Genomic DNA, 55,857 nt, shown 5'->3' with positions numbered 1-55,857 from the left:
CTCACTTGTCCGGTACGTTCCCTCCGTGCCGAAGATCCGAACTGTGACGACGGCGGCGACCACCGCCGTCCTGTCCGCGCTCCTGCTCGTGGTGGCGGGGTGCGCCGCCGCGCCCGAGCCCGCCCCGTCCGCGGAGCGCGGGTACACGGTCACCCACGCGATGGGGGAGACGCGGCTGACGGCGCAACCGTCGCGGGTCGTGGTCCTGGACTCCCCGCACCTGGACGCGCTGGTCGCGCTCGGGGTCGTCCCGGTCGGGGCGAGCGAGTCGGCGGCCGGGGCCGGGTTCCCGCCCTACCTCGCCGACCGCCTCACGGGCACCCGTCCGGTCGGCTCGATCAGCGAGCCCGATCTCGAGGCGGTCGCGGCGCTGCAGCCCGACCTGATCATCGGCTCGGCCGTGCGGCACACCCCGCTCCACACGCAGCTCGCGCGGATCGCCCCGACCGTGTTCTCGGTGGGCAGCGGCACGGACTGGACCGAGCAGGCCCGGATCACCGCGGCCGCGGTGCAGCGCACCGGGCAGATGGAGGACCTGCTCGACCGGTGGCGCCTGCGCGCCGAACAGGTGGGCGAGGAGGTCGGCGCGTCCGGGCGGACGGCGTCGATCGTGCGGTTCCGACCGGAGGCGTTCCGGCTCTACGGCCCGGACAGCTTCTCCGGGTCGGTGCTGACCACGATGGGCTTCGACCTGGGCGACCGCGCCTGGGACGAGTACTCGATGCGGGAGGTCGGACCGGAGCTGGCCTCGGAGATCGACGGCGACGTCGTGTTCTTCACCGACCGGGCCGGTGACCCGACCGCAGGTGCCCGGGGTGCGGTGACCCGGTTGTGGGGCGACGCACCCGCCGTTCGCACCGGCCGGGTGCACGAGGTCGAGGACGAGACCTGGATGGTGGGGATCGGGGTGCTCGGCGCCGACCGGATCGTCGACGACGTGCGGGCGCGGCTGACCGGCTGAGCCCGCCGCCCTAGCAGGCCCCGACCAGCAGTCCGGCCGTCTCCGCCGCGGACCGCGGCGACCCCAGGTGCCAGCCCTGGCCGATGTCGCAGCCCAGGTCGTGCAGCCGGCGCGCCTGCCACCCGGTCTCCACCGACTCCGCGACGACGGTCAGTCCCAGGGTGTGGGCCAGCTCGATCATCGCCGAGAGGATCACCGGGCTGTCGACGTCGTGCGGGACGCCGTCGTCGCCCGGGCAGGGGCCGCCCTGCCCGGTGACGAACGACCCGGCCAGCTTGAGCACGTCCACCGGCAGCCGGTGCAGGTAGACGAGGTTGGAGTAGCCGGTGCCGAAGTCGTCGATGGCGATCCGCACCCCGAGCTGCGAGAGCTCCTCCAGCGCCTGCACCGGGCGCCCGGCGGCGGACATGAGGTCGCTCTCGGTCAGCTCCAGCTGCAGCGACGACGCCGGCCACCCGGTCCGCTCCAGCACGTCGGCGATGCGGCTGACGGCGTCGGGCCTGCGCAGCTGCTGGCCCGCCACGTTCACGCTGAGCACGAGCCCCGCGTCGGCGCCCGCGTCCACCCAGGACCGGGCGTCGGTGCAGGCCCGCTCCAGCAGGTGCAGCCCCAGCGGCACGATCAGGCCGGTCTGCTCGGCCAGTGGGATGAACACGTCCGGGCCGAGCCGCTCGCCGTCGGCGGTGCGCCAGCGGGCGAGCGCCTCCACCCCGACGACGGTGCCGTCGCCGAGCGCCACCAGCGGCTGGTACTCCAGGTGGAACTCGCCGCGGTCCAGCGCGCCCGGCATCCGGCCGGCCAGCTCGAACAGGTGCACGTCGTTCGCGTGCCGGGCCGGGTCGAAGACCGCGATGCGGTCCCGGCCGTCGCGCTTGGCCCAGTACATGGTCGTGTCCGCGGCCTGCATCAGCTCGGCGGCGCCCGCCGGTCCGGTGACGTCCTCGCCGATGGGGGTGCCCGCGGGGTCGCGGAACGGGCGGGCGACGATCCCGATGCTGGCCGAGACGACGACCTCCCGGCCGCGCACGCGCACCGGCCGCCGGACGACCGCCAGCGCCTGCTCGGCGACCGCGGTCAGCTGCTCCACGCCGGTGCACCGCTCCACGAGCACCACGAACTCGTCGCCGCCCATCCGGGCGATGGTGTGCCCGGCCGGGCGGAGCTCGGCGTCGAGGCGGTGCGCGACGGTGCGCAGGAGCTGGTCGCCCGCGTCGTGTCCGAGGGTGTCGTTGACGGCCTTGAACCCGTCGAGGTCGAGATAGCAGACCCCCACCGGGGCGGGGGAGCCGTACGGGCCGGAGAGCGCGGTCTCGAGCCGGGTGAAGAACAGCGAGCGGTTCGGCAGCCCGGTGAGCGGGTCGTGCTCGGCCTGGTGGCGCAGCCGCGACTGCAGGCGGCGCCGCTCGGTGACGTCGGAGACCATCGCGACGAGGTAGCGGGGCTCGCCGTCGGGGGAGCGGACCAGCGAGACGGTCAGCTCGGTCCACACCTGGTCGCCGTCGGCCCGGAAGTAGGACTTCTCCATCCGGACGTGCCCGACCCGCCCGGCGAGCATGGCCTCGATCTGCGGCCACATCTCCGGGGTGTCCTCGGGGTGGATGAACTCGAACACCGAGCGGCCCACGAGATCGCCCGGCCGGTAGCCCAGCAGGGCGGTCAGCGTGCGGTTGGCCTCCAGGATGCGACCCTCGGTGTCGGCGACGCTGATGCCGAGCACGGAGCTCTCGAAGACCACCCCGTAGCGCGCCTCGGAGCGCCAGCGGGCGTCCTCGGCGGCGGCACGCGCCGCGAACGCGGCGGAGCTGATCCGCTCCTGCTCCAGCCGGGTGCGGTCGCGCAGCATCCGGGCGTACCCGGTCGACAGCGCCCCGACCGCCGCGCTCCAGCGGCGGAACCGTTCCGGGTCGAGGGTGCGCCCGGCGAAGTGCGCGGCCAGCACGTCGATCGAGCAGCGCAGGGCGGCGGGGTCGGTGAGGTGCGCGGCGACCAGCTCGGCGCCGACCTCCTCGGCGATCGCCTCCTCCGCCCGCCCCTCGACGACGGCGGTGAACCACCAGGCCGCCCCGGACAGCACCGCGTACAGGTCGGCTCGGGCGGCGGAGACGAAGCCGCGGGCCTCGATGGCGCCGACCCAGGCGTCGGCCAGCGCCGACGGCCCCGGCCCCTGCCCACCGGGCAGGACGGGGACGGGCTTCGCCACGACGGCTCTCCCTCCGATGATCAGATCCCGGGCCGCCCGGCGTGCCGGGCGACGGCGGCGAGCCCGGGGTAACGCTGCGCCTCGGGGCCCACCGGGGACTCCGGACGCCAGAGCGGGATCCGCACGACTCCGGGCTCCACCAGCTCCAGGTCGCCCAACAGCGCCGCGACCTCCTCGGTGTCGCGCATCCGCATCCGGTGCGGGGACCTGTCCCTGTTGTAGAGGTTCTGGGCCCGGCTCGCACCGGAGAGGCCACCCTCGTCACTCGCGTGGCTGACGACCACATGGCTGCCGGGGGCCGCGGCGCCGGCGTAGGCGGCGATGATCCCGGCCGGGTCCGCCTCGTCCGGGACGAAGTGCAGCACGGAGACCAGCAGCACCGCCACCGGCCGGGAGAGGTCGAGGTGGGTGCGGGTCAGCGGGTCGTCGAGGACCCGGCGCGGGTCGGTCAGGTCGGCGGCGAGGACGGCCGTCGACGGGTCGCCGTCGAGCAGCGCGCGGCTGTGCGCGACGGCGATCGGGTCGTTGTCGACGTAGAGCACCCGGGCGTCGTCGCGGGCGGTCGCCGCGACCTCGTGCACGTTGCCGACGGTCGGGATGCCCGACCCGAGGTCGAGGAACTGGCGGATCCCGTGCGCGCAGAGCTGGTGCACGGCCCGGCGCAGGAACGCCCGGTTGGCTTGCGCGACGGCCGCCATCTCGGGCAGCGCGTCGAGCACCCGGTCGGCGAAGGCCCGGTCGGCCTCGAAGTTGTGCGACCCGCCCAGGTAGTAGTCGTAGACCCGGGCCACGCTCGGGCTGGTCATGTCCACTTCGTCGGGCGCCCATGCCGGTCGGTCCACGCGTGCTCCCCGTAGCTCGTCTCGATCGGTGGCGACGGCGTCCTGCTGCCGTCGGTGATCGACCTTACTGGCGCGGAGCCCGGATCGGACCCGTCCGGGTGACCCTCTGCGGTCAGCCGGTTGCGATCGGTGCGACGAGGGCGCCGGTGAGCGCCACCAGGTCCGCCGGGGCGAGCTCGATCTCCAGGCCGCGCCTGCCCCCGGAGCAGAACACCGTCGGGTGCTCGTGGGCCGAGGCGTCCAGGACGGTCGGCAGCCGCTTGCGCTGGCCCAGCGGGGAGATGCCGCCCGCGACGTAGCCGGTGGTCCGCTCGGCGTCGGCGACGTCGGCCATGACGGCCTTCTTCCCGCCCGCGGCGGCGGCCAGCGCCTTGAGGTCCAGCTGGGCCGACACCGGCACGATCCCGACCGTCATGGCCCCGTCGACGAGCGCGACGAGGGTCTTGAACACCCGGCGCGGGTCCTGCCCCATGACGGCGGCGGCCTCCTCGCCGTAGCCGGCGCCGTCGTGGTGGGTGTAGGTGTGCAGCTCGTGCGCCACCCCCCGCCTGCTCAGCAGTGCCGTCGCCGGGGTGCCCCTGCCCGCCATCGTCCTCGTCCTCCCGTTCCCGCCCCGGGGCCGACCCGGGGGCGACGGGGAACCTACGGGAATGCCGTCCGGCGCCGCACCGTTGTTCCGGGCGTGACGACATCAGTGATGGAGAGGCCCGGGGCCGCGCCGCCGGACGGCCGTGAGCGGCCGGGGCGCGTACCCTCCGACGCGTCCGCCGTGCCGGTGACCCGCACCGGTGCGCGACTCGTGTCACTGGAGAGGGAACCTTTGTCAGTACAGCCGGATCAGCCGGACCAGCCGGAGACGGGCGCGGCAGGGACCGATCCCGCGGAGCTCGCCGCCCTGGTCGGTGTGGCCGACGCCGACGGCAACCGTGCGCCCGAGGACGAGAGCGTCTCCGACCGCACGGCCCGCTTCGAGCGCGACGCGATGCCGCTGCTCGACCAGCTCTACGGCGCGGCGCTGCGCATGACCCGGAACCCGGCCGACGCCGAGGACCTGGTGCAGGAGACCTTCCTGAAGGCGTACTCGGCGTTCGGGTCGTTCCGCCGCGGCACCAACCTCAAGGCGTGGCTGTACCGGATCCTGACCAACACCTACATCAACGGCTACCGCAAGCGGCAGCGTCAGCCCCTGCAGTCGCCGACCGACGAGATCACCGACTACCAGTTGGCACAGGCCGGTGAGCACAGCTCGACCGGTCTGCGCTCGGCCGAGGTGGAGGCCCTCGACGCGCTGCCCGACAGCGACGTCAAGGAGGCCCTGCAGGGCCTGCCGGAGGACTTCCGCATGGCGGTCTACCTCGCCGACGTCGAGGGGTTCGCCTACAAGGAGATCGCCGAGATCATGGGCACCCCGATCGGCACCGTGATGTCGCGGCTGCACCGCGGCCGGCGCCAGCTGCGCGACATGCTGACCGACGTCGCCCGCGAGCGCGGATTCGTCCGCGACGGGGCCGCCGGCGCGACCGGGGACCGGGAGGTGACGGCATCGTGAGCGCCGCCGAGGGCTCGGGCGCACCGCTCGAGCGCAACCCGATGATCCAGGACCCGCCCGCGAACACCGGCTGCACCGAGGTGCTGGCCGAGGTGTGGCTGTTCCTCGACCACGAGTGCGACCAGGAGCGGCGACGCCTGCTCCAGCAGCACCTGGACGAGTGCGCGCCCTGCCTGGCCGAGTACGGCATCGACGAGAAGCTGAAGGCGCTGCTGGCCCGCAAGTGCGGCGGCGAGGCGGCCCCGGCCGGGCTCAAGGACCGGCTGCGGTCGCAGATCCGCTCCGCGGTGCTCGAGCAGGCCCAGGTGACCGTGGAGAGCGGCCCGGACGGCACCAGCGTCTCGGTGTCGCACCAGCGCACCGAGTACCGCCGCTCCGGCGGCTGACCGGCACCGCCGCTCCGGCGACACATGCGAGAGGGCGGGCACCCCACCGGGGTGCCCGCCCTCTCGCATCGGTGTCGCCGAACTCAGCAGTTCGGCTTCTTGCCGTGGTTGGCGCCCTTCTTGGCGCGGTCACGGCGCTTGCGTGCACGCTTGGACATCTCGACCCTCCTTCCCGTCCGGGTCACGGTTCCGCGGCGTTGCCGCGGGAGCTTGGTACGCGCGATTCTCGCATGTGGTGGGATGGGCGATCGTGACCACGCTGAGCGAGCTGCTCGCCGAGCACACGACGATGGACGGCGAGACCGCCGATCACCTCCAGCGCGTGGTCGGTGAGTGGCAGTTGTTGGCCGACATGTCCTTCGCCGACTTCCTGCTGTGGGTGCCGCTGGACGACCTCCACGCGGGGACCGGCGGTGCCTCCCGGGCGGCGACCGCGCAGTTCCTGTGCGTCGCCCAGGCCCGGCCGACCACCGCACCGACCGCCCACCCGGACGACGTCGTCGGCCGCCGGGCGGTGCCGGTGGAGGTCGGCCAGCTGCGCCGGGCGGTGCTGGAGGGCCGGATCTGCCGCGACGACGACCCGCGCTGGCACCTGGAGGTGCCGGTGCGCCGGGAGACCATCCCGGTGCGCTTCAAGGGCCGCACGGTGGCGGTGCTGTCCCGGGACACCAACCTGTCCACCCCGCGCGTCCCGAGCCCGCTGGAGATCGCCTACCTCGGCAGCGCCTCGGACCTGTGCCAGATGATCGTCGACGGGACGTTCCCGCCGCAGTCCGGTCCGCCCGGCTCGGCCGAGGGCAGCCCGCGCGCCGGGGACGGCCTGGTCCGCCTCGACGTGCACGGCAACGTGGCCTACGCCAGCCCGAACGCGCTGTCGGCGTACCACCGCATGGGCCACGCCAGCGACGTCGCCGGGGCCGACCTCGCGACGGTCACCAAGGCGCTCGTGCTGGACCCGTTCGACGCGAAGGACGTCGCCGGCCGGATCAACGAGGCCCTCGACGGTGCCCCGTCCACCCGGATGGAGATCAAGGGCCGCCGGGCGACGATGCTCGTGCGCGCGCTGCCGCTGCGCCCCCGCGGCGACGCGGCGGGCGCGCTGGTCCTGGTCCGCGACGTGACCGACCTGCGTCGCCGGGACGCGGCGCTGATGAGCAAGGACGCCACCATCCGGGAGATCCACCACCGGGTGAAGAACAACCTGCAGACGGTCGCGGCGCTGCTGCGCATGCAGGCCCGGCGCAGCGAGAACCCGGAGGCGGGCCGGGCGCTGGAGGAGTCGGTCCGCCGGGTCACCTCGATCGCGCTGGTGCACGAGGCGCTGGCCTACTCCGTCGCCGAGGTCGTCGAGCTCGACGAGCTGCTGCCGAAGGTGCTGCCCGCCATCCGCGACGGTGCGACGACCGAGTCCCGTGCCCGGGTGCGGGTCGACTCCGGGTTCGGGGCGCTGCCCGCGGCGAAGGCCACCCCGCTGGTGCTGGTCCTGGCCGAGCTGACCCACAACGCGCTGGCGCACGCCTACGACCCCGGCACGGCGGGGGAGGTGGTCGTCAGCCCGGTGCGCTCGGCGAGCCGGCTGGAGGTGTCGGTGGCCGACGACGGCCACGGCATGCCGGTCGACTTCGACTTCGAGAGGTCCAAGGGGCTGGGTCTGCAGATCGTGCGGACCCTGCTGACCTCCGAGCTGGAGGCGACGATCGAGGTGCGGGCCCGGGAGGGCGGCGGCACGGTGGCGGTGGTCCGGGTACCGCTCGGCGGCTCCTGAACCCCGCGCTGGGAGGGGCGGCGGGGCAACGGGTCCGCCGCCTGTCGTCCCCAGGCGGTCGCTGCGGTGCGGCGGGTGACCGATCCCGGTCACTCCCGGTGACCCGGGGCGTGGACGGGGGCCCGGAGGGCACCGGATACGCTCGTCCCGTGACCGTTGATCCCGGTGCCGTGGTCGCGCCGGCACCGTGGTCGACCCTCACACCGGGGTGGCAGATCACCCCGAACGCACCTCGGGCCCGTGGCCGGTGGCGTCCGGCTACGGGCCCGAGGTCGGGGAGCTACTTGTTCTACTGTTCGGAGCTGCTGTCCGGGACAGCCGTTCCTGCCGCATTCCGGGCGAGTGCCCGGGCGGGGCTGCCTACGCGGTGCGGGCGCGCGGACGGGTGCTGCGCCGCTTCAGGGCGCGCCGCTCGTCCTCGCTCATGCCGCCCCAGACACCCGCGTCCTGGCCGGACTCGAGAGCCCACTGCAGGCACGACTCGGTGACCGGGCAACGCCGGCACACGCTCTTGGCCTCCGCGATCTGCATCAGGGCAGGGCCGCTGGTGCCGACCGGGAAGAACAGCTCCGGGTCCTCGTCGCGGCAGATCGCGTCGTGACGCCAGTCCATGATCACTTTCTCCTCTGGTGCGCGATCGGGGTCGCGCCGATCGTCTGTGCGCTTGGTGTTACGTGCGTGTTTCGCAGCTTGTGAATACTTTCACGAGCCACCGCGGTCCTCAATGGGAAACTGCTCGCGGGATGCGTGAGCGCCCTCATAGGGAACGCACGCAGACAGACCAGTGCCCGGGACTTCGAGCCGCCCTGGGCCGGTTCCACGATCCAGTGTCCCTGTCCCACCCGGAATCGGCCACCCGAAAACGATGTCGACCCGGACACCCTCTGAGTGAGGGGTCCGGCCCGGTGGGACGGAACCTCCACGAGCGGCGTTGCTCGTGGCCTCGCTTGCGTAGGGACCACCTTGGATCACGGGTTTGGCCTGGTGTAAGCCCCAACGGGACCGACGGTCCGCTCACATCGGTGAATGGCGCGGTTGCTCACTCCGGCGTGTGAGAGCGCCCGCACGATGCGCGACGAACCGTCCGTCTCACACGACGACGCGTAACGCTCCGGGCACGCTGAGGAATTCCACATCGGTGCGCATTCCGAGGTGGTCGCCGTCGAGCTGGAGAGCGAGAGGCTGTTCCGAAGTGATCCGCACCCGGCCGACGGCGTCGTGCCGGACGATGTGCCGCCCGTGCGGGTCGCCGTCGGCGGCCAGGATCTGGCGCAGGGTCGAGGCGATCGTCCGCGGGCTCAGCCCGGTGAGCGCGAACAGCCCCAGCCCGCTGCCGAACGACGAGCGGGGGTTGGTCCGCACCGCGCGGCCGGACAGGAAGGTCCACGGGTCGGTGTTGGAGACGAACGCCAGCCGCACCCCGGTCAGCGGCGCCGCGTCGGGGAGCTCCACCGTCATCGACGGCGGACGGCGCAGCTGCGCGAGGTACTGGGCGATCGCGGTCACCGCGTAGCGGCCGGGGCTGGCCTCGTGTCCCTGCGCGCGGGCGCGCTCGACCGCGGCCACCACCTCGGCGTCCCAGCCCATGCCGGCGTTGAAGGTGAACCAGCGGTCGTCGGCCCAGCCGAGGCCGACCAGCCGTCGTCGTCGCCGGGCCAGCGCGGTGAGCACGTGCCCGGTCGCCTCGACCGGGTCGCGCGGCATGTCCAGGGCGCGGGCGAACACGTTCGCCGAGCCGCCGGGGACCACCGCGAGGATCGCGGTGGCGTCCGGGTCCGGCCGCGGGGCGCCGCTGCCCGAGCCGGTCTGCGCGGCCAGCAGCCCGTTGACGACCTCGTTGACCGTCCCGTCGCCCCCGAGCGCGACGACGAGCTCGACGCCGTCCGCCACGGCCGCCGCGGTCGCCTCCGCCGCGTGGCCCCGGTAGCGGGTCTGCAGGACGTCGAGCTTCAGCTCGCTGGCCAGGGCCTTGGTCAGCACGTCCCGGCCGGCGGCGGTGGTGGACGTGGCCTGAGGGTTGACCACGAGCAGCGCGCGCACGGGGCGACTGTATCGACCGCGCACCGGCCGGTCCGTCGGCCGCCCGGCGGTGGCGGTCGTGGCGGGCGGCCTATCCTCGGTGGGTGGCCGATGACCGCGACGACCGCCCCGTGACGCGGGAGCGACCGCCGGAGAACGTGCGGGTGGCGGGGGTGCTCGTCGCGGCCGAGGGGCTCGTCGGCGCCGTCCTCGCGGTCGTGCTCGGCGTGCGTGCCCTGGAGGCCGGCGGCGCCCGCCTCTACTACGGACTCGCCGAGGCCGGGATGTTCGTGCTCCTGGCGGCCGCCGTGGCTGGTGTCGGCTACGGGCTGGTCCGCGGGCTGCACGGCTGCCGCACCCCGGCGATCGTCGTGCAGCTGCTGCTGTTCCCGGCCATCTACTACGCGCTGGGCCCCAGCCGCCAGCTGGTGTGGGGCATCGTCTGCGGGCTGTTCGTGCTGTTCACGTTCCTGATGCTGATCAGCGAGCAGTCCCGGCGCTGGTCGATGGGCGACGAGTACCCCGAGGACTAGCGGCCGGCCGCCCCGCCGGTCCGCCGCCCGGCCAGCGCGACGAGCGGGTCGCCGGTGAGCCGGTAGGTGGTCCACCCCTCGTTCGGCACCGCGCCGACGGAGCGGTAGAAGCCGATGGCCGGGGTGTTCCAGTCCAGCACGTTCCACTCCAGGCGCTTCCAGCCGCGCCGGGCCACCTCGGCGGCCAGCTCCGCGAGCAGGGCCGCACCGTGCCCGTCGCCGCGGGCGCCGGGGGTGACGTAGAGGTCCTCCAGGTGGATCCCGGCGACGCCCTCCCAGGTGGAGAAGGTCCGGAACCAGATGGCCGTGCCGACGACCGCGCCGTCGTCGCCGGTGGCCACGAAGGCCCCGGCCGACGGGTCCGGGCCGAACAGCGCGGCGTGCAGCTGGTCCTCGGTCAGCCCGCACTCGTGCGCGGCCTTCTCGTAGTCGGCCAGCTCGTGCACGAGCCGGACCATGACCGGCACGTCGTCGGGGGTGGCCGTAAGGACGCTCACTGGTCCTCCGCGGGGGTGGGGCGCTGGTTGACGTGGTCGAGGCGGGGGACCCCGCGCTCGAACCCCAGCACGCTGACCCCGGCCGGGTCCATGCGGAAGTGCACACCGCCACTCGCGGGCAACCCGATCCAGCGCGCCGTCAGGACCCGGGAGAAGTGGCCGTGCCCCACGAGCACGACGTCGCCGCCGCCGAGCAGGGCGCGTGCGTCGGCGAGCACGGCGTCGGCGCGCGCGGCGACGTCGCCGGGGGTCTCGCCGCCGGGCCACGGCCCGTCCCAGATCGTCCAGCCCGGCAGGGACTCGCGGATCTGCGGCGTGGTCCAGCCCTCGTTGTCGCCGTAGTCCCATTCGGCGAGCCGGTCGTCGACCGCGTCCACGCGCAGCCCGGCCAGCTCGGCGGTGTCCCTCGCGCGCGTGCGCGGGGAACACAGCACCCGGGCGGGCGGGGCGTCGTGGCGGACCAGGGCCAGCGCGTCGCGCACCCGGCGGGCGGCGGCCCGGCCCTCGTCGGTCAGCGGGACGTCGGTGCGGCCGGTGTGCTTGCCGGTGCGCGACCACTCGGTCTCGCCGTGGCGCAGCAGGAGGATCCGTCCGTCCGGATCGGCGTCGGTGCTCACGGGCGGCGACGCTAGTCGCGGACGCTGCGGGACGCTCGCGGTGATCAGGTCACCCGGTCGGGTCGGATCCGGACCCGACCGGGCAGTCCGCCGGGCGCGCCGTACCCGCAGGGTGGCCGGATCGGATGGGATCCGTGGCGGACCACGAGCCGAGGAGCGTCATGTCGTCGCAGTTCTCCCGCCGCCCCGCGCGGCGGCGCATCGCCGGGATCGCCGCCGCGGCCGGCCTCGCGGTCACCGCCGCGCTCACCGTGCCCGCCGCCGCGGGCACCGCCGTGGCCGCCCCGTCCGCCCCGGCGGTGCAGGCCGGGGCGATCGGCCCGGGCGTGCAGATCGCCACCCCGGTCACCGGCGGCGCCGAGCTGTGCACCGCCAACTTCCTCTACACCCCGGCCGCCGGGCAGGACGGGCACCGCGACGAGCCCGGCGGCCGTGGCGCCGAGCACCAGGCCGCCCCGGCCGGGGCGCTCTACCTGGGCGCGGCCGCGCACTGCATGGCGGGCGAGGACGCGATGTCCTCGGTGGACGGCTGCCGCGAGCCGGTCATGCCGGAGGGCATCGAGGTCGGCATCCGCGGCCGCGACGGGAAGAACTACACCGGACGGGTCGCCTACAACTCCTGGGCGGTCATGCAGGACCGCGGCGAGACCGACCCGCAGCTGTGCCTCTACAACGACCTCTCGCTGATCCAGCTGAGCCCGGCGGCCGTCGCCGTCGCCGACCCGACGGTCCCGGGCTTCGGCGGCCCGACCGGGCTCGACACGGACGGCACCGAGCAGGGGGAGAAGGTCTACAGCTTCCAGCCCAACCAGCTCGTGGCGACGCCGTACAAGCAGGGCCTGAGCCTCGGGCAGCCGGAGGGGCCGCGCACGCACGTCGTCTCCACCACACCGCCGGGGGTGCCGGGCGACTCGGGCTCGGGCTACCTCGACGCGCGCGGCCGGGCGTTCGGGCTGCTGTCGAGCCTGATGCTGCCGACCAACACCAACGGGGTCACCGACATCGCCCGGGCACTGGCCTACGCCGAGCGCTACGGCGAGGTCGGCGCCCTGGAGGTCGTCCCCGGCCGGGTCCCGTTCACGCCGGGTGTGCTGCCGCTGACCGAGTTGCCCAGCGGCCCGTCGCTGCCCGCGCTCCCGCTGCCCGACCTCACCCCGGCGCCGCTGCGCTGACCCGGGCACACGGCTCCCGGGACGGGCGTGCGGTGATCCGTACGCCCGTCCTGTGCGGGTGGCCACTCCGGACGCGCCGGGTGACCGGTTCCCGGCGTCCACCCGGTTAGACTCGCCGCCAGATCCGACAGCTCGTCCCGGCTCGGCGCCCCTATCCCGGCGCAGCGCGCGGGATGGCCGTCCGGCACCGCGAGCAGGTCGACGTCAACCCGCGACGCCCGGTGCAACGGCAGGCGCGTCCGTGCGCCGCTCTCGTACCGCACCACCCGTGGAGTCTTCCCATGACGCTCGCCCAGGACCCGACCACCCGTTCCGCCCCCGACCGGCACGAGGTGTTCGGCGCGCACGAGGGCGGCAAGCTCGCGACCGGCCTGACCGCGCCGCTGGCCGACGAGCGCGACCTGTCGATCGCCTACACCCCCGGCGTCGCGGACGTCTGCCGCGCCATCGCCGACGACGCCTCGCTCGCCGCCCGCTACACCTGGGCGCACCGGCTGGTCGCCGTCGTCAGCGACGGCACCGCGGTGCTCGGCCTCGGCGACATCGGGCCGCGCGCGTCGCTGCCGGTGATGGAGGGCAAGTCGGCGCTGTTCAAGTCCTTCGCCGGGCTCGACTCGATCCCGCTGGTCCTCGACACCACCGACGTCGACGAGATCGTGGAGACCCTGGTCCGGCTGCGCCCGACCTTCGGCGCGGTCAACCTCGAGGACGTCGCCGCGCCGCGCTGCTTCGAGCTGGAGCGCCGCCTGGTCGAGGCGCTCGACTGCCCGGTCATGCACGACGACCAGCACGGCACCGCCGTCGTGCTGCTCGCCGCCCTCGACGGTGCCTGCCGGGTGCAGGGCCGCTCGCTGTCGGACCTGCGCATCGTGATCTCCGGGGCCGGTGCGGCGGGCATCGCCTGCGCACGCATCCTGCTGACCGCGGGCGCCTCGGACGTCGTGCTGCTCGACTCGCGCGGGGTCGTCGACGCCGGCCGCGGCGGGGAGAAGGCCGCGCTGGCCGCCGTCACCAACCCGCGCTCTGTCACCGGCGGGATCGCCGAGGCCCTGGCCGGTGCGGACGTGTTCGTCGGGCTCTCCAGCGCCACGCTGCCCGAGGAGCTGTTGGCCACGATGGCCCCGGAGTGCATGGTCTTCGCACTGTCCAACCCCGACCCCGAGGTGCACCCGGACGTCGCGGCCCGGCACGCCGCGATCGTCGCGACCGGCCGCAGCGACTTCCCGAACCAGATCAACAACGTGCTGGCCTTCCCGGGGATCTTCCGCGGCGCGCTGGACGCGCACGCCCGCCGCATCACCGACGACATGAAGGTCGCGGCGGCCCGCGCCATCGCCGACGTCGTCGCCGACGAGCTGTCCCCGCAGAAGATCGTGCCCGGCCCGTTCGACCCGCGGGTGGCCCCGGCCGTCGCCGCGGCGGTGGCCCGCGCCGCGGGCGACGCCGGCGTGACCGCAGGCTGACGAACGACCATAACCCCGGTTACGAAACGTGTGCAACCGGGGTCTGCGCCGAACGGCACGGCTCGCTGTGAGCGGTCGAACACACACGGTCGGATCGGTTGCCACCGCTCGCCGAGCACGTCACACCCTTCACCCTCCGGCGACTACCTGTCACCACCCGTGAGTGACGGGCGGAGCAACGGTGTTGGGCCGAACGGTCTCATCACTCGCTGTATCGGGTGGCTCGATCGGTCTACCCGCCCGGATCGCCCGGCACGGTGGCTCGTTGTTCCCCACGGAGCTGCCGAACGGAACGGAGGCGGGCGTGTCGGAGCAGGAATCGCGGGCGGGACACCGTCCGGGTGCATCGGTCGGGGACCCGGCCGGTGGACGCGCGGAGCAGGCACCGGGTGCCCGCCGCGACAGGGACCGGGACCCCGGTCTCGCCGGTGACCTCGCCCGGGCCTTCGCCGGTCCCGGTGGCACCCCGGCGGGCCGCGCCCGGCCCGGACCCGACGACGAGCCGCTCCTCGACCGTGCGGAGGCCCTGAACCTCGCCGCCGCACCGGACGCCGAGATCTCCGGCGCGGGCTTCGGGGAGCCGCCGTTCGGCAGCGCCCGCCGCCTCCCCGGTGCGCCGCGCCCGGCCGGCCCGGCCCCGTCGGTCGCCGAGGCGTCCCCCGGCCCGGGGACCACCGGGTCCGGGGCCACGGGTGCCGACGGTGCCGACCACTCCGCGGTGCAGCTCCCGCCCTCGCCCGCGATGGTCTGCGACGCCGGGGGCGTCGTCGTCCACACCAACGCCGCGCTCCGCCGCCTCGCCGGCTCCGCCGACCCGACCGGCATGCGGCTCCCGCAGCTGCTCGTCGGCCCGGACTCCGACGCCCGCCTGGTCCGTGCCGACCGCCGCCTGGCCCGGGTCAAGGTCGTCCGCTGGAACCAGCCGGGTGACCGCACCGTCGTGCTGCTCACCCCGTTCCCCGACGCCGCGCCCGCGCCGTCGGACGAGGCCCCCGCGCTCGACCTCGAGCGCGCCACCCGCTCCGGCACCTGGACCTTCGACCTGCAGGCCGGGACGCTGACCCGCAGCGAGGGGCTCGTCGAGCTCTACCGCGCGCTCGGCGTGCGCCCCGACGGCCCCGACGGCCCCATCGAGGGCGAGCAGGTCGAGCGGGTCTGCCGGCTGCTGCGCCGCGGCCCGGACGCCGCGCCGGAGCCCACCACCGCGCACAGCTCGGAGATCCGCCCCGAGGGCGGCGCGGTGCTGTCGTGCCGCACCCGGATCGACCGCACACCCGGCGGTGCCCCGCTGCGCCTGATCGGGACCGTGCAGGACGTGTCCGACCGGCGCCGGGCCGAGTCCCGCGCGCAGCGCTCCGGGCAGCGGTTCGCCGACCTCGTCGCCACCATCACCACCGGCGTCGCGATGCTCGACGGCCGCGGCCGGATCGTCGACGCCAACCCGGCGCTGTGCCAGCTGCTCGACGCCGACCTGGAGACCCTGCGCGGCGTCCCGGCACGCAGCCTGTCCGCCGAGCCCCAGTCCGACGGCCGCGGCGGCCTGCCGGACTGGCTGCGCGACCCGTCGCACCCCGAGCCGACCTACCGGATCGAGTCGCTGCCGCTGCTGCGCGCCGACGGGACCCGGGTCGACTGCGAGGTCGTGGTCAACGCCGCCCCCTCCGACGACGGCCGCCCGTTCTGGCTGCTCGTCGTCACCGACGTGGGGGAGCGCCGCCGCGCCGCCGACGTGCTGCGCGAGGCCGACACCGTCGACCCGCTGACCCGGCTGCCCAACCGGGCCGGGCTGCTGGAGCTCGCCGACCGGCTGCTGGCCGGGCCGGACGCCGACCGGGTCGCCGTGGTCTGCGGCGACGTCGACGACTTCGCCCGCGTCAACACCGGTCTCGGCCACGACGCCGGCGACACCCTGCTCGTCGAGCTGGCCGGGCGGCTGCAGCGCGAGCTGCCGTACCACTGCACGGCCGGGCGGCTGTCGGCCGACGAGTTCGCGGTGGTCTGCGCCGACGTCGACGAGGTCGGCGGACCGCAGGCGCTCGCCGCCGTCGTCGCCGGGCTGCTGCGCGGCGACGTCACCGTGGCCGGCAGGCCGATCACGCTGACCGCCTCGGTCGGCGTCGCCGGGCGGGACGCCGCCGTGGCCGGCCCGCAGGCCGACGCCCGCGGCCCCCGCGGCGACGACCTGCTGCGCTCGGCCGAGGTCGCGGTGCGCGAGGCCAAGCAGCGCGGACGCGGCACGGTCGCCGTCGCCGACCGGGGCGCCGTCGCCCCGGCGCGCCGCCAGCTGGAGCTGGAGGCCGAGCTGCGCGCCGCGATCGAGGGCGACGCGCTGCGCCTGGAGTACCAGCCGGTCGTCGCGCCGGACGGCACCGTGCTGTCCGCCGAGGCGCTGCTGCGCTGGTCGCACCCGGTGCACGGCGAGGTCTCGCCCGGCGAGTTCCTGCCGGTCGCCCAGCGCGGCGGCCTGCAGCGCGACCTGGACCTGTGGGTGCTGCGCACCGCGGCCACCGAGGCCGCGACCTGGCCCCGTGCCGGGCAGGCCGTCGCCGTCGCGGTGAACCTGGCCGGGCTGCTGCCGGCCGACCCGTCGTTCCTTGCCGACGTCACCGCGATCGTCGAGGGCGCCGGGCTGCCGTGGAACCAGCTGGTGCTCGAGCTCGTCGAGACCAGCCTGGTCGCGCTGCCGCGCCCCGCGCTGGACGCGATGAGCGAGCTCGTGCACCGCGGCGTCCGCTTCGCCGTCGACGACTTCGGCACCGGCTACTCGTCGCTGGCCCGGCTCAAGGAGCTCCCGGCGCAGACGGTCAAGGTCGACCGCGCCTTCGTCACCGGCGTCGGCACCGACCCGGCCGACTTCGCGCTCGCCCGCGCCGTCGTCGAGGTCGCGCGCGCGATGGGCCGCAAGACCGTCGCCGAGGGCGTCGAGACCGCCGAGCAGTTCCACGTCCTGCGCGGGCTCGGGGTCGACGCGTTCCAGGGCTGGCTGTTCGCCCGCTCGCTGCGCCCCGACGACCTGCACCGCGTGCTGCGCGGCGGCGGCCTGCCCACCCCGGCGACGAGCGCGACCCCGCCCGACGGGACCCCGGGCGCCTGGTGAGCCGGTCGCGCCCGCCCACCGCGGGCGCGACCGCCGTCGTCACCGCACGAACGCGCTCTGCCCGGTGATCGCCTTCCCGACGATCAGCGTGTTCATCTCCCGGGTGCCCTCGAAGGAGAACATCGCCTCGGCGTCGGCGAAGTACTTCGCGATCCGGTTCTCCAGCACCACCCCGTTGCCGCCGACGAGCTGACGCCCGAGCGCGACGGTCTCCCGCATCCGGGTCGCGCAGAACTCCTTCACCAGCGACGAGTGCGCGTCCGACCCGCGCCCGGAGTCGAGCAGCTGGGCGTTGCGCACCGCCATCCCCAGCGAGGCGCTCACGTTGCCGAGCATCCGCACCAGCAGGTCCTGCATCAGCTGGAACCCGCCGATCGGGCGGCCGAACTGCTCCCGCTGGGCGGCGTAGGACAGCGCCAGCTCGTAGGCGGCCATCTGCACCCCGACCGCGCCCCAGGCGGCGTTGGCCCGGGTGCGCTGTAGGACCAGTCCGGCGTCGCGGAAGGTGCCCGAGCCGCCGGAGAGCCGGTGCGACTCCGGCACCCGGACCTGGTCGAGCAGGATGTCGGCGTTCTGCACGATCCGCAGCGATTGCTTGCCCTCGATCTTCGTGACCGTCATGCCCGCCGACGGCGAGGGCACGACGAAACCGCGCACCGCGCCGTCGGCGTCCGGGTCGGTGTCCCGGGCCCACACGATGACCAGATCGGCGAAGGTGGCGTTGCCGATCCAGCGCTTCTCGCCGTCGAGGACCCACTCGTCGCCGTCGCGGGTGGCGGTGGTCTCCATGCCACCGGCCACGTCGGACCCGCCGTGCGGCTCGGTCAGCCCGAACGCGCCGATCGAGTCCATCCGGGCCATCGCGGGCAGCCAGCGCTCGCGCTGCTCGGGGGTGCCGCCGGCGTGGATCGAGCCCATCGCGAGGCCCGTGTGGACGCCGTAGAAGCTGTTGACCGACGGGTCGACCCGGGAGATCTCCGCGTGCAGGAACCCCAGGAACAGCCGCGACGCCGGCGGGTCGGCGTAGCCCGCCCCCGCGAGGTCGAGGCCCGCGAAGCCCTTGACCAGCTGCATCGGGAACTCGGCGCGGTCCCAGGCCTCCAGCACGACGGGGGCGACCTCGGCGCGCAGGAACTCCCGCACCCGGCGCAGGTCGGCGCGCTCGGCGTCGGTGAGCAGGTCGGCGTAGTGGAACCAGTCCGCGACGTGCGGGTGGTCCGGGTCGAGGTCCAGCTCGGGACGCGGCAGACGCGTGGGCTCCTTCGGCATGGCCCCACTGTTGCGCCGCGGCGCACCGGCCGCACGGCAGAGCGCCTACCGCAGGGCCTGCAGCAACGCCGCGCCGGCCGTCGTATCCCCGACCGGGCTGAGCACCACGTGGTCGGCGCCCGCGGCCCGGTGCTCGGCGACCCGGGCGGCGATGTCCTCGACGCCGCCGCGGGCGGAGACGGCGTCGAGCAGCCGGTCGGCGCGGGCGTCGACCTCGGCCTCGGCGAACCCCAGCCCGCGGACGGCGGCGCGGTAGCCGGGCACGCCGAGCAGGAACCCGGCCAGCTCGCGCAGGCCGGTCCGGTCGGTCCCGAGGACGGTCGGCAGCATCACCGCGAGCAGCCGGTCCGGGCCCAGCGCCGCCCGCGCCCGCGCGGTGTGCTCGGGGGTGACCAGCAGCGTCACCGCCCCGGCGCAGCGGGTGCGGGCGAGGTCGAGCTTGCGCGGTCCGAGCGCGGCCAGCAGCCGCTCCGACGCGGGCAGCCCGAGTGCGTCGAGCTCGTCGAGGTGGCGGTGCAGCGCGTCCAGCGCCCGCGGCTGCTGGGGCGCCCCCAGTCCGGTCAGGTAGCGGCCGGGGTGACGGCGGGCCGCGTCGGCGTGCACCGCGGCGACGGCCGCCGCCGGGTACAGCCCGGTCGGCACGATCCCCGGGACGACGGCGGCGGCCCGGGTGCCGTCGAGCAGCGCGGTCAGCCGGTCGAGCCGGTCGATCGCGCCCCCGGCGAGCCACAGGGTGCGGGCACCGGCGTCCTCCAGGGCCGCGGCGTCGGCGGGAGCGGGTCCGGTGGCGACGCCGAGCGGGCCCAGTGCAGTGGTCAGGGTCATGTCCGCAGCGTCGGTGCTGAACCGGACTGCAGGTCAAGCGCGACGGGGTGCCGGTGACCTGCGGCCGACCGCTCGCCCGTCGCGCACGACCGGGTTAGTGTGCTGCGACCAAGCGGGGAGCAGGGGTCCCGCGCGACGGCAGGGGGAACCGCCGATGATCGAGTTCCGGGGCGTCACGAAGCGCTTCCCGGACGGGACGGTCGCGGTCGACGAGCTCGACCTCGTCGCCGAGCAGGGGCGGATCACGGTCTTCGTGGGCCCGTCCGGCTGCGGCAAGACGACCTCCCTCCGCATGATCAACAGAATGATCGAGCCGACCGGCGGCGAGCTGCGCGTCGACGGGCGCGACGTGCTGTCCGCCGACCCGGCCGAGCTGCGCCGGGGCATCGGCTACGTCATCCAGCAGGCCGGGCTGTTCCCGCACCGCACGATCGTCGACAACATCGCGACCGTGCCGATGCTCGTCGGGAGCAGCAAGAAGGCCGCGCGGGACCGGGCGATGGAGCTGATGGAGATCGTCGGCCTCGACACCTCGATGGCCAAGCGCTACCCGGCGCAGCTGTCCGGCGGCCAGCAGCAGCGCGTCGGCGTGGCCCGCGCGCTCGCCGCCGACCCGCCCGTGCTGCTGATGGACGAGCCGTTCTCCGCGGTGGACCCGATCGTCCGGGAGAGCCTGCAGGAGGAGCTGCTGCGGCTGCAGTCCGAGCTCGGCAAGACCATCGTGTTCGTCACCCACGACATCGACGAGGCCATCAAGCTCGGCGACAAGGTCGCGGTGTTCCGGGTCGGCGGCAAGCTCGCCCAGTACGACGAGCCGGGCGTGCTGCTGTCCCGCCCGGTCGACGGTTTCGTCGACAACTTCGTCGGCCGCGACCGCGGCTACCGGGGCCTGGGCTTCCTGTCCTCGGACACCATCCCGATCGGGTCGCTGCCGGTGCTCTCGGTCGGCGACCCCCTCCCCGACGACGGCTGGTCGGTCGTCGTCGACGGCTCCGCCCGGCCGCTGGGCTGGGTCGAGGCCGGTGAGGGCCGGGTGACCGAGGAGGCCATCGTCCCGGGCGGGTCGCTCTACGCCGTCGAGTCGGGCTCGCTGCGCGGCGCGCTCGACGCGGCGCTGTCCTCACCGTCCGGTCAGGGTGTCGCCGTCGACGCCGACGGCCGGGTCGCCGGCTCGGTCACCGCCGACTCGGTGCTCGAGGCGCTGCCCGCGGCCCGCGACTCGCACAACGCCGCCTGAGGCCGCCGTGACCTGGGTGTTCGACAACCTCGACTCCGTGCTCGACGCGCTCGCCGAGCACGTCGTGTACGCCCTGATCCCGGTGCTGCTCGGGCTGGTGTTCGCGATCCCGCTGGGCTGGGTCGCCAACCGCAACGCGACGCTGCGCACGATCATGACCAACGCCGCCGGCCTGCTCTACACGGTCCCGTCGCTGGCGCTGTTCGTGTTCATGCCGCCGCTGCTCGGCACCCAGATCCTCGATCCGGTCAACGTGATCGTCGCGCTGACGGTCTACACCGTCGCGTTGCTCGTGCGGACCGTGTCCGACGCGCTGTCCGCGGTGCCGGGCCACGTCGTCGACGCCGCGAACGCGATGGGCTACACCCCGGTCCGGCGTTTCGTCGGCGTCGAGCTGCCGCTCGCCGTGCCGGTGATCGTGGCCGGCCTGCGGGTCGCCGCGGTGTCCACGATCAGCCTGGTCACGGTGGGTGCGGTGATCGGCTTCGGCGGGCTCGGCCTGCTGTTCACCGAGGGCTTCAACCGCAGCAACGACGCCCAGATCGTCTCCGGCATCGTGCTGGTGCTGCTGCTCGCGCTCGTCGTCGACTCGGCCCTGCTGCTCGGCGGCAGGCTGCTCACCCCCTGGCAGCGGGCCCGTACCGGGAAGGCGGGGGCATGACCTACTTCGGCTGGCTGTTCGACGGCGCGAACTGGGAGGGGCCGACCGGCATCCTCGCCCGGCTCGCCGAACACCTCGGCTACACCGCCCTGACCCTGCTGGTCGCGGTGCTGATCGCGGTGCCCCTGGGCGCCTGGATCGGGCACACCGGCCGCGGCGGCTTCCTCGTCGTCGGCCTGGCGAACGGGCTGCGCGCCCTGCCCACCCTGGGCCTGCTGGTGCTGATCACCACGCTGGTCGGGCTGTCGCTGATCGGCCCGATCATCACCCTCATCGTGCTGGCGGTGCCCGCGGTGCTCGCCGGCACCTACGCCGGCATCCGCAACGTCGACCCGGCCGTCGTCGACGCCGCCACCGGGATGGGCATGCGCGGGCCCGAGGTGCTGTGGAAGGTCGAGCTCCCCAACGCGCTGCCGCTGATCATCGGCGGGCTGCGCAGCGCGACCCTGCAGGTCATCGCGACCGCGACCATCGCCGCCTACGTCTCGCTCGGCGGGCTCGGCCGGTTCATCATCGACGGCCTCGGCCAGCGCGACTTCGGCATGATGATCGGTGGCTCGATCCTGGTCGCCCTGCTCGCGATCGTCGCCGACCTGCTCCTGGGCGGGCTGCAGAAGCTGATCGTCTCGCCCGGCCTGCAGGCCACCGGCCGGACCGCGCCGCGCCGGCTGCGCGTGGTGCCCACCCGTCCCGAACCCGTCCGCGAAGCGGCCTGACCCACCCCGCACGTCCCCGAGAGGACACCCACCATGAGACGCACCCGTCTGCTGACCGCCGTCGCCGCGACGGTGACCGCCGCGTTCGCGCTGACCGCCTGCGGTGGGGGCTCCGACCCCCTCGCCGGGGGCGGGCAGTCCGGCAGCAGCGACCAGAGCACCGTCGTCGTCGGCGCCGCGAACTTCACCGAGAGCCAGATCCTGTCCTCGGTGTTCGCCCAGGCGCTGCAGGCCAAGGGCGTCACGGTCGAGACCCGGCCGCCGATCGGGTCCCGTGAGGCCTACGTGCCGGCGCTCAAGGACGGCTCGATCGACCTGATCCCGGACTACAGCGGCACGCTGCTGCAGTACCTCGACAAGAGCGCCGCGCAGACCCAGCCGGACGAGGTCTACACCGCGCTGCAGTCGACGCTGGAGAAGGCGGCGCCCACCCTGACCGTCCTGAACCGGGCCGAGGCCGAGGACAAGGACGCCGTCGTCGTCACGAAGGAGACCGCGCAGCGGCTGAACGCGACCTCCATCGCCGACATCGCGTCGCGCTGCGGTGAGCTCGTGTTCGGCGGCCCGCCGGAGTTCCAGACCCGTCCCGACGGCATCCCCGGCATCCAGAAGACCTACAACTGCTCGTTCAAGTCCTACCGCTCGCTCGACGCCGGCGGCCCGCTGACCGTCGCGGCGCTGAAGAACGGCGACGTGCAGGCCGCGGACCTGTTCACCACCGACGCGGCGATCCCGGAGAACGACTTCGTGGTCCTCACCGACCCGAAGAACAACTTCGCCGCGCAGAACGTCGTGCCGCTGATCAACAAGGAGAAGGCGACCCCGCAGGTCACCGAGATCCTGAACGCGGTCTCGGCGAAGCTCACCACGCAGGAGCTGCTCGGCCTGAACGAGGCCGCGGCCGCGCCGGACAAGCCGTCGGTCGACACCGTGGCGAAGAACTGGCTGACCGCACAGGGCCTGCTCTGATGACCGGCGAGGTCCTGTCCCTGCACCGCTACCCCGTGAAGTCGATGCTGGGGGAGGACCTCGCCGCCCTCGAGCTCGACACGCACGGCGTCGTCGGCGACCGGGCGCTCGCCCTGACCGACCCGGACACCGGCCGGGTCGCGACGGCCAAGCAGCCCCGGCACTGGCGACGCCTGCTGACGTGCACCTCCGCGGGCGTCGGCGACGACGTGCGGGTCACGCTGCCCGACGGCCGCACCGTCGACGCCGGGCAGGCCGCCGGGCCGCTCGCCGAGCTGCTCGGCCGGCCCGTGGTCGTCGCCCAGCAGCGGGCCGACGGCGCCGTCGTCGAGCGGCCGGACCCCGAGGACGTCCTCGCCCACGGCCTGGACGCGGAGGTCGACGCGCCGACCCTGGAGATCGCCCAGGGCGCTCCCGGCGGGCGGTTCGTCGACCACTCGCCGGTGCACCTGATCACCACCGCGACGCTGGACGCGCTCGGCGTCGAGGCGCTGCGTTACCGGCCCAACGTCGTCGTCGCGACGCCGCCGGGCACCGAGCCGTTCGTGGAGAACGGCTGGCTCGGGCGCCGGCTCACCCTCGGCGACGTCGTACTGGTCCCGACCCTGCCGACCCCGCGCTGTTCCGTGCCGACGCTGGAGCACGGCGACCTGCCCCGCGCCCCGCACGCGCTGCGCGGTCCGGCCGACCGCAACCGCGTCGAGGTCGAGGGCTTCGGGGTGCTGCCCTGCGCGGGGCTCTACGCCCGCGTCGAGCACACCGGCACTCTGCGCCTCGGGGACCGGGTCGAGGTCTCCTGAATCTTTATGATCAGGAGTATTCTTTACCGGTGTTGAACATCAAGGACGCCGAGGCGGACCGGCTTGCCCGTGAGCTCGCGTCCGAGACCGGGGAGTCGATCACCCAGGCCGTGGCTGTCGCGGTCCGTGAGCGGCTGGAACGCATCCGGGGGCGCGGCGCGTCGGTCGGTCTCGCCGAGGAGATCGACGCGATCGCCCGCCGTTCGGCCGCGCTGCCCGAGCTCGACCGACGGACGTCGGAGGAGGTCCTCGGGTACGACGACGACGGGCTCCCCACCTGATGGTGATCGACACGTCCGCCCTGGTGGCGATCCTCTTCGACGAGCCCCCGCGCCCGGCGCTCGCCCGGGCGATCGAGGCGGACCCGGTCCGGCTCGTGTCGGCGGCGACGGTCCTGGAGGCGGCGATGGTCGTGGAGTCGCGTCGCGGTGACGCGGCCGGCCGGGAGCTCGACATCCTGCTGCACCGTGCGCAGGTCCGGACCGTCGACGTCGGCGAGCGGCACGCCGAGCTGGCGCGGTCGGTGTGGCGCCGCTACGGCAAGGGGCGCCACCCCGCCGGCCTGAACTACGGCGACTGCTTCTCCGCGGCACTGGCCCTCGCGAGCGGGGAGCCGCTGCTGTTCGTCGGCGACGACTTCGCCCGGACCGACATCCCGTCGGTCGCCCTGTCCTGACGTGCCCGCCCCGGTCAGGTCAGGCGCGAGTACACGTCGGTGACCAGCAGGACCGCGAACAGCACCGACGAGATCCCCAGGACCGCGTTGGACAGCCAGCGCGAGCGCGCCTCGCGGGCCACCATCGAGGTGTTCAGCAGCAGGAGCAGCGTCACCGCCAGGAACGGCATGAAGAACGAGCCCAGCACCCCGTAGACCAGGGTCAGCGCGAACGGCCGCCCGATCAGCAGCAGGGCCATCGGCGGGAACGTCAGCCACAGCAGGTACCCGCGGAAGGGTAGCGAGCGCTCGGCGCGGGCGGCCTCGTAGGCCCCGGCCCGCCCGGGCCCGTCGCCGCGGTCCCCGGCCTCGGTGCCCGGTTCCTCGCCGGGTACCACCGCGTCGACCTCGTCCGGCCCGATCGCGGCCTTCTTCCCGTGCGGCAGCCGGATCGCCCGCACCCAGTCGGTGAACAGCAGCGACACGCCGTTCCACACGCCGAGCAGCGAGGTGAAGGTGACCGACAGGAAGCCGACGAGGAACAGGATCCGCACCGGCTCCCCGTAGAGGGCACCGAGCCGGTCGGCGAGGGTGAGCAGCCCGCTGTCGGACTCGGTGAGGTTCTCCCCGAGCAGGATCGTGGACCCGACGACGAGCATCGAGACCACGAAGATGCCGGTCATGATGTAGCCGGTCGCGTTGTCCAGCCGCATCATCGACAGCCACTTCGGGCCCTTCCAGCCCTTCGCGAACAGCCAGTAGCCGTAGGCGGCCATGGTGATCGTCCCGCCGACGCCGCCGATCAGGCCGAGCACGTAGACCGTGGACCCCTCGGGCAGCCGCGGGACGAGGCCGTTCGCCAGCGCGGGCAGGTCCGGGCCGACCAGGATCGCGACGAACACGACCGTCGCGAACTTGATCAGCACGAGCACCGTCATGAACTTCTCGAACGCGTGGTAGCGCTGCACCCACACCAGCGCCAGCCCGACGACGCCCGCGATCGCCGCCCACCCGCCGACCGGCAGCCCGCCGAACAGCGCGTTCAGCGGCAGCCCGACCGCCGACATCGCGGTGGCGCCGTAGACGAAGCCCCACACCACGATGTAGACGCCGAAGAAGCCGGTCGCCCAGTAGCCCAGCCGCCGCCAGCCGTCGAGCATGGTCGCGCCGGAGCCGAGGTGCCAGCGTCCGACGGCCTCGCCGAGCGCGAGCTTGACCAGGGTCCCGACGACGGCGGCCCACAGCAGCACCGTCCCGAACGACGCCCCCGCCACCATCGTCGCGACGAGGTCGCCCGCGCCGACGCCGGTCGCCGCGGCGAGCAGGCCCGGCCCGATCGAGCGGATCTTCCGCGCGCCGGTGGGGGGTTCGAGGAAGTCCGTCTGCGGACCGGGGGAGGCCATCGTCACAGTCTCCGATCACGGCGTCGTGGGAGGGATCGCGCGGGTTCGCCGAGCACGCTAGGCGAGCGGGGCGGTGCATTCCAGCGCGGAAGGGTCACGAACGGACGTATCGGACCCCCCGATCGCGGCGACGGGCTACGACACACGGCGCACCCCGCCGTTGCAGGCGGTGCACGCCCGGCGCACCATGAACGGGTACCGGGACCGGCCGATAGATTGGCCGCGGCGTCGGCCGGGTCACGGTCGCCGCACGCGCACGCACGGAGGGTGGGCATGGCGAACATCGACGAGATCCGGGCCGGGATCGGGCGGGCCAACCAGCAGGCCACCGAGAGCCTCGGCGCGCTGCGGCACGCCCGCCAGGCCATCGAGGAGGCCGGCGCCGCGTTCTCGCAGAACATCTACGGCACCGCCCAGAACGACGCCGACGACGCCCGCGCCCGCTTCGCCGCCGCGTCGGAGAAGATCGACGAGGTCGAGCAGGCCCTGCACATCGCCATGCAGTCCGCCGACGACGTCGCCTCGCGGCTCTGACCGCGCCCGCCCGCCCCTGATGGCCCGTCGCCCGAACCGTCGCGAGCGGATCCGGTCCGCCTTCGACGGGTTCCACCGGGCGGCGTCGCGGGCACTGGGTGCGGCGGAGGGCCGCCGCGACCGGGCCGCGGCCCGGCACGCCGAGGTCATGGCGGAGCTGTGGCTGCGCGAGACCGGGCACGACGCCGCGCGCCGCGACCCGGGGCTGGCCCGGGTGCTCGGCAACCCGCGGCTCGCCGGCGTCCTCGCCCGGGTCGCCGAGGACCGGGCGCACGTGTTCGACCGCTGGCAGGGCGACTCGCCCCGGACGCTGTCGGAGATCGTCGCCGACGCCACCCCCGGCGCCGCCGGGGACGCCCCGGCCGACTGGAAGCCGGTCGCGGGCGCCGTCGAGCCGACCGGTCCGGTCCCGGAGATGTGGGTGCTCGGCACCGGCTCGGTGGAGGGCGGTGCCCCGTTCCGGGTCGCGGTCCCGCTGCTCGACGGCGCGCACCTGCAGGTGGTGTCGACGCCGCGCTCCCGCGACCGGGCCGAGGCGATGGTCGAGCAGCTGGTCCTGCGCACCGTGCGGCACTTCCGGCCGGGCGCGGTGAACGTGCACGTCTGGGACGTCGGCCAGCTCGCAGGCGCCCTGCCCGGGCTGTACCCGCTGACCCGCACCGGGCTGCTGACCGTGCACGACCCGACCCGGCTGGGGCGGCTGCTGGACCAGCTCGCGGACCGGATCCGCCGGGTGCAGACCCGGGTGCTCGCCGACGGCGCCACCTCGCTGCGCGAGCTCGCCGACCGCACGGGGGAGCGGCCCGAGGCGTGGCTGGTGGCGGTGCTCGTCGGCAACGGCCGCGAGCTGCCCGAGGCCGAGCTGCGCCAGCTGCAGCGGGTGGCGCGCGGCGGTGTCGCGGCGGGGGTGCAGCTGGTGCTGCTCGACGTCCCGGCGGCGCTGCCGCGTCCGGTGGAGACCGTCGACTTCGGGGACCCGCCGGGCGTCGACCCGGCCGACGACCGGCTGCCGGTCCCGGTGCGGACCTCGATGACCGGGCCGCACGTGCTCGTCGAGCCGGACCCGCCGGTACCGGCCGACGACGTCACCGCGGTGTGCGAGGCGATCGCCGCCGGGCACGAGCAGTGGCGCGGACGGCTGGGCGCGTTCAAGGACATGCTGCCCCGGCGGCGCGGCGAGGGCCGCTCGCACGACGGGCTGAAGGTCGTCGTCGGGCACGAGGACGGCATCCCCGCCGAGCTGAGCCTCGACGACCATTCCCCGCACGCGCTCGTCGGCGGGCCCAGCGGGTCGGGCAAGACGAACCTGCTGCTGGCCTGGATCGCCGGTCTCGCCGCGCACTACGGCCCGGACGAGGTCGAGCTGTACCTGCTCGACTTCAAGGAGGGGGTGTCGTTCACCCCGTTCGCCCCGGACCCGGAGGGCCACCGCGCCGACCGGCTCCCGCAGGCCCGGCTGATCGGTGTCAACATCAACACCGACCGGGAGTTCGGGCTGGCGCTGCTGCGCCACCTGTCCGAGGTCATGCGCAGCCGCGCCGAGGCCGCCCGCCGGCACGGCGCGACCAAGCTGGCCGAGCTCCGGGTGGAGCGCCCCGACCTGCGGCTGCCGCGGATCGTCGCGGTCATCGACGAGTTCCAGTTCCTGTTCACCGGCCGCGACGCCGTCAGCGCCGAGGCGACCGCGCTGCTGGAGGACGTCGCCCGGCGCGGCCGCTCGCAGGGTGTGCACCTGGTCCTGGCCAGCCAGGACGTCTCCGGCATCGACGCGCTGTGGGGCCGCTCGGCGATCTTCGAGCAGTTCGTCCTGCGGATCGCGCTGCCCCGCGCGCGGCGGATCCTCGCCCAGGACAACGAGGCGGCGCTGGCGCTCCCGCGCTGGCACGCGATCGTCAACCACGACTCGGGCGTCGCGCACGGCAACCACGTGGTACGGCTGCCCGAGGCGGGCGGCCCGGTGGTCCGCGACGTCCAGGTCACCGCGTTCACCGACTTCCCCGACACCCCGGAGCCGGTCGTCTTCGACGGCGCCCGTGCCCCCTCCCACGACGCGCTGGCCGCCCGGCTGCCCGCCGACGGCGTGCCCCGCGCGCTGGTCGGGCAGTTCGTCGACGTGCACGGCAGCCCCGCGGCCGCCGAGTTGTCCGACGGCCCCGGCCGCAACCTCGGGGTGATCGGGCCCGACGCCCGCGTCGCGGTCCCGCTGCTGTGCTCGGCCGTCCGCTCGGTGGTGGTGTCGCTGCCCGACCCGGCCGGCGCGCAGGTCCTGCTCGTGCCGCTGGCCCCGGACGCGGCGGCCGCCGCGGGCGCGCTCGCCCCGGACCTGCCCGGCACGGTGGAGAAGGTGTCCGCCGACGGGTTCGCCGCCCGCGTCGCCGAGCTGGCGGCGACGGTCCGTGCCCGGGCCGCGTCGGGCGGCGGTGGGGGACACGCGTCGCTGCTGGTCGTGGTGTTCGGCGCCGACGCGGCGGAGTCGATGCTGGACCGCACCGGCACCGAGGACCTGCGGGCGCTGCTGCGCCACGGGCCCGGGGCCGGGGTGCACGTGCTGGGCTGGTGGCAGGGCGCGCAGCGGCTGAAGACGCTGCTGGCCCCGCCGGGTGCGGCGATCGACGACCTGGGGGCCTGGGTGGCGACCGGCGTGCAGGGCACCGACCTGGTGCCGCTGCTGGGCGGACAGCCGCTGGACTGGACGCCGACGCCGGGGCGCGCGCTGTTCCTCGACCGCTCCCGGCACGGCCGCCCGCAGCTGGTCATCCTGACCGACGCGGGCGGCGGCGGCCCGGACACCCTCGCCGGAGGTGGGATGTGAGTGCCGTCGAGCGCTACCGCGCGGTCGTGGCCGAGCTGGCCGGTGCCGTCGTCGACCTGCGGGAACGCGACGCCCGGCGGGCCGAGGAGCTGCGCCGCGAGCTGCGCGGCACCGAGCGGGAGCTGCGCGACGCCGCGGACCGGCTCACCCTGGCCCGCGGCATGTTCGAGCTGCGCTGGGAGGCGGCGTTGCAGCTGATGTGGTCGGCCGAGGAGCCGGGGCGTCCCCGGCCGCGACCCGACCTGCGGGCCGACCCCGACGAGCACGCCGCGCTGGAGGAGGCCGCCGACGAGGCCCTGCGCGAGCTGCGCTCCTCGGGCGACCGGCGGCTGTTCCGCCTGCGCCGCGACGACGACTGACCCCGCCCCGCACGCCGCACCCGCCCGGGCCGGACACGCCGAGATGCAGCCCCGGGCCGGCCACGCGGGTGGCGGGCAGCCCTGAGCTGCATCTCGACGGTCGTGCCGGGGGTCCGGGGCCGGTGGTCGCCGTCCGCCCCTCCCCGGCGTACCGCGTGTGCGGCACCGGATCGTGGGCGGGCGGTCAGCCCAGCGGGACGACGCCCAGCAGCAGCGCGACCCCGAGCATCACCAGCGAGCAGACCGCGGCCCGCCAGATCACCCTGCGGTGGTGGTCGGCCAGGTTGACCTTCGCGAGCGAGACGAGCAGCAGCAGCGCCGGGACCAGCGGGCTGGTCATGTGCACCGGCTGGCCGATGATCGACGCGCGGGCCATCTCCACCGGGGCGATGCCGTAGTGGCCCGCGGCCTCGGTGAGGATCGGCAGGATGCCGAAGTAGAACGCGTCGTTGGTGAGGAAGAACGTCAGCGGCATGCTCAGCACACCGGTGATCACCGCGAACCAGGAGCCGACCGACGGCGGCACGGCCGAGACGATCCCGTTCGCCATCGCCGTCACCATGCCGGTGCCCGACAGCACCCCGACCAGGACCGCGGCGGCGAACACCATGGACACGACACCGACGATCGAGGTGGCGTGCGAGGTCACCGCCCGGAGCTGGTCCTCGGGCTTCGGGAAGTTCACGACCAGGGCGATCGCGGCGGCCGCGACGAACACCAGCGACAGCGGCAGGACGTCCATGCCCAGCAGCACCAGCAGCGCGACGGTGAGCCCGAGGTTGAACCAGATCAGCTTCGGCCGCAGCGTCGGGCGGTTCGGGTCCAGCGTGCCCTCGAGGGCGGCGTCGTCGTCGGCGTCGTCGGCGTCGGAGGAGCCCCCGGCGGAGCCGGACGCCGGCCGGTCGGTGCCGTGCGTGCCGTCGGTGCCGGTGCCCCCGCCGACCAGGGCGGGCTCGCGCACCGCCATGATCTCGTCGGCGACGACCGACAGCGTGCGGCCCGAGGCGAGCAGCCGCCTGCGCTCGGAACGGCCCAGCTGCCAGGCCAGCAGCAGCACGGTGGCGATGCCGGCCACCATGCCCGGGACCATCGGGTTGAACAGCTCCGAGGGCGACACGTTCAGCACCGTCGCGGCGCGGATCGTGGGGCCGCCCCAGGGCAGGATGTTGAGCACGCCGTTCGCGAGGTTGGCGACGACGGTCAGCACCACCGGGCTCAGCCCGAGCCGCAGGTAGATCGGCAGCAGCGCGGACACCGTGATGATGAAGGTGGTCGAGCCGTCGCCGTCGAGGGAGACGACACCGGCGAGCACCGCGGTCAGCACGACCAGGCGCACCGGGTCGTTCTTCACCGTGCGCAGCACGAAGCGGATCAGCGGGTCGAACAGCCCGACGTCAATCATCGTGCCGAAGAAGATGATCGCGAAGAACAGCAGCACGGCCGTCGGCGCGAAGTCCTTGAACGCCGACGAGATCGAGTCGACGACGCCGTCCTCGCCCGGTTCGGACAGGCCGGTGCCGGTCGCCACGAGGGCGAAGGTCAGCGGGACGAGTACCAGCGCCAGCGTCGGCGCGAGCCGCTTCGCCAGGATCAGGTACATGAAGACCGCGATCATCGCGGACCCGAGAACGATGAGCATCGGTGCTCCTCCTCGACGGATGTGTCGAGGAGCAACGCTAGGTCCGGGCCCCGGCCCCGGTCCCGCTTGCGGACACAGCCCACGTAGTGGTCGCTGCGTGCCGTGTGGTCGTTGTGGTCACGGGGCGGCCGGGCGGCCGGCCGCCCCGTGACGGGCGGGTCAGTGGTCGATGCGGGTCGCGTCGTTCGCCCAGAACACCACGCGCCTGCCGACCCCGGTGATGATGAAGTGCAGGGTGATGCCGATCGCGGACAGCAGGACGAGCACCGCGAACGTCCGGGACACGTCGAGGGTGAAGTTCGTGGCCTGGATGGCGTAGCCCAGGCCCTCGGTCGACCCGACGAACTCGGCGACGATCGCGCCGGTCACCGCGAAGATGGCGGCGACGTCGAGCCCGGCCACGATGCTCGGGAGCGCGCTGGGGAACTGCAGCCTGCGGAAGACCTGTCCGCGGGTGGCGCCGAACGAGCGGAACATCGCGATCTGGTCGGGGTCGGTCGAGCACAGCCCGTGGATCGCGTTGACCAGAAGCGGGAAGAAGGCCAGCAGCGCGGTCGTGACGACCTTGGAGGTCATCCCGGTCCCGAACCAGATCAGCAGGACCGGCGCGATGGCGACCTTCGGGATGGTCTGGGTCGCGACGACCAGCGGGAAGACCGCCTTGTCGACCAGCCGCGACTGGGTGACCAGGAACGCCACCGACAGCGCGGCGACGACGGCCAGCAGGAAGCCCAGCAGGATCTCCTGCAGCGTGACCCACGCGTGCGGGAGCAGGGAGCCGTCGGTCAGCCCGACCCACAGCGACCGCGCCACCGTCGAGGGGGCGGGGACGATCAGCGCCGAGACGTCGAAGACGACCACGGCGGCCTCCCACACCGCCAGGAGCAGGACGGCGAGCCCGGACGCGAGCAGCCAGCCGGGTTGGTCGACCAGCCGCCGGCGGGGCGGCCGGGCGGTGGCGGGGGGCGTCCGGACGGAGGTGCTGCGGTCCGGCGTCGTCGTCATGTCTGTCTCCGTGGTGGGGCGGGGCGGGCGCTCAGTGGGCACTGTGCTCGGAGTTGAGGAGCCTGCGGATCCGGGTCACGTAGCTCCCGAACTCGGGGGTGTTGATCGTCTCGAGGACCCGCGGGCGGGGCAGGTCGATGTCGATGACCTCGGCGATCCGGCCGGGACGGGCGGTCATGACCACCACCCGGTCGGACAGCAGGACGGACTCGGGGACGCTGTGGGTGACGAACAGGACCGTCTTGCGGTCCCGTTCCCAGATCTCGAGCAGGTCCATCCCGAGCTGGTCGCGGGTGAGCGCGTCCAGTGCGCCGAACGGCTCGTCCATCATCAGGATCTGCGGGTCGTGCACCAGGGCGCGCCCGATGCCGACCCGCTGCTGCATCCCGCCGGAGAGCTCGTTGGGGTACTTGTCGGCGAAGTCGGACAGGCCCAGCTTGGCCAGCATCTCGTCGGCGATCCGGTCCGACCCCTCGGCCGGGGCGCCGTTGAGGTCGTGGGACAGCAGCAGGTTCTGCCGCACGGTCCGCCAGGGCAGCAGCAACGCCTGCTGGAAGACCATGCCGAGACGGTGCCGGCCCGGGAGCAGCTCGCCGCCGAAGCTCAGCGAGCCGTGGGTCAGGCGGGTCTGCCCCATGATGATCTTCAGGAGGGTGCTCTTGCCGCAGCCGCTCGGGCCCACGATGGACAGGAACTGTCCCTGCGGGACGGCGAGGTCGACGTCGTCGAGGGCGACGACCTCGCCACCCCGCTTGCTGGTGTAGCTCTTGTGCACGCCGGTCAGTGCGACGGCGTCGGTCGTGGCCAGAGTCATGGGGGCACTCCTCTGTGCACGGTTCGGGGGAGAGGGCCGGGTCAGGCGGTGCCGGACTCCGGCCCGGCGGCGGCGTCGGGCACCGGCAGCGGCCACGTCCCGCCCATCAGGTCCGTCAGGCGCATCGCCGCGGCGGTGAGCAGGGACTCCTCGCGGGCCGCGGACCCCGGCGCCAGCGCGGTGGCGGTGCCGATCACCGCGATCGTGGCGGCCAGTCCCCGGGCGCCGAACACCGGCGCGGCCAGGATGCGGACACCCGCGGAGGTCGTGGTGCTGCCGATCCCGCTGGCCCGCACCTGCTCGGCCCGCTCGTTGAGGTCCTCGCGCTGGGCACCGGGGACGGTCCCGAGCAGACGCTCGATGGCGAAGCGGTCCGGGTGGAAGGCCAGGAAGACCTGGGTCTGTGCGGCGTCGCTGGCGAGCTGGTGACCGACGCGGACGGTGACGGCCGCGCCCCAGGTGACGTGCTGCTCGACGTGGACGACGACGGGACCACCCGCACCCCACAGGGCCATCGCGACGGTGAGGTGGGCGTCGGCCGACAGGTCGCGCATCACCGGGGGTGCGATCTCGGTGACCTGCTGGCGGCCCAGGGCGAAGGCCCCGAGCTGGTAGAGCAGCCGGGACGGCTGAAACGAGGCCTGCTGGTCCGGGCAGCGTTCCAGCAGCTCGGCCGCCACCAGCGACATGAAGTAGCGGTTGGTCGTGGTCCGGTTCAGCCCGAGCAGCGTCGCCCCCTGCGCGACCGTCAGGGTGGGCCGGGACGGGCCGAAGAGCGCCAGGATCTGCGCGGTACGGGCGACGGCCTGGATGTCGCCGGTCGACCGGGAGCCGACGTCCGGGAGGGGAACCGTGTCGCCGCTCATACGCCGTGGCCTCCAGGTAATCGTATAGCGATCTGCGTGTTGCGAGGATAGGGCGCGACAAGGGCCGCGCACAAGCATCAATCGGATCTGTAGTCGATCCGTCGCAGACAGCGCAGTCTTGACATGTCGGGATGCGAACTTATAGTTCGGGATGCGGTCATCCGGTGCGACGCGAGTCGGGGCGTTCGAGAGCCACGCGTGGTGCCCGCCCCTCCACGGACACCTCCCACGAAGGCAGGCATCTGATGAACAGCAGCACTCTGCTGCGCCGCCTCGGCGTCGTCGCCACCGCCGCGGCCCTGGTCGCCGGGCTCGGCGCCTGCGGCTCCTCCGCCGACCCGGGCTCGGGGAACACGCTCAACGTCGTGGTCACCACGGCCGCCTGGAGCGTGGAGACCGGCTCGATCACCCTCGCCGACCGGCTCGGCTTCCTCCGCGAGGAGGGCGTCCAGGCGACCTTCAGCACCGCGAAGTCCGGGACCGAGGCCGCCCAGCAGATCATCGGCGGGAACGCCGACGTCGCCGTCGCCACCCCCGAGCCGGTCATGATCGCGGCCCAGCAGGGCACCGACCTGCAGTACTTCATGCCCTTCTACGGCCACGTCATCTACGGCCTGGCCGCGGTGCCCGGAAGCGGCATCGCCTCGGTGGCCGACCTGCGGGGCAAGCGGGTCGGCGTCACCAACGCGAACAGCACCGGGGCGACCCTGCTGCGCACCGCGCTGAAGGCCGAGGGCATGAGCGAGAAGGACGTGACGATCGTGCCGATCGGCGTCGGCGCCCAGCAGGTCACGGCGGTGCGGGGCGGCGACGTCGACGCGCTCGCCATGTACGACACCCTCTACACCAGCCTGCGCTCGCAGGGCATCGCGGTCACCGACATCCCGGTCCCCGGGCTGGACCAGCTCTTCGGCGGTGGGCTGCTCGCCCAGAAGTCCGCGCTCGCCGAGAACCCCGAGGCCTACGCGAAGCTCGGCCGGGCCGTCGCCAAGGCGCTGGCCTGGAGCCGGCAGCACCCCGAGGACGCCGTGCGCGCCGTCTGGGACTCCAAGCCGGAGACCCGCCCAGGCCCCGGCCAGGACGAGCAGAAGGCCCTGGAGGACGGCGTCGCGATGATCGAGACCCGGCTCGGCGCCCTCATCCCGGACCCGCAGAGCACCTCGTGGACCGAGATCGACCCGGCGGCGGTCGACCGCTTCGCCGACTGGGCGCTCGGTGCCGGACTGATCACCGGGAAGCCGCCGGTCGAGGACGTCCTCGACTCGGGCGCCGGTGCGGCCATCGGCGACTTCACCCCGTCCGAGGTCACGCCGTCCGCGGGGTCCTGACCACCCCGCCCCGCTCCATCCGCCTCCCACGACCCGTGCCGCCACCGCGGCACGCAGGAAGGACACCGCTCCCATGTCCGACGCCGTCCTCGCCGCGCTGCGCGGCCTGATCGACATGCACGTCCACTCGGGCCCCAGCCCCTACCCGCGGCGGTTCCTGCACTACGAGGCCGCGCAGGACGGCTGGGACCGGCTCGGGATGCGGGCGATGGTGGTCAAGTCGCACCACCACAACACCGTGATGGACGTGCTCGCGCAGGCCAACCAGCTGGCGTCGATCCCGACCGAGGTGTTCGGCGGGATCGCGCTGAACAGCCCGGTCGGCGGCGTCAACCCGCACGCCGTGCGGCTGTCGCTGTCGATGGGCGGCAAGGTCGTGTGGTTCCCGACCATCAGCTCGGGCCGGCACATCGACTGCCACCCCGAGGGCGGCCACTTCCCGACCTCGACCGTGCACACCACGATCGAGCGGATCGACGTGGTCGGGCCCGACGGCGGGCTGACCGCCGAGGCCCGCGAGGTCGTCGGGATCGTCCGGGAGGCCGGTGCGGTGCTCAACGCCGGGCACATGTACCCCGACCAGATCCGGGTGCTGTTCACCGAGGCCCGGGCGGCCGGGATGGACAAGCTCGTGATCAGCCACCCGAACTTCGTGATCGGTGCCGAGCCCGAGACCTGCGAGGAGTTCGTCGGGCTCGGCGCCTACGTCGAGCACGAGGTCGGGATGTACAACCCGCACCGGGAGAACCGGCACTTCGAGCCGGAGACGCTGTTCGAGTGGATCTCCCGGATCGGTCCGGAGCACACCGTGCTGGCCTCGGACGCCGGCCAGCGCGGCAACCCCGCCCCGGTGGACGCGTGGCTGGGCACCTGCGAGGCGCTGCTCGACCTCGGTCTGGACGAGAAGGACCTGCGCCGGATGGTCGTCGACAACCCCGCCCACCTGCTCGGCATCGCCGAGTAGACGCGTCGCCGACCGCACAGGAGGACTCCCGTGACCACCGACCTCACCCCCACCACCGACCCGCGCCGCACCCTCGCGTCCCAGGCCGCCGGGATCGACCGGACCCGGCCCATCGCCGCCGCCCAGTACCTCGACTTCACCGTGCTCCCCGCGACCACGACCGACGCGGGGGACACCTGGACGACGCGGGGCCAGAACGCCGTGGTGCACCACGTCGCCGCCCGCAGGCCCGGCACGGTCGTCGACACCACCTTCTCCTCGGAGACGGTCCTGATCCTCACCGACACCGCGGCGGCCGCCGACGTCACCTGGGAGGGCGCCAGCACCGCGCTCGCCGGGCACGGCGTCGCGGTTCTGCCGCCCGGCGCCGTGCGGATCGACAACACCGGCACCGCCGACCTGACCCTGCTGGTCCGCAGCGACGAGCCGGGCTGGGCCGGGCGCGCGAGCAACGCCGCCGCGTTCGCCGAGCCGTCGCCCCGGGTCGCACCGGCCGAGCCGTGGCCGGCCCCGCCCGGGCCGGAGCGGGTGCGGTTCTACCGGGCCGAGGACCACCCGCTCGAGCAGGGGAGGTTCGGACGGATCTTCCGCAGCCGCTCGTTCATGGTCAACCTGCTGGCCGCGCACGACGGGCCGCGCCCGGCCGACACGCTCTCCCCGCACCACCACGACGACTTCGAGCAGTACTCGCTGGCGACCCACGGCCACTACACCCACCACATCCGCACGCCGTGGGTCACCGACCGCAACCACTGGCGCGAGGACGAGCACGTCGGCGTCGGCAGCCCCTCGCTGACGGTCATCCCGCCGCCCACCGTGCACACCTCCGAGGCCGACGGCCCGGGGGAGAACCGGCTGATCGACATCTTCTGCCCGCCGCGCGCCGACTTCTCCGCCAAGCCCGGCTGGGTGCGCAACGCCGAGGACTTCCCGGCGTGACCGGCACCGGGCCGGTGTCGCCGCGGGCGGTGCTGCGGCCGGGGGCCCGCGCGCTCGGGACCTGGCTGAAGCTGGCCGCGCCGGAACCGGTGGAGATCGTCGCCGGGGCCGGGTTCGACTTCGTCGTCGTCGACCTGGAGCACGCCCCGATCGGGATCGAGACGGCCGCCTGGCTGCTGTCCTCGGCGCGGGCGCACGGGCTGGTCCCGTTCGTCCGGATCCCGGACCACCGGCCGTCGACGGTGCAGCTGATGCTCGACGCCGGTGCCTGCGGGCTGTTCGTCCCACGGGTGGACTCCCTCGCCCAGGCCGAGGCGGTGGCCCGGGCGTTCTCCTTCCCCCCGGAGGGCACCCGCGGGTCCGGGGGGACCAGCCGGGCCGGGCACTGGGGCCGGCGCCCGACGCCGGACTACCTCGGCTTCGGCCGGGACGAGGCGATGCTGATCGTCCAGCTGGAGGCCGAGTCCGGGATCGCCGACGCGGAGCGGATCGCGGCGCTCCCGGCCGTCGCCGGGCTGTTCGTCGGCGCCGCGGACCTCGCGCTGTCGACGGGATCCACGCCGTCGTCGGACGACGTGCTCGCCCACATCGGGACGGCCCGCGCGGCCGCGCACGGCGCCGGGAAGGTGTTCGGGCTGGCCTACGGCGCGGCGCCGGCGGCGATCCGCACGGCGTTCGACCACGGCACGGACTTCGTCGTGGGCGGCAACGACGCGAGCCTGCTCGCGAGCGCCGCCGCCGACCTGGTGGCCGGGGTCCGGGAGACGGCATGACGGCGTCTCCGTCGATGTCCCCGTCGATGACCCTGGGGCTGGCCCTCGACCTCGGGTCCGAGCCCGCGATGGGGCCGGTCGCCGCGCAGCTGCGCCGCGCCCGGCCGCTGCTGGAGACCGCCGAGCGGGCGGGCTTCGACTCGGTGTGGCTCGGCGAGAGCTTCCACGCCCGGCCGGAGCCGTTCCACCTGCCCTCGGCGCTGCTCGTGCTGGCGCACCTGGCCCCGCTGACGACCCTGGGCCTCGGCACCGGGGTGCTGCTGGTGCGCGCGCAGGACCCGGACCGGCTCGCGACCGAGGCCGCGCTGCTCGACCAGCTCAGCGAGGGACGGCTGGTGCTCGGCCTCGGGCTCGGGCCGCCCCCGCTGCGCGGGAGGTTCGGGGGGCCGGACCGCGCCGGCGGCGCGCTGCTGGACACCGTGCTGGCCGGGATGCGCGAGCGGTGGCGCGACGGCGGCGGCGCCGTCCCCCCGCCGTGGCGGGCCGGTGGGCCGCCGGTCCTCGTCGGCGGGTCCGGCGCCGCCGCGGTGCACCGCGCGGTGTCGGCCGCCGACGGCTACTACGCCGCCACCAACTACTCCGACCGGGTCCTGGCCCGGCAGGCCTCGGCCTACCGGGACGCCGGCGGCACCGGCACCGTCGCGGCCAACCGCATCTGCGTCGTCGACACCGACGGCGACCGGGCCCGCGACCACGCCGCGCAGCACCTCGGCGGGCTGCGGGACTACTACCGCTCCCGCGGGCTGTGGGACGTGGGCCGGGCCGACGGTGATCCCGACCCGGTGCTCGTCGGCACCCCGGACGAGGTCCTCTCCCGGCTCCGTGACCACCGGCGGGCCGGCGTCTCCCAGATCCAGGTGCGGGTCGCGCCGCACCCGATGCCGGCCGAGGTGGCCCGCCGCACCGTCGCACTGCTCGGCGAGCACGTCCTACCCCGGCTGGGAGCGCTCCCGGCCGGATCACGAGAACACGACAGGAGCACGTCATGAGCCAGGAGGTCCGCGGCGTCGTCGCCCTCGACCTGGGCAAGCCGGTCACCGTGGAGACCGTCGTGGTGCCCGACCCCGGACCCGACGAGGCCGTGGTCCGCGTGCAGGCCTGCGGGGTCTGCCAGACCGACGTGCACTTCCGCGACGGCGGCATCCCCGGCCGCTTCCCGATCCTGCTCGGCCACGAGGCCGCCGGCGTCGTCGAGTCGGTGGGCGAGGGCGTCACCGACGTCGCCCCGGGCGACTTCGTGATCCTCAACTGGCGCGCGGTCTGCGGTGCCTGCCGGTCCTGCCGGGACGCCGAGCCGTGGTCCTGCACGGCGCCGCGCACCGCGAGCACCCCGATGACGCTGACCGACGGGACGCCGCTGGGCACCGCGATGGGGATCGGGGCCTTCGCCGAGAAGATCCTCGTCCACGCCGGGCAGTGCACGAAGGTCGACCCGCGGATCAGCCCGCAGGTCGCCGGGCTCATCGGCTGCGGGGTGACGACCGGGTTCGGTGCCGCGGTCACCACCGGTGGCGTCCGGCCCGGACACACGGTCGCCGTGATCGGGTGCGGGGGCGTCGGCGACGCCGCCATCGCCGGTGCCCGGACGGCCGGTGCGACCACCGTCATCGGGATCGACACCGACCCGCGGAAGCTGGAGTGGGCGACCGGGTTCGGGGCCGACCACACCGTCGACGCCCGGGACACCGACGTCGTCGAGCGCGTCCGCGAGCTCACCGGCGGGGCCGGGGCCGACGTCGTCATCGACGCGGTCGGGCTGCCGCAGACGTGGAAGCAGGCCTTCTACGCGCGCCGCCCCTCCGGCACGCTCGTCCTGGTCGGGGTGCCGCACCCCGACGCGACCGTCCCCGACCTCCCGCTGATCGACTTCTTCCGCCGGGACGGCGCGATCCGGTCCAGCCGGTACGGCGAGTGCCTGCCGTCGCGGGACTTCCCGCGGCTGGTCGAGCTGCACCTCGGTGGACGCCTGCCGCTGCAGGACATGGTCACCGAGGAGATCGGCATCGACGACGTGGAGACCGCCTTCGCCCGGATGCGCGACGGCGAGGTCATCCGCTCCGTCGTCGTGTTCTGACCCCCGGCCCGCCGCGGGGCCGGTGAGTCCCCTCCCGGCCCCGCGGCGTCACTCGTCGTCGGCGTCGTCGCGCGCGAGGAAGCTCGACAGCCGCTCGACGGCCGTCTCGAACTGCGGGTTCGCGTCGACGAAGGCGCGGAGCCGGTCGGCCAGCCACTCGACGCTGACCTGCTCGTCGCCGCGCCGGTCGACGAGCTCCTCGATGCCGCGGTCGGTGAAGTACATGCCGGCGAGGATACGGCGGCCGCCGCTTGACCCGGACGCGACGGCATCGTTTCCGATGGTCTCCCACCGCCTCGTGAGGAGATCCCATGTCCACCGCGCCGTCCGCCGCGACCGTCGCCCCGACCCCGGTGAGTGACCGTGCGCTCGCCCCCGACCTCGCCCGGGGCGCGATGCTGCTGCTGATCGCACTGGCCCACGCGCCCTGGTTCGCCTACACCTCCGAGCTGGGGGCCACGCTGCTGCACGCCGCGGACGGCGGGCTCGCCGACCGGATCGCCCAGGTCGTGACCATCACCGCCGTCGACGGCCGCGCCTGGACACTGTTCGGGTTCCTGTTCGCCTACGGCATCGGGCAGCTGTACGCCCGCCGGATCGCCGGCGGCGGCACCGACGCGCAGGCGCGGCGGCTGCTGCGCACCCGGCACTGGTGGCTGCTCGCCCTCGGCCTGCTGCACGCGGCCCTGCTGTGGCAGGGCGACATCCTCGGCACCTACGGCGTCCTGGGCCTGGTGCTGGTGCCGCTGTTCCTGCACCGCAGCGACCGCACCCTGCGGATCGGGGCCGGGGTCCTGGTCGGTCTCGCCGTGGCCGTCCCCGCGGTGACGGGCGTGCTGGCGCAGTTCACCGGGGGCACGACGCCGACGTCCGCCGCGCAGCAGCTCGCCCTCGCCACCCCGGACTGGTTCGCGACGCTGCCGCTGCGGCTCGCGCTGTGGGTGTCGGCGATCCCCGGGGCGTTCGTGACGCTGGTGATGCCCGCCGCGGTGCTGCTCGGGCTGCTCGCCGCGCGGCACCGCGTGCTGGAGGAGCCGGGCGCGCACCTGCCCCTGCTGCGCCGCACCGCCGTCGTCGGCATCGCCGTCGGCTGGTCGGCCGGGCTGGCCCAGGCCCTCGTGCACATCGGCGTCATCGCGCTGCCGGACCCGGGTGCGTTCGCCGGCCTGCACATCGCCACCGGGATCTTCGCCGCGCTCGGCTACGCGGCGGTGTTCGGCCTCGTCGCGCACCGGCTCGGCACCCGTCCGACGGCGCCGCTGCCGGTCCGGGCCCTGGTCGCGCTCGGCCGTCGCTCGCTGAGCGGCTACCTGGCGCAGTCGCTGCTGTTCGTGCCACTGCTCACCGCCTGGGGCCTCGGGCTGGGCGCGCACCTGTCGGGCTGGTCGGCGTCGCTGGTCGCGGTCGGGGTGTGGCTGCTGACCGTCGTCGTCGCGTACCGGCTCGACCGGGCCGGCGTGCGGGGTCCCGCCGAGACGCTGCTCCGCCGCCTGACCTACGGGCCGGCGCCGCGGAGCGCTCGGTAGCGTCGACGGACCGCCGCGCCCGCGGCCCCGCCGTCCCCCCGATCCGGAGTTCTCATGGCACTCACCCCTCCCGTGGCCCGCACCCTGCACGACGTCGGCCTGGCCGCCTGGTTCGGCGGCTCGCTGATGGGCGTCACCGGCCTCAACGGCGCGCTGGACGCGGTCGGCGACCCGGCCGAGCGCGAACGGCTCGCCGGCGCGGGCTGGGGCGGGTGGGGCCGGATCGGCACCGCCGCGACGGCGGCGCACCTGCTGGGCGGGGCGGGCCTGCTGGCGCGCGACGCGGTCCGCCGGCGCGAGCCGGGCGTCGCGGCCGCGGCGGCGACCCGGACCGCGCTGACCGGTGCCGCGCTCGCCGCGAGCGCCTGGGCCGGGGCGCTGGGCCGCCGCGCCGCGACGCCGGATGGCCCGGACGCCGCGCTGCGCCGCCGGATCCGGGTGGCGGAGTGGGCCGTGCCGGTCGTGACCGGCGCCGCGGTCGTCGCCGGGGCGCTGCGCCGCTCCTGACCCCCGGGACACGGACGGCCCGGCCGGGGAGATCCCCGACCGGGCCGTCGTCGTGCGTGGTGTTATCCGGCGAACGCCTTGTCGATCAGCTCGGCCTGCTCGACCTCGTGCACCTTCGACGAGCCGGCGGCCGGGGCCGCCATCCGACGCCGGGACACCCGGGTGAAGCTGCCCTGCAGCTGGGGCAGCTTCTGCGGCAGCTCCAGGCCGTAGTACGGCCACGAGCCCTGGTTGGCCGGCTCCTCCTGGACCCAGCGGACGTCACCGGCGGCCTCGGGGTAGCGCTCGAGGACGGCGGCGATCTCCTCGGCCGGCATCGGGTAGAGCCGCTCGACGCGGACCAGCGCGGCCTCGTCCACGCCTGCGTCGCCGTTCTTGCGGCGCTTGTCGCGGGCCGCGGCCAGCTCCCAGTAGATCTTGCCGGAGCAGAACAGCACCCGCTTCACACCGGAGACGCGCTCGCCCTTGCCGGCGTGCTCCGGGTCGTCGATGACCGGGCGGAACCGGCCCTCGGTGAAGTCGGACAGCGGGCTGACGACCTGCTTGGCACGCAGCATCCACTTCGGCGTGAACACCACCAGCGGCCGGCGCACCCCGTCGAGGGTGTGCTGACGCAGCAGGTGGAAGTAGTTCGCCGGGTCCGACGGCAGCGCGACGGTCATCGAGCCCTCGGCGCACAGCTGCAGGAAGCGCTCGATGCGCCCGGAGCTGTGGTCGGGGCCCTGGCCCTCCAGGCCGTGCGGCAGCAGCAGCGCGACGTCGGAGAGCTGGCCCCACTTGGCCTCGCCGGAGGAGATGAACTCGTCGATGATCGACTGGGCGCCGTTGACGAAGTCGCCGAACTGGCCCTCCCACATGACGAGCGCGTCGGAGTTGGCGACGGAGTAGCCGTACTCGAAGCCGACCGCGGCGAACTCCGAGAGCGCCGAGTCGTAGGGCAGGAACCGGCCCTGCCCCTCGGCCAGGTTGCGCAGCGGGAAGTACTCCGCACCGGTGTGCCGGTCGATCAGGACCGAGTGCCGCTGCACGAAGGTGCCGCGACGCGAGTCCTGACCGGACAGTCGGACCAGCCGACCGTCCATCGCCAGCGAGCCGATGGCGAGCAGCTCGGCGAAGGCCCAGTCGACGTCGCCCTCGCGGGACATCTTCTCGCGCTTGCGCAGCACGGGCTCGACCCGCTTGTGCACGGCGAACCCCTCGGGGAGGTTGGCGTGCACGTCGCCGATCCGGTGGACGACCTCGAGGGGGACCGAGGTGTCGAGGTCGGACGGGACGAGCTGCTCGGACTCGATCGACGGCGAGATCACCGGCGGGGTCCTCTCGAGCTCGCGCACCTCGTTGAAGACGTGCTCGAGCTGGTTGGAGAAGTCCTTGAGCGCCTGCTCGGCCTCCTCCATGGTGATGTCACCACGGCCGATCAGCGACTCGGTGTAGATCTTCCGGACGCTGCGCTTGGCGTCGATGATGTCGTACATCGACGGCTGGGTCATCGAGGGGTCGTCGCCCTCGTTGTGGCCCCGGCGCCGGTAGCAGATCATGTCGATCACGACGTCGTTGTTCCAGCGCTGGCGGTACTCGACGGCCAGCTTGGCGACCCAGACGCAGGCCTCCGGGTCGTCGCCGTTCACGTGGAAGACCGGCGCGCCGATCATCTTCGCGACGTCGGTGCAGTACTGCGAGGAGCGCGAGTGCTCCGGCGCGGTGGTGAACCCGACCTGGTTGTTGACGACGACGTGCACGGTGCCGCCGGTGCGGTACCCGCGCAGCAGCGCGAGGTTCAGCGTCTCGGCGACGACACCCTGGCCGGCGAACGCCGCGTCGCCGTGCATGAGCACCGGCAGCACGGTGAAGCCGCCGTCGCCCTTGTCGAGCAGGTCCTGCTTGGCGCGGACGATGCCCTCCAGCACCGGGTCCACGGCCTCCAGGTGCGACGGGTTCGCGGTCAGCGAGACCGCGGTCTCGCCGTCGCCGAACATCCGGAAGTACTTGCCCTCGGCGCCGAGGTGGTACTTCACGTCGCCGGAGCCGTGCGCCTGGCCCGGGTCGAGGTTGCCCTCGAACTCGCGGAAGATCTGGCTGATCGGCTTGCCGACGATGTTGGCCAGCACGTTGAGCCGGCCACGGTGCGGCATGCCGATGACGACCTCGTCGAGCTCGCGCTCGGCGGCCTTGTCCAGCACGGCGTCGAGCAGCGGGATGACGGTCTCGCCGCCCTCCAGCGAGAACCGCTTCTGCCCGACGTACTTGGTCTGCAGGAAGGTCTCGAAGGCCTCGGCCGCGTTCAGCCGGGACAGGATGTACTTCTGCTCCGAGGAGTCCGGCTTGACGTGCGAGACCTCGATGCGCTCCTCGAGCCACTTGCGCTGCTCGGGGTCGGCGATGTGCATGTACTCCGTGCCGATGGTGCGGCAGTAGGAGTTGCGCAGCAGGCCGAGCACGTCGCGCAGCTTCATGTGGCTCTGGCCGCCGAACCCACCGACCGCGAAGTCGCGGTCGAGGTCCCACAGGGTCAGGCCGTGGCTGAGGACGTCGAGGTCGGGGTGCCGGCGCTGGCGGTAGTTCAGCGGGTCCGTGTCGGCCATCAGGTGGCCGCGGGTCCGGTAGGACTCGATCAGCTCCAGCACACGGGCGGTCTTGTCGACCTCGCCCTCGGGGAAGTCCTGCACCCAGCGGACCGGCTCGTACGGCACCCGCAGCGAGGCGAAGATGTCGTCGTAGAAGCCGTCCTCACCGAGGAGCAGCTGGTGGATCCGGCGCAGGAAGTCGCCGGACTCGGCGCCCTGGATGATCCGGTGGTCGTAGGTCGAGGTCAGCGTGATGATCTTGGAGATGCCGAGCTCGACGAGGCGCTCCTCGGAGGCGCCCTGGAACGCGGCCGGGTACTCCATCGCGCCGACGCCGACGATCGCACCCTGGCCCACGGTCAGCCGCGGCACCGAGTGGTTGGTGCCGAGCGTGCCCGGGTTGGTGAGGCTGATCGTGGTGCCGGAGAAGTCCTCGGCGGTCAGCTTGCCCTCGCGGGCCTTGCGGACCATGCCCTCGTAGGACTGCCAGAACTGCGCGAACGACAGGTTCTCGCAGCCCTTGATCGACACGACGATCAGCGTGCGGCTGCCGTCCTTGCCCGCCATGTCCATGGCCAGGCCGAGGTTCACGTGCTCCGGCGTCGCGACCGAGGCCTTGCCGTCGGTCTCGACGAAGTGCCGGTTCAGGTTCGGGAAGTCGGCCAGGGCCCGGACCAGCGCGTAGCCGATCAGGTGCGTGAACGACAGCTTCCCGCCGCGGGTCCGCTTGAGGTGGTTGTTGATGACGATGCGGTTGTCGGCCAGCAGCTTGGCCGGGACCGCACGGACGCTGGTCGCGGTCGGCAGCGTGAGGGACGACGTCATGTTCTTGGCGATGGCGTTCGCGGCACCGCGCAGCGGGGTGGTGGTCGCGCCACCCCCGTCCTGCGCCGGCTTCGCGGCCTTGGATCCGCTGCCCGCGGCGGGCTTGGCCGGTGTCCCGTTCGACGACGACGCCGGGGCCGGTGCGCTCGCGGTGCGCAGGCGCTCCTCGGCGGGCGGCGGCTCGGCCTTCGGGGTGACCGGCGGCGGGACGTCGCGGGAGGTGGCGGTGCCCTTGCCGCCGGCCTTCCCGCCGTTCGTCACGGCCTTCTGGGCCGGGGCGTCGCCGGAGCCGGCCGCGCCGGTCTCCGTGCCGCTCCCGCTGCCCTGGTCGTCCTCGGTGGCCGCGCCGCGGGTGACCCCACCCGAGGAGGCCGCCGGGGCGGACCCGTTGCCGGAGGAGGTGTCGGCCGGCTCCTCGGTCCCGACGGACGACGAGGAGGTCTGCTCACCGTCCTTGCCGTAGTCGGCGAAGAACTCGTGCCAGGCCGGGTCCACGGCCGACGGGTCCTCCTGGAAGCGCTGGTACATCTCCTCGACGAGCCACTCGTTCGGACCGAAGTCGCTCGCCTGATGGGAGGTACTGCTCGATGACACTCTGCGTCAACCGCCTTGATAGCTGCTCGATTTGTCGCGACCGGCTACCAGGTTAGTCCCCTCGACGCGAGACCGGGCAGTGTGCCGGGTCCCACTTCGTGATCGTTTCGTGATCGACCGCACGCGGACGGCGAGCGGCACGATTCAGAAGCCGGGCGGGGACCCGAGGACGCCGACGACCGCGGTCTGCGTCGCCGTCTCGGCGACGACCGTCCCGACCGGCGGGCCGACGCGGGCCGGGCGGCGGACGGTGTCGCGCTCGCCGGCGTACTGCCCGTCTACGGGGGAGATCAGCAGCTCGGTGCGGACCGGCCCGTCGTCGTGGACGAGGGTGGGGTGCCGCTCGCCGTCGAGGTTGTCGGTCTCGCCGAGGGAGACGGCCGGCATCCGGCGCAGCGCGGCGTAGAGCACCGCGCGCAGCTCGGCGGGGACCCGGCAGGTCCGCAGCGCGTCGACCGCGCTGGGGAACGGGCCGGTGTAGCCGCGGCCGGGCGGGCTGTCGGCGATCAGCCGGTCCAGCATCGCGGCCGGGTCGCGGGGCAGGCCCGCGAGGAACGCCTCGGTCGGGTTGGCCCACGAGCCGACCTTGGCGGCGGGCCGGTGGCCGTGGAGCGCGGCGTAGAAGTCGCCGTGCGGGGCGCGGAAGCGGCCGGTGGGCCACTGGTCGGCGATGTCGAAGCCGTCCTCGATCGCGGCCGCGCCGTCGCCGCTGAGCCAGTGCACGCGGCCGGTCAGCTCGCGGTCGAGCAGCCAGTCCTGGGCCGGGTCGAGCGGGGTCCACTGCTGGAGCAGGTGCTCGCTGTAGTGGACGCAGAGCTCGTCGCGGGCGAAGCAGGTCCCCATCCACCAGGCGTGGGTCGCCGTGTGCCGGTACTGCCCGGGGGAGATCGGCTCGTCGGAGGTCCGGATGGCGAGCTCCAGCAAGTCGGGCTCCTCGTCATGTCGCGAGTCCTGTCGCGGGTGCCCCGGCAGGGGTTGCCCGGGGCGCCGTGAACCGTGGATGACGTCACACATTCTCTACGCCCCGCCTACGAGCCGTGACGCGACCCCCCGGTACTGGGCCGAACGGCGCAATGCCGCAGGTTCCCTCGTCGGGGGGTGGCGTGGTGCTCACGCGGCCGCGCCGCGGCCGGACAGCCGGAACCCGCGGTAGCCGTCGGCGGCGACGTCGGCGCAGGTCGCGGCGTAGCGGGCGAACCCGCCGGCGTAGGGCATGAACACGCTCGGCTTGCCCGGCACGTTCGCGCCCAGGTACCAGGACGACGCGGCCCGCGGCAGCAGCGTCGCGTCGGCGGCGGCCCGGTTGTGCTCGCCCCAGTCGCGCTCGGCGACCGGGTCGGCCTCGATCCGGTCCCGGCCGGTCGCGCGCAGGTGCGCCAGGCAGCCGGCGATCCAGTCGACGTGCTGCTCGATCGAGGTCGGCATGTTCGTGAGCACCGACGGGCTGAACGGCCCGGTGACGGTGAACAGGTTCGGGAAGCCGGACACGGCCAGCCCCAGGTAGGTCCGGGGGCCCGCGCGCCAGGCGTCGCTCAGCGCCGTGCCGTCCGGGCCGACCGGGTCCAGCCGCAGCAGCGGGCCGGTCAGCGCGTCGAAGCCGGTGGCGAACACCAGGTCGTCCAGCTCGTGCAGCGCGCCCGAACGCAGCCGCAGACCACCCGGCTCGACGGCCTCGACCGGGTCGGCCCGGACGTCGACGAGCGTCACGTCGTCGCGGTTGTAGGTCTCGAAGTAGTGGGTGTCGATCGGCGGGCGCTTGGTCGCGAAGCCGTGGTCGTGCGGGAGCAGTGCCTCGGCGGTCGCCGGGTCCTCGACGACCTCCCGGATCCGGTCGCGGATGAACTCCGAGGCGGTGGCGTTGGCGGCCTCGTCGGCGAGCAGGTCCCGGTAGGCCGCGCGGAACCGCAGCCCGCCGCGCTCCCAGGCGGCCCGGTACCTGCGCTCGCGCTCGTCGTCGGGGTCGTCGAGGGCGGAGCGGTCGTCGATCGTGAACGGGTGCCCGTTGGTGGACCCGGCCTGGATCTCGCGGATGTGGTCGTAGTCGGCCTTGTAGGCGCGCGACTCGTCCTCGGTCAGCGGGCCGTTGCGGGCCGGGATCGAGTAGTTCGGGGTGCGCTGGAAGACGGTCAGGTGCGCGGCCTGCTCGGCCAGCACCGGGATCGCCTGGATCCCGGTCGAGCCGGTGCCGACGACGCCGACCCGCCGCCCGGCGACGTCGACGCCCCCGTGCGGCCAGCTGCCGGTGTGGAACCAGCGCCCGGCGAAGTCGTCCAGGCCCGGCAGGTCCGGCACGTTCGCCGCGGACAGGCAGCCGACCGCGGTGACCAGGAACCGGCAGCGCAGGTCGGGGCCGTCCTCGACCGACACGGTCCAGCCCCGCCCGTCGGCGTCGGCGCGGGCCCCGGTGACGGTGGTCGAGAGCCGGATGTCCCGGCGCAGGTCGAACCGGTCGGCGACGTGGTCGAGGTAGGCCCTGATCTCCGGCTGGCGCGGGTAGCGCTCGGTCCAGGTCCACTCCTGCTCCAGCGCGGAGTCGAAGGAGTAGCAGTAGTAGTAGCTCTCCGAGTCGCACCGCGCGCCCGGGTAGCGGTTCCAGTACCAGGTCCCGCCGACGCCGTCGGCGCGTTCCAGCACGACGGCGGACATCCCGAGCCCGCGCAGACGGTGCAGCATGTAGAGCCCGGCGAACCCGGCTCCGACCACGACCGCGTCGAACTCCTTGGGGGCGACGTCCTGACCAACAGCGCTGTCGACCATGTCACCCAGATGAGCACGCCCGCGCGGGCCCGGCAAGCCCGGACCTAGGACATCCAGGTCTTGAGCTTCTCGAACGTGCGGTTCACGTCGTTGGTCATCGGGTTCACGTGCAGGTGGGTGATCCCGTTCTCCTGCAGCGCCGCGATCCGCTCGCGGACGTGGCCCTCGGAGCCGATCAGGGTGACCTTGTCGATGAAGTCGGCGGGGAGGGCGGCCATGGCCTCCTCCTTCTTCCCGTCCAGGTAGAGGTCCTGCACGGTCTTCGCCGCGTCGGCGTAGCCCTGCTTGGCGAAGACGGTGTTGTAGAAGTTCTTGCCGCGCGCGCCCATGCCGCCGATGTAGAGCGCGTAGAGGCCGCGGGCGGCCTGGCGGGCCGGCTCGAAGAACTCCTCCTCCAGCGCGACGATCCCGCCGCCGGTGATCTGCAGCGGGCCCAGCTCGGGGGCGCGCTTGGCGTAGCCGGCCTCCAGGGCGGGCCCGAAGACCTCCTGGATCTTCTCCGGCAGCACGACGTGCGGCAGCCAGCCGTTCGCGAGCTCGGCGGTCATCTGCAGGTTCTTCTCGCCCAGCGCGGCCACCCAGATCGGGATGTCGGCGCGCTTCGGGTGGTTGATGATCTTCAGCGGCTTGCCGAGGCCGGTGCCGCCGGGCAGCGGGATCGGGTAGAGCCCGTCGTGGGTGAGCTTCTCCTCCCGCTTCCAGACCTTGCGGCAGATCTCGATGATCTCCCGGGTGCGCCCGATCGGCTTGTCGTAGGCGACGCCGTGGAAGCCCTCGATGACCTGCGGGCCGGACGCGCCGAGGCCGAGGCTGAACCGGCCGTCGGACAGGGCGTCGAGGCCGGCCGCGGTCATCGCGGTCAGGGTCGGGGTGCGCGAGTAGATCGGCAGGATCGCCGAGCCGATCTCGAGCCGCTCGGTGCGCGCGGCGAGGTAGCCGAGCAGGGAGACGGCGTCGAAGGAGTAGGCCTCGGCGGCCCAGACGACGTCGAGGCCGGCGCGTTCCATGTCGGTGACGGCGTCCGCGTTGCGGATCGGGTCGTCGCCGTAGGGGAGGACGGTGGAGAGCTTCACTCCCCGTTCAGTACTCACAAGTTACTCGTCGGTCAAGTCCGGACCGGGGAGCGCAACCCGAATCGCAACAGGGGGGTTAGCCGCACTGCCCGTTGGGTAGCGCCGCCGGGACAGTGGAGCCATGACGCTCGAGGCCGCACCACCCCGCAGCACGCCCGCGAAGCGGACGCCCGCGCCGATCGTCGACGGGCAGCGCCCGCCCGGCGCGATGTTCCTGGTCGGACTGTTCGTCGTCCTCCCGACGCTCGCGCTGTTCGCCGCCGTCCCGCTCGCGTGGGGCTGGGGCCTCGGGTGGGTCGACGTCGCGCTGTTCGTCGTGTTCTACCTGGTCAGCGGCCTGGGTGTGACGGTCGGTTTCCACCGCTACTTCACCCACGGCTCGTTCAAGGCGAACCGGGCGCTGCGGATCGCGCTGGCGGTCGCCGGCAGCATCTCGCTGCAGGGCAGCGTGCTCGACTGGGTCGGCGACCACCGCCGGCACCACGCGTTCTCCGACAAGGAGGGCGACCCGCACTCGCCGTGGCTCTACGGCACCGGTGCGAAGGCGCTGGTCAAGGGCTTCTGGCACTCGCACATGGGCTGGATCTTCAACCGCGACCTCACGAACATGAAGCGGTTCGCGCCGGACCTGCTCGAGGACCGCGACATGATGCGCGTGGAGAAGGCGTTCCCGCTGATCGTCGTGTTCAGCCTGGCGGGCCCGGCGCTCGTCGGCGGCCTGGTCACCATGTCCTGGTGGGGCGCGTTCACCGCGTTCTTCTGGGCCGGCCTGGTCCGCGTCGCGGTGCTGCACCACGTCACCTGGTCGATCAACTCGATCTGCCACATCTGGGGCGAGCGCCCCTTCGCCTCCCGTGACAAGTCCGCCAACGTCTGGTGGCTGGCGGTCCTGTCCTTCGGCGAGTCCTGGCACAACCTGCACCACGCCGACCCGACCTGCGCCCGGCACGGTGTGAAGAAGGGCCAGATCGACATCTCGGCCGTCGTCATCCGGGGCTTCGAGAAGCTCGGCTGGGCGACCGCGGTCCGCTGGCCCACCACGCGCCGCCTCGAGAAGCTCTCGAAGAAGCCGGCCGCCGCCGCGGCCTGACCCTCCGCGTCATACGTCCGACGCCCCCGGTGCCCCGTGCACCGGGGGCGTCGTCGTGTCCGGCGGCCTAGCGGCGACGCCGGGCCGGTCGCCGCTTCCCCGCCGTCGACGGGGGGCGCGGTGCCGGCGCCGCCGGGGGCTCGCTGCGACGGGTCCGGGTGCTGTGCGCCGAGCGGCCGCGCACGATCCCGATGAACTCCTCCATCAGGTCGCTGTTCTCCGCGTCCGGCCAGGTCAGCGCGACGCCGGAACCCGGGGCGTCGACCAGCGGCCGGTAGGTGAGGTCGCGGCGGTGGTGCAGCCGGGCCAGCGACTGCGGGACGACCAGCACCCCGACCCCCGCGGCGACGATCTCGACCGCCTCGGCCGTCGTCGGCGGGGCGTACTCCGCGGCCCGGCCGGGAGGCCCGTCGGGCCAGTCGAGCGTGTCGTCGCCGGTGCGCAGGACGATCTCGTCGGCCAGGTCGGCGACGGTCACCTCGTCGGCCGCGGTCACCACGTGGTCCTTCGGGACGACCACCACGGTGGTCTCGGTGTAGAGCGGGATCGCGTGCAGCCCGGTCCGGTCGATCGGCAGCCGGGCGACGGCGGCGTCCACCGTGCCCGCGCGGACCAGGTCCGCGGCCTCGGCGGCGGTCACCGTGTGCAGCTCCAGGGGGACCCCGGGACGGCGCTCGGCCCACATCCGGGTCCACTTGCCGGGGGTGACGCCCGGGACGTAGCCGAGGTGGAAGGACGTGGCGGTCACCGGTCGAGGCTAGCCGCATAGCCTGGTGACATGACGCGCCAGAGGTCCGCACAGACGATGAAGCCCGCGACCGCGGCGAAGAAGCTCGGCGTGCTCCTCGACGCCACCCCGGCCGACTTCCGCGAGGGGGTCGTCTCGCGCGACGAGCTCGACGCCCTGCAGGCCGACCCGCCGGAGTGGCTGCGCGAGCTGCGCACCACCGGGCCGCACCCGCGCCCGGTCGTCGCGGACCGGCTCGGGGTGTCGATCTCGGGACTGGCCCGCGCCGGGATCACCGAGCCGCTGACCACCGAGCAGATCGCCGCGATCAAGTCCGAGGAGCCCGAGTGGCTCGCGCGCGAGCGCGCCACCCGCGCCGAGAGCCAGCGCGAGGCCGCGCGGTTGAAGGCGCAGCAGCAGAAGAAGTAGGACGAGGACCGGAACCGTCCTCGTCCGCCGCCAGGCTCGCGGCATGACGAGCTACCTCCTGGTCCCCGGTTTCTGGATCGACGCGACGGCATGGAGCGCGGTCGCGGACGACCTGCGCGCCCGCGGGCACGACGTGGCCGCGCTCGACCTCGGCCACGAGCCCGGTGCGACCGCGGAGACCCGTGTCGACGAGGTGCTCACCGCCCTCGGTGACGCGGGCGATCCGGTCGTCCTGGTCGCCCACAGCGGCGCGGGCCCCGTCTGCGCCGCGGTGGCCGAGCGCGCCCGGGGCCGGCTCGCGCGCCTCGTGTTCGTCGACACCGGCCCGCTGCCCGACCGCGTCGCGCAGATCGACTTCACCCCGCCCGACGCGCAGGCCGCGACCCGCGCGACCCTCGCCGAGCACGGCGCGCTGCCGATGCCGGCCCGTGCCGAGCTCGATGCCGCCGGCAGCAGCACCGCCGGCATCCCCGACGCGGTGTTCGACGACGTCCGTGCCCGCTCGGTGGCCGAGCCGCCCGGGGTGGTGCTCACCGGCGCGCGTCGCGGGACGCCCGACCCCTCGCTGCCCAAGACCGTCGTGGCCTGCAGCTTCGCGCCCGACGACGTCCGGGAGCTGATCGACGCGGGCGTACCCGGGTTCGCGGAGATGGGCGGTCCGGAGTGGACGCTCGTCGCGCTCCCGACGGGGCACTGGCCGATGCTGTCCGAGCCCTCGGGGCTCGCGGGGGTGCTCGACGGGCTGGGGTGACCCGCCGCCTCCGCGTGTGCCGCCGGCGCTTTGCCCGGGGGTGCCAGGCCGCGGGCCGATCGCCGAGATGCAGCTCAGCGGGATTTGTGGATCTTCCCGGCCCGCTGAGCTACATCTCGGCGTTCGAACTTGAGTCAAAGCCTCTTGCTCAAGATGTCTTGATAAAGATACCTTGACTCCCGTGCCGAAGGAGCCCTACACCCTCACCGACCCCGCGCGGCTGCGTGCGCTGTCCCATCCGCTGCGGGTGGAGCTGCTGGAGGTGATCGGGCTCGAACGGACCGCGACGGCCACCCGGTGCGCCGAGCTCACCGGCGAGAGCGTCGCCAGCTGCGCTTACCACCTGGGGATCCTCGCCAAGTACGGCTTCGTCGAGCCGGCCGAGGGCGGCCGCGGCCGGGAGAAGCCGTGGAAGCTCGTCCGCTACGGGCAGTCCTGGGGCGTCGAGGACGGCATGGAGCCCGAGACCGCGATGGCCGCCGAGACGCTGTCGGAGGTCTACGTCGACCGGGTCGCCGAGAAGATGAAGCGGTGGTTCCGGCGCGCCGGGGCCGAGGCGCCCGAGTGGCGCGAGGGCGCCGGGTTCTCGGCGGGCTCCACCTGGATGACCGCCGAGGAGCTCGGCGCGCTGCACGAGGAGCTGATCGCCGTCTCGCGGCGGTTCGAGCAGCGGCAGCACGACCCGTCCACCCGTCCGCCGGGGGCGCGTCCGGTCGAGTTCTTCTTCGGGACGTGGCTCCCGCGCCCGCCCGGCGAGATCACCCCGCCAGAGCCGCCGGGAGGTGGGTCGTGATCGAGGACCACGGGGCCCGTCTCGCGCGGGCGCGGATGGCGGACCTGCACCGCGAGGCCGAGGCGCACCGCCTCGCCCGGCGCTGCCCCCGTCCGCGGATGCGCGACGGCCTGCACGCCGCCTACGCCCGGCTGTGGTGGGCCGTCCGCCCGCGTGCCGGGACCTGGGCGCCACGGCTGCTGCACCACTGACGCCCCTCCACGGGTCGCCCGCTGGCCGGCACCGACCCGCCGAGATGCAGCTCAGCGGGAGTCGTGGATCTCCCCGGCCCGCTGAGCTGCATCTCGGCGTCCGGAATGCGTCGAGATGCGGCTCAGGGGCGTGCGGGGTGCGCGCATCTCGACGGAGGTGTGCGGCGAGGCCCGGACACGACGACGCCCGGGCCGGTGACCCGGCCCGGGCGTCGTGACGTGCTGCTACGCGACGATCAGACGTCGTAGCGGTCGGCCATCATGACCTTGTCCCACGCGGCGACGAAGTCGCGGACGAACTTCTCCTTGGCGTCGTCGGAGGCGTAGACCTCGGCGACGGCGCGCAGCTCGGAGTTCGACCCGAAGACCAGGTCGGCCCGGGTGCCGGTCCACTTCACGTTCCCGGAGGCGTCGACGGCCTCGAAGGAGTCGTCGTCACCGGCGACCGAACGCCACTGGACATCGGAGCCCAGCAGGTTGGTGAAGAAGTCGTTGGTCAGCGTGCCGACCTTGTCGGTGAACACGCCGGCCGTCGACCCGCCGGTGTTGGCGCCCAGCACACGCAGGCCGCCGACCAGCACGGTCATCTCCGGGGCGGAGACGCCGAGCAGGTTCGCGCGGTCCACGAGCAGGAACTCGCCGGGCAGGGTGTGGCCCTTGCCGCGGTAGTTGCGGAAGCCGTCGGCGGTGGGCTCCAGGTAGGAGAACGACTCGACGTCGGTCTTCTCCTGGGTGGCGTCGGTCCGGCCCGGGACGAACGGGACGGTGACGTCGTGCCCGGCGTCCTTGGCGGCCTTCTCCACCGCGGCGGCACCGGCCAGCACGACCAGGTCGGCGAAGGAGATCTTCCGGCCACCGGTGAGCGAGCCGTTGACGTCGGACTGGATCGACTCCAGCGTCGAGATCACGGTGCGCAGCGTGTCGGGGTCGTTGACCTCCCACTGCAGCTGCGGCTCGAGGCGGATGCGGCCGCCGTTGGCGCCACCGCGCTTGTCGGACTGGCGGAACGACGAGGCCGCGGCCCAGGCGGTCTTGACCAGGTCGCTGACCGACAGGCCGGACTCCAGCACCTTCGCCTTGATCGACGCGACGTCGTCGGCGGAGACGAGCTCGTGGTCCACGGCCGGGACCGGGTCCTGCCAGAGCAGCTCCTCGGTCGGCACCCAGGCGCCGATGTAGCGCTCCTTCGGGCCCATGTCGCGGTGGGTCAGCTTGTACCAGGCGCGACGGTAGGTGTCCTCGAACTCGGACGGGTTGTCCAGCCAGCGGCGGGTGATCTCGCCGTAGGACGGGTCGACGCGCATCGCGACGTCGGTGACCAGCATCGTCGGCTTGCGGTTCGGGTAGCCGGGCTCCGGGTCGGGGATGATCTCCGGGGCGTCCTTGGCGATGAACTGCTTGGCACCCGCCGGGGACTCGGTCAGCTCCCACTCGTAGGCGTAGAGGTGCTTGAGGTAGTCGTGGCTCCACCGGTTCGGGGTCCGGGTCCAGATGACCTCGAGCCCGGAGGTGATGGCGTCACGGCCCTTGCCGGACCGGAAGTTCTGCTTCCAGCCCAGGCCCTGCTCGGTGATGTCGGCGGCCTCCGGCTCGGGGCCGACGGTGCCGTTCTCGTCCGGGTTGGCGGCGCCGTGGGTCTTGCCGAGGGTGTGGCCGCCGACGATCAGCGCGGCGGTCTCCTCGTCGTTCATCGCCATCCGGCCGAAGGTCTCGCGGATGTCGCGGGCCGCGGCGATCGGGTCACCGCTGGCGTCGGGGCCCTCCGGGTTGACGTAGATCAGACCCATGTGCGACGCGCCGAGCGGCTTCTCCAGCTCGCGGTGGGCGAAGTCCTTGCTGCCGCCGTAGCGCGCCTCGTTGCCCAGCCAGACGTTCTCCGAGCCCCAGTAGACGTCCTCGTCGGGCTCCCACACGTCGGCGCGGCCGCCGGCGAAGCCGAACATCGGGAAGCCGGAGATCTCGTGGGCGCGGTTGCCCGCGAAGACCATCAGGTCGGCCCAGGAGACCTTGCGGCCCCACTTCTGCTTGACCGGCCACAGCAGCCGGCGGGCCTTGTCGAGGTTGCCGTTGTCGGGCCAGCTGTTCAGCGGGGCGAAGCGCTGCATCCCGGCGCCGGCGCCGCCGCGGCCGTCGTAGGTCCGGTAGGTGCCGGCCGAGTGCCAGGCCATCCGGATGAAGAACCCGGCGTAGCTGCCGTGGTCGGCGGGCCACCAGTCCTGCGAGGTGGTGATGACGGCGTCGACGTCGCGGGCGAGCTCGTCCAGGTCGACGGTCGCGAACTCCTTCG

Annotated in this window: 53 protein-coding genes (1 of these 53 running past the window's edge); 31 read left to right on the top strand and 22 right to left on the bottom strand. The window is 73.9% G+C overall.

Annotated elements, in window-relative coordinates:
- Positions 1-25: 25 nt before the first annotated feature.
- Positions 26-961 carry an ABC transporter substrate-binding protein gene (locus KPL60_RS26350; RefSeq protein WP_226367523.1) on the top strand — a complete coding sequence of 312 codons (936 nt, stop codon included), beginning with the start codon at positions 26-28 and terminating at the stop codon, positions 959-961.
- A gap of 10 nt (positions 962-971) precedes the next feature.
- On the opposite strand, the gene KPL60_RS26345 is transcribed toward KPL60_RS26350, so the two are convergent.
- The 3 genes from KPL60_RS26345 to ybaK form a co-directional block, all read right to left on the bottom strand.
- Positions 972-3,161 (bottom strand): bifunctional diguanylate cyclase/phosphodiesterase, encoded by a 2,190-nt coding sequence (locus KPL60_RS26345; RefSeq protein WP_226367522.1) that lies wholly within the window; start codon positions 3,159-3,161, stop codon positions 972-974.
- A gap of 20 nt (positions 3,162-3,181) precedes the next feature.
- Entirely contained in the window at positions 3,182-4,003 is an 822-nt protein-coding gene (locus KPL60_RS26340; RefSeq protein ID WP_226349990.1) for an SAM-dependent methyltransferase, read from the bottom strand.
- A gap of 112 nt (positions 4,004-4,115) precedes the next feature.
- Positions 4,116-4,592 (bottom strand): Cys-tRNA(Pro) deacylase, encoded by a 477-nt coding sequence (gene ybaK, locus KPL60_RS26335; RefSeq protein WP_226367521.1) that lies wholly within the window; start codon positions 4,590-4,592, stop codon positions 4,116-4,118.
- 315 nt (positions 4,593-4,907) lie between these two features.
- Between ybaK and KPL60_RS26330 the strand changes: the two genes are divergently transcribed.
- A complete protein-coding gene (locus KPL60_RS26330) occupies positions 4,908-5,552 on the top strand; it encodes a sigma-70 family RNA polymerase sigma factor (RefSeq protein ID WP_062403710.1) in 645 nt (214 codons plus the stop codon).
- Positions 5,553-5,593: 41 nt separating this feature from the next.
- Positions 5,594-5,938: a mycothiol system anti-sigma-R factor gene (gene rsrA, locus KPL60_RS26325; RefSeq protein ID WP_062403708.1), complete on the top strand. Its 345-nt coding sequence runs from the start codon at positions 5,594-5,596 to the stop codon at positions 5,936-5,938.
- Positions 5,939-6,021: 83 nt separating this feature from the next.
- Here rsrA and KPL60_RS35245 read toward each other — a convergent pair whose 3' ends face one another.
- Positions 6,022-6,096 carry a 50S ribosomal protein bL37 gene (locus KPL60_RS35245; RefSeq protein ID WP_369804880.1) on the bottom strand — a complete coding sequence of 25 codons (75 nt, stop codon included), beginning with the start codon at positions 6,094-6,096 and terminating at the stop codon, positions 6,022-6,024.
- A gap of 92 nt (positions 6,097-6,188) precedes the next feature.
- On the opposite strand from KPL60_RS35245, the gene KPL60_RS26320 reads away from it, so the two are divergent.
- Complete coding sequence (locus tag KPL60_RS26320) at positions 6,189-7,703, top strand: sensor histidine kinase (RefSeq protein WP_226349992.1); 1,515 nt, start codon at positions 6,189-6,191, stop codon at positions 7,701-7,703.
- A 360-nt stretch (positions 7,704-8,063) separates the two neighbouring features.
- Here the strand turns inward: KPL60_RS26320 and KPL60_RS26315 are convergent, their stop codons facing one another.
- The gene (locus KPL60_RS26315) at positions 8,064-8,315 is read right to left on the bottom strand and encodes a WhiB family transcriptional regulator (protein ID WP_043277332.1); all 252 of its coding nucleotides are present in this window, start codon (positions 8,313-8,315) and stop codon (positions 8,064-8,066) included.
- Positions 8,316-8,792: 477 nt separating this feature from the next.
- A complete protein-coding gene (locus KPL60_RS26310; protein WP_226367520.1) occupies positions 8,793-9,743 on the bottom strand; it encodes a diacylglycerol kinase family protein in 951 nt (316 codons plus the stop codon).
- 83 nt (positions 9,744-9,826) lie between these two features.
- Here KPL60_RS26310 and KPL60_RS26305 point away from each other — a divergent pair, with 83 nt between their 5' ends.
- Entirely contained in the window at positions 9,827-10,255 is a 429-nt protein-coding gene (locus KPL60_RS26305; RefSeq protein ID WP_226367519.1) for a hypothetical protein, read from the top strand.
- On the opposite strand, the gene KPL60_RS26300 is transcribed toward KPL60_RS26305, so the two are convergent.
- Positions 10,252-10,752 (bottom strand): N-acetyltransferase family protein, encoded by a 501-nt coding sequence (locus KPL60_RS26300; protein ID WP_374228758.1) that lies wholly within the window; start codon positions 10,750-10,752, stop codon positions 10,252-10,254. The genes KPL60_RS26305 and KPL60_RS26300 overlap by 4 nt on opposite strands.
- The gene (locus KPL60_RS26295) at positions 10,749-11,369 is read right to left on the bottom strand and encodes a histidine phosphatase family protein (protein ID WP_226367518.1); all 621 of its coding nucleotides are present in this window, start codon (positions 11,367-11,369) and stop codon (positions 10,749-10,751) included. Before KPL60_RS26295 ends, KPL60_RS26300 begins: the two co-directional genes overlap by 4 nt.
- 161 nt (positions 11,370-11,530) lie before the next feature.
- Between KPL60_RS26295 and KPL60_RS26290 the strand changes: the two genes are divergently transcribed.
- The 3 genes from KPL60_RS26290 to KPL60_RS26280 all read left to right on the top strand — a co-directional run bounded on the left by KPL60_RS26290 (position 11,531) and on the right by KPL60_RS26280 (position 17,101).
- Positions 11,531-12,541, top strand: a complete 1,011-nt coding sequence (locus KPL60_RS26290; protein WP_226367517.1) for a serine protease — start codon at positions 11,531-11,533, stop codon at positions 12,539-12,541.
- Positions 12,542-12,822: 281 nt separating this feature from the next.
- Complete coding sequence (locus KPL60_RS26285; RefSeq protein ID WP_226367516.1) at positions 12,823-14,004, top strand: NADP-dependent malic enzyme; 1,182 nt, start codon at positions 12,823-12,825, stop codon at positions 14,002-14,004.
- A gap of 304 nt (positions 14,005-14,308) precedes the next feature.
- Positions 14,309-17,101, top strand: coding sequence for a bifunctional diguanylate cyclase/phosphodiesterase (locus tag KPL60_RS26280; RefSeq protein WP_226367515.1), 2,793 nt, complete (start codon positions 14,309-14,311; stop codon positions 17,099-17,101).
- A 39-nt stretch (positions 17,102-17,140) separates the two neighbouring features.
- Here KPL60_RS26280 and KPL60_RS26275 read toward each other — a convergent pair whose 3' ends face one another.
- Positions 17,141-18,370 (bottom strand): acyl-CoA dehydrogenase family protein, encoded by a 1,230-nt coding sequence (locus KPL60_RS26275; RefSeq protein WP_226367514.1) that lies wholly within the window; start codon positions 18,368-18,370, stop codon positions 17,141-17,143.
- A 45-nt stretch (positions 18,371-18,415) separates the two neighbouring features.
- Positions 18,416-19,195, bottom strand: coding sequence for an LLM class F420-dependent oxidoreductase (locus KPL60_RS26270; RefSeq protein WP_226349999.1), 780 nt, complete (start codon positions 19,193-19,195; stop codon positions 18,416-18,418).
- A 154-nt stretch (positions 19,196-19,349) separates the two neighbouring features.
- Between KPL60_RS26270 and KPL60_RS26265 the strand changes: the two genes are divergently transcribed.
- From KPL60_RS26265 to KPL60_RS26235, 7 genes are read left to right on the top strand one after another with little or no spacing between them, the layout of a single operon-like run.
- Positions 19,350-20,432, top strand: coding sequence for an ABC transporter ATP-binding protein (locus tag KPL60_RS26265; RefSeq protein WP_226350000.1), 1,083 nt, complete (start codon positions 19,350-19,352; stop codon positions 20,430-20,432).
- A gap of 7 nt (positions 20,433-20,439) precedes the next feature.
- Positions 20,440-21,093 (top strand): ABC transporter permease, encoded by a 654-nt coding sequence (locus KPL60_RS26260; protein ID WP_073578561.1) that lies wholly within the window; start codon positions 20,440-20,442, stop codon positions 21,091-21,093.
- On the top strand, positions 21,090-21,809 hold the full coding sequence (locus KPL60_RS26255) for an ABC transporter permease (RefSeq protein WP_226350001.1): 720 nt from the start codon (positions 21,090-21,092) through the stop codon (positions 21,807-21,809). The genes KPL60_RS26260 and KPL60_RS26255 overlap by 4 nt, the downstream gene beginning before the upstream one ends.
- Before the next feature lie 33 nt (positions 21,810-21,842).
- Positions 21,843-22,778, top strand: coding sequence for an ABC transporter substrate-binding protein (locus KPL60_RS26250; RefSeq protein ID WP_226350002.1), 936 nt, complete (start codon positions 21,843-21,845; stop codon positions 22,776-22,778).
- On the top strand, positions 22,778-23,578 hold the full coding sequence (locus tag KPL60_RS26245; RefSeq protein ID WP_226350003.1) for an MOSC domain-containing protein: 801 nt from the start codon (positions 22,778-22,780) through the stop codon (positions 23,576-23,578). The genes KPL60_RS26250 and KPL60_RS26245 overlap by 1 nt, the downstream gene beginning before the upstream one ends.
- 29 nt (positions 23,579-23,607) lie before the next feature.
- Positions 23,608-23,859, top strand: a complete 252-nt coding sequence (locus tag KPL60_RS26240) for a type II toxin-antitoxin system VapB family antitoxin (protein ID WP_226350004.1) — start codon at positions 23,608-23,610, stop codon at positions 23,857-23,859.
- Complete coding sequence (locus KPL60_RS26235) at positions 23,859-24,254, top strand: type II toxin-antitoxin system VapC family toxin (protein WP_226350005.1); 396 nt, start codon at positions 23,859-23,861, stop codon at positions 24,252-24,254. The genes KPL60_RS26240 and KPL60_RS26235 overlap by 1 nt, the downstream gene beginning before the upstream one ends.
- A gap of 14 nt (positions 24,255-24,268) precedes the next feature.
- Here the strand turns inward: KPL60_RS26235 and KPL60_RS26230 are convergent, their stop codons facing one another.
- Positions 24,269-25,636: an Nramp family divalent metal transporter gene (locus KPL60_RS26230; protein ID WP_226367513.1), complete on the bottom strand. Its 1,368-nt coding sequence runs from the start codon at positions 25,634-25,636 to the stop codon at positions 24,269-24,271.
- A 273-nt stretch (positions 25,637-25,909) separates the two neighbouring features.
- Here KPL60_RS26230 and KPL60_RS26225 point away from each other — a divergent pair, with 273 nt between their 5' ends.
- From KPL60_RS26225 to KPL60_RS26215, 3 genes are read left to right on the top strand one after another with little or no spacing between them, the layout of a single operon-like run.
- On the top strand, positions 25,910-26,170 hold the full coding sequence (locus KPL60_RS26225) for a hypothetical protein (RefSeq protein WP_020623160.1): 261 nt from the start codon (positions 25,910-25,912) through the stop codon (positions 26,168-26,170).
- A gap of 19 nt (positions 26,171-26,189) precedes the next feature.
- The gene (locus tag KPL60_RS26220; protein WP_226367512.1) at positions 26,190-28,982 is read left to right on the top strand and encodes an FtsK/SpoIIIE domain-containing protein; all 2,793 of its coding nucleotides are present in this window, start codon (positions 26,190-26,192) and stop codon (positions 28,980-28,982) included.
- The gene (locus KPL60_RS26215; RefSeq protein WP_139283056.1) at positions 28,979-29,341 is read left to right on the top strand and encodes a hypothetical protein; all 363 of its coding nucleotides are present in this window, start codon (positions 28,979-28,981) and stop codon (positions 29,339-29,341) included. Before KPL60_RS26220 ends, KPL60_RS26215 begins: the two co-directional genes overlap by 4 nt.
- 184 nt (positions 29,342-29,525) lie before the next feature.
- Here KPL60_RS26215 and KPL60_RS26210 read toward each other — a convergent pair whose 3' ends face one another.
- The 4 genes from KPL60_RS26210 to KPL60_RS26195 all read right to left on the bottom strand — a co-directional run bounded on the left by KPL60_RS26210 (position 29,526) and on the right by KPL60_RS26195 (position 33,665).
- Complete coding sequence (locus KPL60_RS26210) at positions 29,526-30,980, bottom strand: CitMHS family transporter (protein ID WP_226367511.1); 1,455 nt, start codon at positions 30,978-30,980, stop codon at positions 29,526-29,528.
- Between the two features lie 159 nt (positions 30,981-31,139).
- Positions 31,140-31,985, bottom strand: a complete 846-nt coding sequence (locus tag KPL60_RS26205) for an ABC transporter permease (protein WP_226367510.1) — start codon at positions 31,983-31,985, stop codon at positions 31,140-31,142.
- 31 nt (positions 31,986-32,016) lie between these two features.
- Positions 32,017-32,799 carry an ABC transporter ATP-binding protein gene (locus tag KPL60_RS26200; protein WP_226350010.1) on the bottom strand — a complete coding sequence of 261 codons (783 nt, stop codon included), beginning with the start codon at positions 32,797-32,799 and terminating at the stop codon, positions 32,017-32,019.
- Between the two features lie 41 nt (positions 32,800-32,840).
- Positions 32,841-33,665: an IclR family transcriptional regulator gene (locus tag KPL60_RS26195; RefSeq protein WP_226367509.1), complete on the bottom strand. Its 825-nt coding sequence runs from the start codon at positions 33,663-33,665 to the stop codon at positions 32,841-32,843.
- 245 nt (positions 33,666-33,910) lie between these two features.
- Here KPL60_RS26195 and KPL60_RS26190 point away from each other — a divergent pair, with 245 nt between their 5' ends.
- From KPL60_RS26190 to KPL60_RS26165, 6 genes are all read left to right on the top strand, one after another.
- A complete protein-coding gene (locus KPL60_RS26190) occupies positions 33,911-34,993 on the top strand; it encodes an ABC transporter substrate-binding protein (protein WP_226367508.1) in 1,083 nt (360 codons plus the stop codon).
- A gap of 73 nt (positions 34,994-35,066) precedes the next feature.
- Positions 35,067-35,957, top strand: coding sequence for a DUF6282 family protein (locus KPL60_RS26185; protein WP_226367507.1), 891 nt, complete (start codon positions 35,067-35,069; stop codon positions 35,955-35,957).
- 30 nt (positions 35,958-35,987) lie between these two features.
- Positions 35,988-36,896 carry a hypothetical protein gene (locus KPL60_RS26180; RefSeq protein ID WP_226367506.1) on the top strand — a complete coding sequence of 303 codons (909 nt, stop codon included), beginning with the start codon at positions 35,988-35,990 and terminating at the stop codon, positions 36,894-36,896.
- On the top strand, positions 36,893-37,669 hold the full coding sequence (locus KPL60_RS26175; RefSeq protein ID WP_226367505.1) for an HpcH/HpaI aldolase/citrate lyase family protein: 777 nt from the start codon (positions 36,893-36,895) through the stop codon (positions 37,667-37,669). Before KPL60_RS26180 ends, KPL60_RS26175 begins: the two co-directional genes overlap by 4 nt.
- Positions 37,666-38,658, top strand: a complete 993-nt coding sequence (locus KPL60_RS26170) for an LLM class flavin-dependent oxidoreductase (protein WP_226367504.1) — start codon at positions 37,666-37,668, stop codon at positions 38,656-38,658. The genes KPL60_RS26175 and KPL60_RS26170 overlap by 4 nt, the downstream gene beginning before the upstream one ends.
- Positions 38,655-39,743 (top strand): S-(hydroxymethyl)mycothiol dehydrogenase, encoded by a 1,089-nt coding sequence (locus KPL60_RS26165; protein WP_226350017.1) that lies wholly within the window; start codon positions 38,655-38,657, stop codon positions 39,741-39,743. Before KPL60_RS26170 ends, KPL60_RS26165 begins: the two co-directional genes overlap by 4 nt.
- 48 nt (positions 39,744-39,791) lie before the next feature.
- On the opposite strand, the gene KPL60_RS26160 is transcribed toward KPL60_RS26165, so the two are convergent.
- The gene (locus KPL60_RS26160; protein ID WP_020623156.1) at positions 39,792-39,968 is read right to left on the bottom strand and encodes a DUF6104 family protein; all 177 of its coding nucleotides are present in this window, start codon (positions 39,966-39,968) and stop codon (positions 39,792-39,794) included.
- Between the two features lie 86 nt (positions 39,969-40,054).
- On the opposite strand from KPL60_RS26160, the gene KPL60_RS26155 reads away from it, so the two are divergent.
- Positions 40,055-41,269, top strand: coding sequence for a DUF418 domain-containing protein (locus tag KPL60_RS26155; protein ID WP_226367503.1), 1,215 nt, complete (start codon positions 40,055-40,057; stop codon positions 41,267-41,269).
- Between the two features lie 54 nt (positions 41,270-41,323).
- Positions 41,324-41,776, top strand: a complete 453-nt coding sequence (locus KPL60_RS26150) for a hypothetical protein (protein WP_226367502.1) — start codon at positions 41,324-41,326, stop codon at positions 41,774-41,776.
- 62 nt (positions 41,777-41,838) lie between these two features.
- Here KPL60_RS26150 and KPL60_RS26145 read toward each other — a convergent pair whose 3' ends face one another.
- From KPL60_RS26145 to KPL60_RS26130, 4 genes are all read right to left on the bottom strand, one after another.
- Positions 41,839-45,759 (bottom strand): multifunctional oxoglutarate decarboxylase/oxoglutarate dehydrogenase thiamine pyrophosphate-binding subunit/dihydrolipoyllysine-residue succinyltransferase subunit, encoded by a 3,921-nt coding sequence (locus KPL60_RS26145; protein ID WP_226367501.1) that lies wholly within the window; start codon positions 45,757-45,759, stop codon positions 41,839-41,841.
- 144 nt (positions 45,760-45,903) lie between these two features.
- Positions 45,904-46,683 carry a hypothetical protein gene (locus tag KPL60_RS26140; RefSeq protein ID WP_062397463.1) on the bottom strand — a complete coding sequence of 260 codons (780 nt, stop codon included), beginning with the start codon at positions 46,681-46,683 and terminating at the stop codon, positions 45,904-45,906.
- A gap of 186 nt (positions 46,684-46,869) precedes the next feature.
- Positions 46,870-48,516, bottom strand: coding sequence for an NAD(P)/FAD-dependent oxidoreductase (locus KPL60_RS26135; RefSeq protein WP_226367500.1), 1,647 nt, complete (start codon positions 48,514-48,516; stop codon positions 46,870-46,872).
- A gap of 44 nt (positions 48,517-48,560) precedes the next feature.
- On the bottom strand, positions 48,561-49,589 hold the full coding sequence (locus tag KPL60_RS26130; RefSeq protein WP_226367499.1) for an LLM class F420-dependent oxidoreductase: 1,029 nt from the start codon (positions 49,587-49,589) through the stop codon (positions 48,561-48,563).
- 121 nt (positions 49,590-49,710) lie between these two features.
- Here KPL60_RS26130 and KPL60_RS26125 point away from each other — a divergent pair, with 121 nt between their 5' ends.
- Positions 49,711-50,679 carry an acyl-CoA desaturase gene (locus tag KPL60_RS26125; RefSeq protein WP_226350023.1) on the top strand — a complete coding sequence of 323 codons (969 nt, stop codon included), beginning with the start codon at positions 49,711-49,713 and terminating at the stop codon, positions 50,677-50,679.
- 67 nt (positions 50,680-50,746) lie between these two features.
- On the opposite strand, the gene KPL60_RS26120 is transcribed toward KPL60_RS26125, so the two are convergent.
- Positions 50,747-51,364, bottom strand: a complete 618-nt coding sequence (locus KPL60_RS26120; RefSeq protein WP_226368240.1) for a LysR substrate-binding domain-containing protein — start codon at positions 51,362-51,364, stop codon at positions 50,747-50,749.
- 93 nt (positions 51,365-51,457) lie between these two features.
- Here KPL60_RS26120 and KPL60_RS26115 point away from each other — a divergent pair, with 93 nt between their 5' ends.
- The 4 genes from KPL60_RS26115 to KPL60_RS26100 all read left to right on the top strand — a co-directional run bounded on the left by KPL60_RS26115 (position 51,458) and on the right by KPL60_RS26100 (position 53,570).
- Positions 51,458-51,835, top strand: coding sequence for a DUF5997 family protein (locus tag KPL60_RS26115; RefSeq protein WP_062397456.1), 378 nt, complete (start codon positions 51,458-51,460; stop codon positions 51,833-51,835).
- Between the two features lie 43 nt (positions 51,836-51,878).
- Positions 51,879-52,586 (top strand): alpha/beta hydrolase, encoded by a 708-nt coding sequence (locus tag KPL60_RS26110; protein WP_226367498.1) that lies wholly within the window; start codon positions 51,879-51,881, stop codon positions 52,584-52,586.
- A 181-nt stretch (positions 52,587-52,767) separates the two neighbouring features.
- Positions 52,768-53,379, top strand: a complete 612-nt coding sequence (locus tag KPL60_RS26105) for a helix-turn-helix domain-containing protein (RefSeq protein ID WP_226350025.1) — start codon at positions 52,768-52,770, stop codon at positions 53,377-53,379.
- A complete protein-coding gene (locus KPL60_RS26100; RefSeq protein WP_062397453.1) occupies positions 53,376-53,570 on the top strand; it encodes a hypothetical protein in 195 nt (64 codons plus the stop codon). The genes KPL60_RS26105 and KPL60_RS26100 overlap by 4 nt, the downstream gene beginning before the upstream one ends.
- 236 nt (positions 53,571-53,806) lie before the next feature.
- Here the strand turns inward: KPL60_RS26100 and katG are convergent, their stop codons facing one another.
- On the bottom strand, positions 53,807-55,857 hold the 3' portion of the coding sequence (katG, locus tag KPL60_RS26095; RefSeq protein WP_374228756.1) for a catalase/peroxidase HPI. Its footprint extends 196 nt past the window's final position; only the last 2,051 of its 2,247 coding nucleotides appear in the window; the start codon falls outside the window, past its right edge; it ends in the stop codon at positions 53,807-53,809.

The sequence above is a fragment of the Pseudonocardia sp. ICBG162 genome (genome assembly GCF_020496225.1).
Lineage (GTDB): Bacteria > Actinomycetota > Actinomycetes > Mycobacteriales > Pseudonocardiaceae > Pseudonocardia > Pseudonocardia alni.
Note: the sequence above shows the minus strand (reverse complement) of the source record. Positions and strands in the feature narration are given on the sequence as shown.

Bases quoted from the DNA above. Each gene is read 5' to 3' on its own strand.
- ybaK (WP_226367521.1), bottom strand. From the start codon at position 4,592: ATGGCGGGCAGGGGCACCCCGGCGACGGCACTGCTGAGCAGGCGGGGG.
- rsrA (WP_062403708.1), top strand. From the start codon at position 5,594: ATGATCCAGGACCCGCCCGCGAACACCGGCTGCACCGAGGTGCTGGCC.
- KPL60_RS26315 (WP_043277332.1), bottom strand. From the start codon at position 8,315: ATGGACTGGCGTCACGACGCGATCTGCCGCGACGAGGACCCGGAGCTG.
- KPL60_RS26290 (WP_226367517.1), top strand. From the start codon at position 11,531: ATGTCGTCGCAGTTCTCCCGCCGCCCCGCGCGGCGGCGCATCGCCGGG.
- KPL60_RS26285 (WP_226367516.1), top strand. From the start codon at position 12,823: ATGACGCTCGCCCAGGACCCGACCACCCGTTCCGCCCCCGACCGGCAC.
- KPL60_RS26275 (WP_226367514.1), bottom strand. From the start codon at position 18,370: ATGCCGAAGGAGCCCACGCGTCTGCCGCGTCCCGAGCTGGACCTCGAC.
- KPL60_RS26270 (WP_226349999.1), bottom strand. From the start codon at position 19,195: ATGACCCTGACCACTGCACTGGGCCCGCTCGGCGTCGCCACCGGACCC.
- KPL60_RS26265 (WP_226350000.1), top strand. From the start codon at position 19,350: ATGATCGAGTTCCGGGGCGTCACGAAGCGCTTCCCGGACGGGACGGTC.
- KPL60_RS26255 (WP_226350001.1), top strand. From the start codon at position 21,090: ATGACCTACTTCGGCTGGCTGTTCGACGGCGCGAACTGGGAGGGGCCG.
- KPL60_RS26250 (WP_226350002.1), top strand. From the start codon at position 21,843: ATGAGACGCACCCGTCTGCTGACCGCCGTCGCCGCGACGGTGACCGCC.
- KPL60_RS26245 (WP_226350003.1), top strand. From the start codon at position 22,778: ATGACCGGCGAGGTCCTGTCCCTGCACCGCTACCCCGTGAAGTCGATG.
- KPL60_RS26235 (WP_226350005.1), top strand. From the start codon at position 23,859: ATGGTGATCGACACGTCCGCCCTGGTGGCGATCCTCTTCGACGAGCCC.
- KPL60_RS26230 (WP_226367513.1), bottom strand. From the start codon at position 25,636: ATGGCCTCCCCCGGTCCGCAGACGGACTTCCTCGAACCCCCCACCGGC.
- KPL60_RS26225 (WP_020623160.1), top strand. From the start codon at position 25,910: ATGGCGAACATCGACGAGATCCGGGCCGGGATCGGGCGGGCCAACCAG.
- KPL60_RS26220 (WP_226367512.1), top strand. From the start codon at position 26,190: ATGGCCCGTCGCCCGAACCGTCGCGAGCGGATCCGGTCCGCCTTCGAC.
- KPL60_RS26210 (WP_226367511.1), bottom strand. From the start codon at position 30,980: ATGCTCATCGTTCTCGGGTCCGCGATGATCGCGGTCTTCATGTACCTG.
- KPL60_RS26205 (WP_226367510.1), bottom strand. From the start codon at position 31,985: ATGACGACGACGCCGGACCGCAGCACCTCCGTCCGGACGCCCCCCGCC.
- KPL60_RS26200 (WP_226350010.1), bottom strand. From the start codon at position 32,799: ATGACTCTGGCCACGACCGACGCCGTCGCACTGACCGGCGTGCACAAG.
- KPL60_RS26195 (WP_226367509.1), bottom strand. From the start codon at position 33,665: ATGAGCGGCGACACGGTTCCCCTCCCGGACGTCGGCTCCCGGTCGACC.
- KPL60_RS26190 (WP_226367508.1), top strand. From the start codon at position 33,911: ATGAACAGCAGCACTCTGCTGCGCCGCCTCGGCGTCGTCGCCACCGCC.
- KPL60_RS26185 (WP_226367507.1), top strand. From the start codon at position 35,067: ATGTCCGACGCCGTCCTCGCCGCGCTGCGCGGCCTGATCGACATGCAC.
- KPL60_RS26170 (WP_226367504.1), top strand. From the start codon at position 37,666: ATGACGGCGTCTCCGTCGATGTCCCCGTCGATGACCCTGGGGCTGGCC.
- KPL60_RS26165 (WP_226350017.1), top strand. From the start codon at position 38,655: ATGAGCCAGGAGGTCCGCGGCGTCGTCGCCCTCGACCTGGGCAAGCCG.
- KPL60_RS26160 (WP_020623156.1), bottom strand. From the start codon at position 39,968: ATGTACTTCACCGACCGCGGCATCGAGGAGCTCGTCGACCGGCGCGGC.
- KPL60_RS26155 (WP_226367503.1), top strand. From the start codon at position 40,055: ATGTCCACCGCGCCGTCCGCCGCGACCGTCGCCCCGACCCCGGTGAGT.
- KPL60_RS26150 (WP_226367502.1), top strand. From the start codon at position 41,324: ATGGCACTCACCCCTCCCGTGGCCCGCACCCTGCACGACGTCGGCCTG.
- KPL60_RS26135 (WP_226367500.1), bottom strand. From the start codon at position 48,516: ATGGTCGACAGCGCTGTTGGTCAGGACGTCGCCCCCAAGGAGTTCGAC.
- KPL60_RS26125 (WP_226350023.1), top strand. From the start codon at position 49,711: ATGACGCTCGAGGCCGCACCACCCCGCAGCACGCCCGCGAAGCGGACG.
- KPL60_RS26120 (WP_226368240.1), bottom strand. From the start codon at position 51,364: ATGTGGGCCGAGCGCCGTCCCGGGGTCCCCCTGGAGCTGCACACGGTG.
- KPL60_RS26115 (WP_062397456.1), top strand. From the start codon at position 51,458: ATGACGCGCCAGAGGTCCGCACAGACGATGAAGCCCGCGACCGCGGCG.
- KPL60_RS26110 (WP_226367498.1), top strand. From the start codon at position 51,879: ATGACGAGCTACCTCCTGGTCCCCGGTTTCTGGATCGACGCGACGGCA.